This window comes from Aquibium sp. ELW1220 (genome assembly GCF_030398385.1).
Lineage (GTDB): Bacteria > Pseudomonadota > Alphaproteobacteria > Rhizobiales > Rhizobiaceae > Aquibium.
Window position 1 is genome coordinate 1 of record NZ_JAOAOQ010000036.1, and the last position, 56,077, is coordinate 56,077.

At 67.8% G+C, this 56,077-nt stretch carries 55 protein-coding genes and 1 pseudogene (1 of these 56 cut by a window edge); 23 read left to right on the forward strand and 33 right to left on the reverse strand.

What is annotated here, in order from left to right:
* The 6 genes from N1F91_RS23960 to pssA all read left to right on the forward strand — a co-directional run.
* Positions 1-1,221, forward strand: a 1,221-nt coding sequence (locus N1F91_RS23960; protein ID WP_289995952.1) for a LysM peptidoglycan-binding domain-containing protein, incomplete at its 5' end; no start/stop codon positions are given.
* A 140-nt stretch (positions 1,222-1,361) separates the two neighbouring features.
* A complete protein-coding gene (locus tag N1F91_RS23965; RefSeq protein WP_289995954.1) occupies positions 1,362-1,697 on the forward strand; it encodes a metalloregulator ArsR/SmtB family transcription factor in 336 nt (111 codons plus the stop codon).
* Between the two features lie 32 nt (positions 1,698-1,729).
* A complete protein-coding gene (locus N1F91_RS23970; protein ID WP_289995956.1) occupies positions 1,730-3,619 on the forward strand; it encodes an ABC transporter ATP-binding protein/permease in 1,890 nt (629 codons plus the stop codon).
* A 1,681-nt stretch (positions 3,620-5,300) separates the two neighbouring features.
* Positions 5,301-5,975: a hypothetical protein gene (locus N1F91_RS23975; RefSeq protein ID WP_289995957.1), complete on the forward strand. Its 675-nt coding sequence runs from the start codon at positions 5,301-5,303 to the stop codon at positions 5,973-5,975.
* A gap of 277 nt (positions 5,976-6,252) precedes the next feature.
* Positions 6,253-6,948 (forward strand): phosphatidylserine decarboxylase, encoded by a 696-nt coding sequence (locus tag N1F91_RS23980; RefSeq protein WP_289995958.1) that lies wholly within the window; start codon positions 6,253-6,255, stop codon positions 6,946-6,948.
* A gap of 3 nt (positions 6,949-6,951) precedes the next feature.
* Complete coding sequence (gene pssA, locus N1F91_RS23985) at positions 6,952-7,779, forward strand: CDP-diacylglycerol--serine O-phosphatidyltransferase (protein WP_289995959.1); 828 nt, start codon at positions 6,952-6,954, stop codon at positions 7,777-7,779.
* On the opposite strand, the gene N1F91_RS23990 is transcribed toward pssA, so the two are convergent.
* Complete coding sequence (locus tag N1F91_RS23990; protein ID WP_289995960.1) at positions 7,780-8,655, reverse strand: DMT family transporter; 876 nt, start codon at positions 8,653-8,655, stop codon at positions 7,780-7,782.
* Between the two features lie 234 nt (positions 8,656-8,889).
* Between N1F91_RS23990 and N1F91_RS23995 the strand changes: the two genes are divergently transcribed.
* Entirely contained in the window at positions 8,890-9,234 is a 345-nt protein-coding gene (locus N1F91_RS23995) for a RidA family protein (RefSeq protein WP_289995961.1), read from the forward strand.
* A gap of 51 nt (positions 9,235-9,285) precedes the next feature.
* Here the strand turns inward: N1F91_RS23995 and N1F91_RS24000 are convergent, their stop codons facing one another.
* Entirely contained in the window at positions 9,286-9,516 is a 231-nt protein-coding gene (locus N1F91_RS24000) for a hypothetical protein (protein ID WP_289995962.1), read from the reverse strand.
* Positions 9,517-9,617: 101 nt separating this feature from the next.
* Complete coding sequence (locus N1F91_RS24005) at positions 9,618-10,379, reverse strand: SDR family NAD(P)-dependent oxidoreductase (protein ID WP_289995963.1); 762 nt, start codon at positions 10,377-10,379, stop codon at positions 9,618-9,620.
* 188 nt (positions 10,380-10,567) lie between these two features.
* Here N1F91_RS24005 and sugE point away from each other — a divergent pair, with 188 nt between their 5' ends.
* Positions 10,568-10,885, forward strand: coding sequence for a quaternary ammonium compound efflux SMR transporter SugE (sugE, locus tag N1F91_RS24010; RefSeq protein ID WP_289995964.1), 318 nt, complete (start codon positions 10,568-10,570; stop codon positions 10,883-10,885).
* Positions 10,886-10,897: 12 nt separating this feature from the next.
* Here sugE and purF read toward each other — a convergent pair whose 3' ends face one another.
* The 9 genes and pseudogenes from purF to N1F91_RS24055 form a co-directional block, all read right to left on the reverse strand.
* Positions 10,898-12,397, reverse strand: a complete 1,500-nt coding sequence (gene purF / locus N1F91_RS24015; RefSeq protein WP_289995965.1) for an amidophosphoribosyltransferase — start codon at positions 12,395-12,397, stop codon at positions 10,898-10,900.
* An 89-nt stretch (positions 12,398-12,486) separates the two neighbouring features.
* A pseudogene (locus N1F91_RS24020) lies at positions 12,487-12,987 on the reverse strand (CvpA family protein); the annotation flags it as partial.
* A gap of 29 nt (positions 12,988-13,016) precedes the next feature.
* A complete protein-coding gene (radA, locus tag N1F91_RS24025) occupies positions 13,017-14,414 on the reverse strand; it encodes a DNA repair protein RadA (RefSeq protein ID WP_289995967.1) in 1,398 nt (465 codons plus the stop codon).
* A 49-nt stretch (positions 14,415-14,463) separates the two neighbouring features.
* Positions 14,464-15,639 (reverse strand): alanine racemase, encoded by a 1,176-nt coding sequence (alr, locus tag N1F91_RS24030; protein WP_289995970.1) that lies wholly within the window; start codon positions 15,637-15,639, stop codon positions 14,464-14,466.
* 4 nt (positions 15,640-15,643) lie between these two features.
* The gene (locus N1F91_RS24035; protein ID WP_289995971.1) at positions 15,644-17,134 is read right to left on the reverse strand and encodes a replicative DNA helicase; all 1,491 of its coding nucleotides are present in this window, start codon (positions 17,132-17,134) and stop codon (positions 15,644-15,646) included.
* Positions 17,135-17,458: 324 nt separating this feature from the next.
* Positions 17,459-18,031 (reverse strand): 50S ribosomal protein L9, encoded by a 573-nt coding sequence (rplI, locus tag N1F91_RS24040; RefSeq protein WP_289995972.1) that lies wholly within the window; start codon positions 18,029-18,031, stop codon positions 17,459-17,461.
* A 201-nt stretch (positions 18,032-18,232) separates the two neighbouring features.
* Positions 18,233-18,481: a 30S ribosomal protein S18 gene (gene rpsR / locus N1F91_RS24045; protein ID WP_018427106.1), complete on the reverse strand. Its 249-nt coding sequence runs from the start codon at positions 18,479-18,481 to the stop codon at positions 18,233-18,235.
* The gene (rpsF, locus tag N1F91_RS24050) at positions 18,481-18,957 is read right to left on the reverse strand and encodes a 30S ribosomal protein S6 (protein WP_289995984.1); all 477 of its coding nucleotides are present in this window, start codon (positions 18,955-18,957) and stop codon (positions 18,481-18,483) included. Before rpsF ends, rpsR begins: the two co-directional genes overlap by 1 nt.
* A gap of 274 nt (positions 18,958-19,231) precedes the next feature.
* Positions 19,232-20,188, reverse strand: a complete 957-nt coding sequence (locus tag N1F91_RS24055) for a calcium/sodium antiporter (RefSeq protein WP_289995986.1) — start codon at positions 20,186-20,188, stop codon at positions 19,232-19,234.
* A 153-nt stretch (positions 20,189-20,341) separates the two neighbouring features.
* On the opposite strand from N1F91_RS24055, the gene N1F91_RS24060 reads away from it, so the two are divergent.
* From N1F91_RS24060 to gmk, 8 genes are all read left to right on the forward strand, one after another.
* Entirely contained in the window at positions 20,342-21,508 is a 1,167-nt protein-coding gene (locus tag N1F91_RS24060; RefSeq protein ID WP_289995989.1) for a M20 aminoacylase family protein, read from the forward strand.
* 149 nt (positions 21,509-21,657) lie between these two features.
* Positions 21,658-22,596 carry an ACP S-malonyltransferase gene (gene fabD / locus N1F91_RS24065; protein WP_289995990.1) on the forward strand — a complete coding sequence of 313 codons (939 nt, stop codon included), beginning with the start codon at positions 21,658-21,660 and terminating at the stop codon, positions 22,594-22,596.
* Between the two features lie 54 nt (positions 22,597-22,650).
* Positions 22,651-23,388, forward strand: a complete 738-nt coding sequence (gene fabG / locus N1F91_RS24070; RefSeq protein WP_289995992.1) for a 3-oxoacyl-[acyl-carrier-protein] reductase — start codon at positions 22,651-22,653, stop codon at positions 23,386-23,388.
* A gap of 264 nt (positions 23,389-23,652) precedes the next feature.
* Positions 23,653-23,889 (forward strand): acyl carrier protein, encoded by a 237-nt coding sequence (locus N1F91_RS24075; protein WP_126700444.1) that lies wholly within the window; start codon positions 23,653-23,655, stop codon positions 23,887-23,889.
* 37 nt (positions 23,890-23,926) lie between these two features.
* A complete protein-coding gene (gene fabF / locus N1F91_RS24080; RefSeq protein ID WP_289995993.1) occupies positions 23,927-25,189 on the forward strand; it encodes a beta-ketoacyl-ACP synthase II in 1,263 nt (420 codons plus the stop codon).
* Between the two features lie 191 nt (positions 25,190-25,380).
* Positions 25,381-26,577, forward strand: coding sequence for an endolytic transglycosylase MltG (mltG, locus tag N1F91_RS24085; protein WP_289995995.1), 1,197 nt, complete (start codon positions 25,381-25,383; stop codon positions 26,575-26,577).
* A 26-nt stretch (positions 26,578-26,603) separates the two neighbouring features.
* The gene (locus N1F91_RS24090) at positions 26,604-27,494 is read left to right on the forward strand and encodes a YicC/YloC family endoribonuclease (protein WP_289995997.1); all 891 of its coding nucleotides are present in this window, start codon (positions 26,604-26,606) and stop codon (positions 27,492-27,494) included.
* 4 nt (positions 27,495-27,498) lie between these two features.
* Complete coding sequence (gene gmk / locus N1F91_RS24095; protein ID WP_289995998.1) at positions 27,499-28,155, forward strand: guanylate kinase; 657 nt, start codon at positions 27,499-27,501, stop codon at positions 28,153-28,155.
* A 13-nt stretch (positions 28,156-28,168) separates the two neighbouring features.
* Here the strand turns inward: gmk and rsmA are convergent, their stop codons facing one another.
* From rsmA to N1F91_RS24125, 6 genes are all read right to left on the reverse strand, one after another.
* Positions 28,169-29,005, reverse strand: coding sequence for a 16S rRNA (adenine(1518)-N(6)/adenine(1519)-N(6))-dimethyltransferase RsmA (gene rsmA, locus N1F91_RS24100; protein ID WP_289996000.1), 837 nt, complete (start codon positions 29,003-29,005; stop codon positions 28,169-28,171).
* Positions 29,002-30,051, reverse strand: coding sequence for a 4-hydroxythreonine-4-phosphate dehydrogenase PdxA (gene pdxA, locus N1F91_RS24105; protein ID WP_289996001.1), 1,050 nt, complete (start codon positions 30,049-30,051; stop codon positions 29,002-29,004). Before pdxA ends, rsmA begins: the two co-directional genes overlap by 4 nt.
* Positions 30,029-30,952: a peptidylprolyl isomerase gene (locus N1F91_RS24110; RefSeq protein ID WP_289996030.1), complete on the reverse strand. Its 924-nt coding sequence runs from the start codon at positions 30,950-30,952 to the stop codon at positions 30,029-30,031. The genes pdxA and N1F91_RS24110 overlap by 23 nt, the downstream gene beginning before the upstream one ends.
* A gap of 98 nt (positions 30,953-31,050) precedes the next feature.
* Positions 31,051-33,402 (reverse strand): LPS-assembly protein LptD, encoded by a 2,352-nt coding sequence (locus N1F91_RS24115; protein WP_354670558.1) that lies wholly within the window; start codon positions 33,400-33,402, stop codon positions 31,051-31,053.
* A 65-nt stretch (positions 33,403-33,467) separates the two neighbouring features.
* Positions 33,468-34,556, reverse strand: coding sequence for an LPS export ABC transporter permease LptG (lptG, locus tag N1F91_RS24120; RefSeq protein WP_289996003.1), 1,089 nt, complete (start codon positions 34,554-34,556; stop codon positions 33,468-33,470).
* Entirely contained in the window at positions 34,553-35,743 is a 1,191-nt protein-coding gene (locus N1F91_RS24125) for an LptF/LptG family permease (RefSeq protein ID WP_289996004.1), read from the reverse strand. The genes lptG and N1F91_RS24125 overlap by 4 nt, the downstream gene beginning before the upstream one ends.
* Before the next feature lie 302 nt (positions 35,744-36,045).
* On the opposite strand from N1F91_RS24125, the gene N1F91_RS24130 reads away from it, so the two are divergent.
* The 3 genes from N1F91_RS24130 (at position 36,046) to N1F91_RS24140 (ending at position 38,746) form a co-directional block, all read left to right on the forward strand.
* Positions 36,046-37,557 (forward strand): leucyl aminopeptidase, encoded by a 1,512-nt coding sequence (locus N1F91_RS24130; protein WP_289996005.1) that lies wholly within the window; start codon positions 36,046-36,048, stop codon positions 37,555-37,557.
* Positions 37,554-38,003: a DNA polymerase III subunit chi gene (locus N1F91_RS24135; protein ID WP_289996006.1), complete on the forward strand. Its 450-nt coding sequence runs from the start codon at positions 37,554-37,556 to the stop codon at positions 38,001-38,003. The genes N1F91_RS24130 and N1F91_RS24135 overlap by 4 nt, the downstream gene beginning before the upstream one ends.
* A 134-nt stretch (positions 38,004-38,137) precedes the next feature.
* Positions 38,138-38,746, forward strand: a complete 609-nt coding sequence (locus tag N1F91_RS24140; protein ID WP_289996008.1) for a hypothetical protein — start codon at positions 38,138-38,140, stop codon at positions 38,744-38,746.
* 20 nt (positions 38,747-38,766) lie between these two features.
* On the opposite strand, the gene N1F91_RS24145 is transcribed toward N1F91_RS24140, so the two are convergent.
* The 6 genes from N1F91_RS24145 to N1F91_RS24170 all read right to left on the reverse strand — a co-directional run bounded on the left by N1F91_RS24145 (position 38,767) and on the right by N1F91_RS24170 (position 43,715).
* Positions 38,767-39,585 (reverse strand): crotonase/enoyl-CoA hydratase family protein, encoded by an 819-nt coding sequence (locus tag N1F91_RS24145; protein ID WP_289996009.1) that lies wholly within the window; start codon positions 39,583-39,585, stop codon positions 38,767-38,769.
* A gap of 13 nt (positions 39,586-39,598) precedes the next feature.
* Positions 39,599-39,994: a hypothetical protein gene (locus N1F91_RS24150; protein WP_289996010.1), complete on the reverse strand. Its 396-nt coding sequence runs from the start codon at positions 39,992-39,994 to the stop codon at positions 39,599-39,601.
* Complete coding sequence (locus tag N1F91_RS24155; protein WP_289996011.1) at positions 39,984-40,367, reverse strand: hypothetical protein; 384 nt, start codon at positions 40,365-40,367, stop codon at positions 39,984-39,986. Before N1F91_RS24155 ends, N1F91_RS24150 begins: the two co-directional genes overlap by 11 nt.
* Before the next feature lie 78 nt (positions 40,368-40,445).
* The gene (locus tag N1F91_RS24160) at positions 40,446-42,323 is read right to left on the reverse strand and encodes an ABC-F family ATP-binding cassette domain-containing protein (protein ID WP_289996012.1); all 1,878 of its coding nucleotides are present in this window, start codon (positions 42,321-42,323) and stop codon (positions 40,446-40,448) included.
* Between the two features lie 109 nt (positions 42,324-42,432).
* Entirely contained in the window at positions 42,433-43,047 is a 615-nt protein-coding gene (locus N1F91_RS24165; RefSeq protein WP_289996014.1) for a hypothetical protein, read from the reverse strand.
* A 155-nt stretch (positions 43,048-43,202) separates the two neighbouring features.
* Complete coding sequence (locus N1F91_RS24170) at positions 43,203-43,715, reverse strand: DinB family protein (RefSeq protein ID WP_289996032.1); 513 nt, start codon at positions 43,713-43,715, stop codon at positions 43,203-43,205.
* A gap of 67 nt (positions 43,716-43,782) precedes the next feature.
* On the opposite strand from N1F91_RS24170, the gene N1F91_RS24175 reads away from it, so the two are divergent.
* Together N1F91_RS24175 and ndk are read left to right on the forward strand one after the other, a co-directional pair.
* Positions 43,783-44,475: a glutathione S-transferase family protein gene (locus N1F91_RS24175; RefSeq protein WP_289996016.1), complete on the forward strand. Its 693-nt coding sequence runs from the start codon at positions 43,783-43,785 to the stop codon at positions 44,473-44,475.
* Positions 44,476-44,581: 106 nt separating this feature from the next.
* Positions 44,582-45,004, forward strand: coding sequence for a nucleoside-diphosphate kinase (ndk, locus tag N1F91_RS24180; RefSeq protein ID WP_126700409.1), 423 nt, complete (start codon positions 44,582-44,584; stop codon positions 45,002-45,004).
* A gap of 84 nt (positions 45,005-45,088) precedes the next feature.
* Here the strand turns inward: ndk and N1F91_RS24185 are convergent, their stop codons facing one another.
* From N1F91_RS24185 to N1F91_RS24210, 6 genes are all read right to left on the reverse strand, one after another.
* Positions 45,089-47,332 (reverse strand): EAL domain-containing protein, encoded by a 2,244-nt coding sequence (locus N1F91_RS24185; protein ID WP_289996018.1) that lies wholly within the window; start codon positions 47,330-47,332, stop codon positions 45,089-45,091.
* A 114-nt stretch (positions 47,333-47,446) separates the two neighbouring features.
* Positions 47,447-47,911 (reverse strand): molybdenum cofactor biosynthesis protein MoaE, encoded by a 465-nt coding sequence (locus N1F91_RS24190; protein ID WP_289996033.1) that lies wholly within the window; start codon positions 47,909-47,911, stop codon positions 47,447-47,449.
* Complete coding sequence (gene moaD, locus N1F91_RS24195) at positions 47,908-48,174, reverse strand: molybdopterin converting factor subunit 1 (RefSeq protein WP_289996020.1); 267 nt, start codon at positions 48,172-48,174, stop codon at positions 47,908-47,910. Before moaD ends, N1F91_RS24190 begins: the two co-directional genes overlap by 4 nt.
* A complete protein-coding gene (pgsA, locus tag N1F91_RS24200) occupies positions 48,171-48,755 on the reverse strand; it encodes a CDP-diacylglycerol--glycerol-3-phosphate 3-phosphatidyltransferase (RefSeq protein ID WP_289996021.1) in 585 nt (194 codons plus the stop codon). The genes moaD and pgsA overlap by 4 nt, the downstream gene beginning before the upstream one ends.
* Positions 48,756-48,851: 96 nt before the next feature.
* Complete coding sequence (uvrC, locus tag N1F91_RS24205; RefSeq protein ID WP_289996022.1) at positions 48,852-50,942, reverse strand: excinuclease ABC subunit UvrC; 2,091 nt, start codon at positions 50,940-50,942, stop codon at positions 48,852-48,854.
* Positions 50,939-51,703 (reverse strand): SDR family oxidoreductase, encoded by a 765-nt coding sequence (locus N1F91_RS24210; protein WP_289996023.1) that lies wholly within the window; start codon positions 51,701-51,703, stop codon positions 50,939-50,941. Before N1F91_RS24210 ends, uvrC begins: the two co-directional genes overlap by 4 nt.
* A gap of 378 nt (positions 51,704-52,081) precedes the next feature.
* Here N1F91_RS24210 and N1F91_RS24215 point away from each other — a divergent pair, with 378 nt between their 5' ends.
* Positions 52,082-52,756, forward strand: a complete 675-nt coding sequence (locus N1F91_RS24215) for an outer membrane protein (RefSeq protein ID WP_289996024.1) — start codon at positions 52,082-52,084, stop codon at positions 52,754-52,756.
* Positions 52,757-52,865: 109 nt separating this feature from the next.
* Here the strand turns inward: N1F91_RS24215 and N1F91_RS24220 are convergent, their stop codons facing one another.
* From N1F91_RS24220 to N1F91_RS24230, 3 genes are all read right to left on the reverse strand, one after another.
* Entirely contained in the window at positions 52,866-53,462 is a 597-nt protein-coding gene (locus N1F91_RS24220; RefSeq protein WP_289996025.1) for a glutathione S-transferase family protein, read from the reverse strand.
* 70 nt (positions 53,463-53,532) lie between these two features.
* Positions 53,533-53,973, reverse strand: coding sequence for a hypothetical protein (locus N1F91_RS24225; protein WP_289996026.1), 441 nt, complete (start codon positions 53,971-53,973; stop codon positions 53,533-53,535).
* A gap of 68 nt (positions 53,974-54,041) precedes the next feature.
* Positions 54,042-54,902 (reverse strand): 23S rRNA (adenine(2030)-N(6))-methyltransferase RlmJ, encoded by an 861-nt coding sequence (locus tag N1F91_RS24230; protein ID WP_289996027.1) that lies wholly within the window; start codon positions 54,900-54,902, stop codon positions 54,042-54,044.
* A 111-nt stretch (positions 54,903-55,013) separates the two neighbouring features.
* On the opposite strand from N1F91_RS24230, the gene N1F91_RS24235 reads away from it, so the two are divergent.
* Positions 55,014-56,077, forward strand: partial view of a molybdopterin oxidoreductase family protein gene (locus N1F91_RS24235; protein WP_289996028.1) — the 5' portion only. It continues 1,042 nt past the right edge of the window; 1,064 of the gene's 2,106 nt are visible here — the first part of the coding sequence; its start codon is at positions 55,014-55,016; its stop codon lies off the right edge, out of view.

Below are 56,077 nucleotides of genomic sequence, written 5' to 3' on the forward strand. Positions count from 1 at the left end.
GCGCCGGCCGCCGACGCCGCCACGCAGCCTGCCGAGCCCGCCGCCCCGCAGGTCGCTAGCGAGCCCGCACAGCCGACCGCCGAAAAGCCCGCCGCCGAGATGGCCGCCGCTACGCCGCAGCTCTCCGAGCCGCAGCCCGCGGCGCCGGCTGCGGATGCCGCCGCACAGCCTGCCGAGCCCGCCGCTCCGCAGGTCGCGGCCAGCGATCCCGCACAGCCGACCGCCGAAAAGCCCGCCGCCGAGATGGCCGCCGCTACGCCGCAGCCATCCGAGCCGCAACCTGCCGCGCCGGCTGCGGATGCCGCCGCACAGCCTGCCGAGCCCGCCGCTCCGCAGGTGGCGGTCAGCGAGCCCGCCCAGCCGACCGCCGAAAAGCCCGCCGCCGAAATGGCAGCCGCTACACCGCAGCCGTCCGAACCCGCGCCCGCCGATGCAGCTTCGCAACCGGCCGACGCTCAGCCTGCCGATGCCGCCACGCAGCCTGCCGAGCCCGCCGCTCCGCAGGTCGCGGTCAGCGAGCCCGCCCATCCGACCGCCGAAAAGCCCGCCGCCGAGATGGCCGCCGCTACGCCGCAGCCCTCCGAGCCGCAGCCCGCGGCGCCGGCCGCCGCCGCCGTCACGCAGCCTGCCGAGCCCGCCGCCTCGCAGGTCGCGGTCAGCGAGCCTGCCCAGCCGACCGCCGAAAAGCCCGCCGCCGAGATGGCAGCCGCTACGCCGCAGCCGTCCGAACCCGCGCCCGCCGATGCAGCTTCGCAACCGGCCGAGACCCAGCCCGCCGATGCCGCCGCGAGCGAGCCTGCGGCCGAACCGACCGCCGAGAAGCCGGCCGCCGAAATCGCCGCCGCCGCGCCGCAGCCGGCCGAGCCCCGGCCCGCCGCCGAAGCCACGGCACCGGCCTCCGCCACCGAACAGGTCGCCGCCGCCGAGCCCGAGGCCGACGGCGTCGTCACCGTCATGGCTGCGCCGCTGCAGTCGGTCGACAGCTCGGTCATCATCCGGCGCGGCGACACGCTGTGGCGGATTTCGCGGCGCGTCTATGGTCGCGGCGTGCGCTACTCCACCATCTACCTCGCCAACCAGGAGCAGATCGAGGATCCCGACCGCATCTGGCCGGGGCAGGTCTTCCGCGTGCCCGACAAGACCACCGAGGGCGAGGCCGCCGATCTCGAGGCCATGGGCGCCCAGATCGTTACGCCCGGACCGGCGACGGTCGCGCAGTAGGCGAGGGGCCTTCGTTCCCGACAAGCCGGCCCGTCGCTCCCGCGGCGGGCCGTTTCCGTTCCAGGACTGCGCCGTCATCCCGGCCGGGCCGCGCCATGGCCCTTGCGCGATCCCGATCCATCGTTTATCGACGATGAACGATGATGTCGACGCTCACCCGCTCCGCGCAGCCAGAGACCCGTGACGCTGCCCTGGCGGGCGCACTCGCCGCGCTCGGCCATCCGGCCCGGCTCGCGATCCTGCGTCATCTGGCGCAGCACGAGGCCTGCTGCTGCCGCGAGGTGGTCGAGCGGATCGATCTCGCCCAGTCCACCGTCTCGCAGCATCTCAAGGTGCTGGTGTCGGCCGGGCTGGTGCTCTACGAGCCGCAGAACCGCCGCTCGCGCTACACCGTCAACCGGCCGGCGCTCGACCGGCTGGCCGATCAGGTCGGCACGCTGCTCATCGCCTGCTGCGCCGGCCGGCAACAAGACTGAATCCCGAGGAACACGACCCAGGGGAGCCCATCGTGGCCGACAAGACCGTTTCCGCCGACTCCGGCTCGCTGCTGTCCACGCTGGCGAACCTGTGGCCCTACATGTGGCCGGCCGACCGCGCCGACCTGAAGCTGCGCGTCGTCTGGGCCACCGCCTTTCTCGTCGTCGCCAAGCTGGTCCTGGTGCTGGTGCCCTATTTCTTCAAATGGGCCACCGATGCGCTGTCCGGCGAGGGCGCCGCGCCCGGCTGGCTGCCCGCCATTCTCGCCGGCCCGGTCATGCTGGTGGTTGCCTACAACGTCGTGCGCGTCGTCCAGCTCGGCTTCAACCAGCTGCGCGACGCGCTGTTTGCCCGCGTCGGCCAGCACGCCGTGCGCCAGCTCGCCTACCGCACCTTCGTGCACCTGCACGCGCTGTCGCTGCGCTTCCATCTCGAGCGCCGCACCGGCGGCCTGTCGCGCGTCATCGAGCGCGGCGTCAAGGGCATCGAGACCATCGTCCGCTTCACCATCCTCAACACGCTGCCCACGGTCATCGAGTTCGCGCTGGTCGCCGTCATCTTCGCGGTGGCCTATGGCTGGATCTACGTCGCCGTCATCGCCGTCACCGTCTGGCTCTACACCTGGTTCACGGTGCGGGCGAGCGACTGGCGCATCTCCATCCGCCGCGAGATGAACGACTCGGACACCGACGCCAACACCAAGGCCGTCGATTCGCTGCTCAACTTCGAGACGGTGAAATACTTCAACAACGAGGAGATGGAGGCCCGCCGCTTCGACCGCTCGATGGAGCGCTACGAGGAGGCCGCCACCAAGACCTGGACCTCGCTCGGCTGGCTCAATTTCGGCCAGGGCGTCATCTTCGGCATCGGCATGGCCGTCGTCATGGCGCTCTCGGCCTGGGAGGTGACCCGCGGCACCCAGACCATCGGCGATTTCGTCTTCGTCAACGCCATGCTGATGCAGCTCTCGGTGCCGCTCAACTTCATCGGCTTCATCTACCGCGAGATCCGCCAGGGCCTCACCGACATCGAGAACATGTTCGACCTGCTCGACGTCGACCAGGAGGTCAAGGACAGGCCCGGCGCCGCCGCACTTGCGGTGAAGCAGGGCGCGGTCCGTTTCGACGACGTCCACTTTTCCTACGATCCGGCGCGGCCGATCCTCAAGGGCATCTCCTTCGAGGTGCCGGCCGGCCGCACGGTGGCCATCGTCGGCCCCTCGGGAGCGGGCAAGTCGACGCTGTCGCGCCTGCTCTTCCGCTTCTACGACATCCAGTCCGGCGCCATCACCATCGACGGCCAGGACGTCCGCGACGTCACGCAGGAGAGCCTGCGCGGCGCCATCGGCATGGTGCCGCAGGACACCGTGCTGTTCAACGACACGATTTTCTACAACATCCGCTACGGCCGGTTCTCCGCCTCCGAGGACGAGATCCGCAAGGCCGCCGAACTCGCCCAGATCGGCCCCTTCATCGAGGCCCTGCCGGACGGCTACCGTTCCATGGTCGGCGAGCGCGGGCTGAAGCTCTCGGGCGGCGAAAAGCAGCGCGTGGCGATTGCCCGCACCATCCTCAAGGCACCGCCCATCCTCATCCTCGACGAGGCCACCTCCGCGCTCGACACCCACACCGAGCAGGAGATCCAGGCCGCCCTCGACCTCGTCAGCCGCGGCCGCACCACGCTGGTCATCGCCCACCGCCTGTCCACCGTCATCTCCGCCGACGAGATCATCGTCTTGAAGGACGGCCGCATCGCCGAAAAGGGCACCCACCGCGCCCTGCTCGACGCCAAAGGCCTCTACGCCGACATGTGGGACCGCCAGCGCGAAGCCACCGAAGCCGAGGAGCGCCTGCGCATCGCCCGCGAAACCGACGAAATGGGCGTCCTCGTCCGCCGCCGCACGCCGGAGGTGGGGGCGTAGGGCGCCGCCTGCCGGCAAGCCCCTCCGCATCGTCATCCCGCAACGGCGTCCGCGCGCAGCGCAGGACGCCGTATCCGGGATCCATGCCTCGCCGTCCATGCCCGCGATCCGGTGCACGACGAGGCCTGCCGCCGGCGTCGCCGCCGCCGTCGCCGCCGCCGTCGTCCGCGACCGCCGCCGTCCCTCCGCTGGCGCCGTTCCGCTGGCGTGGCCTCGTTCCCCTGCGTCGCACCCCACCTCCGTCGTCGCTGCGCGACGCCACCTCCGCCCCCACTTCGTGGGGTGGAGGATAGCCCGCCACAAGCGCCGACGCCCATCCTCCAACCCCACGAAGTGGGGGGGAGGTGCCGAGCGAAGCGAGGCGGAGGGGGGGGACCACGCGGACCGAACCGGAACCCGTCGCAGGCCTGCCTCGCCCGGCCTGGCCCTCCACCTTCGTCATCCCGGAACGACGTCCGAGCGCAGCGCAGGACGCCGTATCCGGGATCCACGCCTCGCCGCCCTTCCCCGCGCTCCGGTGCACGACGAGGCATGCTGCCGGCGTCGCCGTCGTCCGCGACCGCCGCCGTCCCTCCGCTGGCGCCGTTCCGCCGGCGTGGCCTCGTTCCCCTGCGTCGCACCCCCCTCCGTCGTCGCTGCGCGACGCCACCTCCGCCCCCACTTCGTGGGGTGGAGGATAGCCCGCCACAAGCGCCGACGCCCATCCTCCAACCCCACGAAGTGGGGGGGAGGTACCGAGCGAAGCGAGGCGGAGGGGGGGGACCACGCGGACCGAACCGGAACCCGTCGCAGGCCTGCCTCGCCCGGCCTGGCCCTCCACCTTCGTCATCCCGGAACGACGTCCGAGCGCAGCGCAGGACGCCGTATCCGGGATCCACGCCTCGCCGCCCTTCCCCGCGCTCCGGTGCACGACGAGGCATGCTGCCGGCGTCGCCGTCGTCCGCGACCGCCGCCGTCCCTCCGCTGGCGCCGTTCCGCTGGCGTGGCCTCGTTCCCCTGCGTCGCGCCCCCCCTCCGTCGTCGCTGCGCGACGCCACCTCCGCCCCCACTTCGTGGGGTGGAGGATAGCCCGCCACAAGCGCCGACGCCCATCCTCCAACCCCACGAAGTGGGGGGGAGGTACCGAGCGAAGCGAGGCGGAGGGGGGGGACCACGCGGACCGAACCGGAACCCGTCGCAGGCCTGCCTCGCCCGGCCTGGCCCTCCACCTTCGTCATCCCGGAACGACGTCCGAGCGCAGCGCAGGACGACGTATCCGGGATCCACGCCTCGCCGCCCATCCCCGCGCTCCGGTGCACGACGAGGCATGCTGCCGGCGTCGCCGTCGTCCGCGACCGCCGCCGTCCCTCCGCTGGCGCCGTTCCGCTGGCGTGGCCTCGTTCCCCTGCGTCGCGCCCCCCCTCCGTCGTCGCTGCGCGACGCCACCTCCGCCCCCACTTCGTGGGGTGGAGGATAGCCCGCCACAAGCGCCGACGCCCATCCTCCAACCCCACGAAGTGGGGGGAGGTGCCGAGCGAAGCGAGGCGGAGGGGGGGGACCACGCGGACCGAACCGGAACCCGTGGCAGGCCTGCCTCGCCCGGCCTGCCCCCCCGCCTTCGTCATCCCGGAACGACGTCTGAGCGCAGCGCAGGACGACGTATCCGGGATCCATGCCTCGGCGTCTGCCGTCCGGCGGGACGATGGAAAAGGACCGGTGCCTCGTCTGCGCCGTCCAGCCTCTCGACATCGGCCCAGGCCTGCAACCCGGGTCTGCGCCTCCGCTCCGCTCCGGCTTCGCCTGCGATGACGAAGGTGAAGGGTGCGCCGCAGCGACGAAGCGGGCAGCCACGATGGTGAGGCGGCCGTGGCAGCGCTGGGAACCGTTCGTCGCCTGCGAAATCAACCCCTTGCTGAAAATCTGTCCACGCTTTCCGCCGCGCATCGATACTGCGCCCGCGAAACCGGAGGATGCGGCGATGAACTGGAGAAGGGAGGGGGAGGTGCTGGAAGAGATCCTGGCGCTGCTCGTCCTGCTCGCCGGTCTGGCCGACCGCACCGCCGGTCTGCCGCTGCTGCTTCAGCTGCCCGTGCTTGGGTTCCTGACGCGCGGCGAGAACGTGGCGCGCTCCTTCATCATCGGATTTCCGTCCGGAGCCATGGCCGCCGTCGTGACCTCGCACGCGACCGATCGCGCGGAACGGCTGGCTGCGGATCTGCGCGCCCTGGCGCGGATGCTGCGCACGCTGCTGGCGGCGCGGCGGCTCGCACGCTTCGTCACGTGCCCGGCCGCATCGCGCGCCGGCGTGATGCTGTCGCACCCGCTGGCCCGCCCGGAACGCCGGGTGCCGGCGCTGCCTGCGCCGGACAGTTCGTGATGATCGCCCGTCGTGACGGCCAGATGCAACATGCTTGCCCGGCCGGCCGGCCCCCGCGCCGCCTGCCTCCCCGCGTAACGCGCGGCCGGAGGGCGCCGGCGCTTGCGCTGCGTCTCCTCCGCTCCTCCCCGCCGGGGGGCGAGCCCGGGCTGCGGACCCGTTGCGGCCGAACCGCGAGGGACACACGGGCCGGAACGCTTGGCCCAGCCGCGCGTTGCGGCGACGGTGCCTTTCCGATAATCATCGGCCCGCACCATCAAAGGAACCACCCCAGCGCATGAGCATCCAGGATTCCATCAGGAACGCCTTCGTCCCCGTCCACCGCGAGGGCTGGCCCTTCATCGCCGCCTTCGCCGGGGCCTCCATCATCCTGGGCGTCTTCTCCACCAGCCTGTTCTGGATCGGCGCCATCCTGACGATGTGGTGCGCCTATTTCTTCCGCGATCCCGAGCGGGTCACCCCGGTCGACGACCGGCTGGTGATCAGCCCCGCCGACGGCATCGTCTCGGCCGTCGGGCCGGCCGTGCCGCCGCGCGAACTCGGCCTCGGCGATACCGAGATGCTGCGCATCTCCGTGTTCATGAACGTGTTTTCCTGCCACGTGAACCGCGCGCCGGTGCGCGGCCGCATTTCGCGCATCGAGCACCGCGCCGGAAAATTCCTCAACGCCGAGCTCGACAAGGCGAGCCAGGAAAACGAGCGCAACGGCCTCGTCATCGACAGCCCGCACGGCCCCGTCGCCACCGTGCAGATCGCCGGCCTCGTCGCCCGGCGTATCCTGTGCTTCGTCGACGAAGCCACCAACATCGCGGTCGGCGACCGCATCGGCCTGATTCGCTTCGGCTCGCGGGTCGACGTCTTCCTGCCGGCCGGCGCGGTGGCCAAGGTGTTCCACGGCCAGACGGCGGTGGCGGGCGAGACGGTGCTGGCCGAGTTCGGCGGTATCGCCACGCCGCTGATGCGGGTGACCTGAGCGGTGGCCGATCCCCTCCAGCCAGGCGACCCGGCGCGCCCTTCCGATCCGCGCGGCCCGCGCATCCGCGAGATCCCGCTGCGCATGGTGCTGCCCAACCTCGTCACGGTGCTCGCCGTCTGCGCCGGGCTGACGGGCATCAGGCTCGCCTTCGAGGGCCGCATCGAGCTGGCCGTGGCGATGGTGCTGCTGGCAGCCTTTCTCGACGGGCTCGACGGTCGCGTCGCGCGGGCGCTGAAGGCGACGTCGAAATTCGGCGCCGAGATGGATTCGCTTGCCGACATCGTCAATTTCGGCGTCGCGCCGGGCCTCGTCCTCTATGCCTATCTGCTCGACGGCGCCGGTGCCCCGGGCTGGATCGCCGCGCTGCTCTTCGCCATCGCCTGCGGCCTGCGTCTCGCGCGCTTCAACGTCATGGCCCACGAGCCCGACCGCGACAACTGGCGCTCGGGCTATTTCACCGGCGTGCCGGCACCGGCCGGCGCGATGCTCGTCCTGCTGCCGGCCTATCTCGGCTTTCTGGGCTTTCCGCAGTCGGTCGGCTTTGCCTGGTTCTCCACGGTGTTCACCGCGCTGGTCGCCTTCCTGCTGGTCAGCCGCATCCCGCTCTGGTCGGGCAAGAACATGGGCCGCATCCGCAGCGACCTGATGCTGCCGCTGCTTCTGGTGATCGTGCTCTACGTGCTCCTGCTGTTCAACTACCCCTGGCACACGATGACGGTGACGGCGCTCGGCTACCTCGCCTTCATCCCGGTCAGCTGGATCGCCTACCGCCGCCGCGAGACGGCCGAGGAGCGCGACGCGGCGGAGCCGGTGGCCGCGCCCGACTGATCAGGCCCGCCGGCGCTCGGCCAGGATGATCATCAGCCCGGCCGAGACGATCAGCACCGCCCCGATCACCACGCCCGGCCGCGGCACGTCGCCCCAGATCAGGAAGCCGAGCGCGAAGGCCCAGACCAGCGAGGTGTATTCGAACGGCGCGACGACGGAGGCCTCCGCCTTGCGCATCCCCTCGAACAGGCAGAACTGGGCCAGCCCGCCGCACACGCCGGTGCCGACCAGCAGCGCGAGCTCTGGCAGGCTTGGCGCCTGCCAGACGAACAGCGTCGGCACCCCGGCGATCACCAGGAAGAAGCCGTTGTTGAGCAAAAGCTGCACCAGCGTCCGCTCGCCGAGCGCGATCTTGCGGATCAGAATGATCGAGAAGCCCCACAGCGCCGCGGCCGCCAGCACCATCAGCACCGGCAGCGACAGCCCGATCGCCAGCGGGTTGCAGGCGATGAAGACGCCGACGAAGCCGGTCACCACCGCCACCCAGCGCACCGGCGGCACCACTTCCTTGAGCAGCCAGACCGACAGGATGGTGACGATGATCGGCGCGGCGAAGTAGATCGTCGTCAGCTCCGCCAGCTGCAGGTCCCGCGCGGCGGTGTAGAAGCACAGCCACGCCGCCAGGATGACGAAGCTGCGCAGCAGCATCGCCACGAGCACGGGGGAGTTGACGGCGTCTTTCACCGCCCTGCGGCCGCCGATGGCCAGCGCGATCGCCACGACGGTGGCGGAGCGGAAGAGCAGGATCTGCCAGACAGAGAACCCCACGACCATCAGCTTGATGGCCGCGTCCTGCAGCGAGAACAGGAAGTATCCGACGCTGGTCAGCAGGATGCCGGCGAAGACCTGCTCCCGCGCGCTGATGGCTGCAGACATCCGTGTTCGCACCGACTTTCCGTGAGGCCTTGCTGTAGAGTGCCCCATCCTGCCGGCCCTGCACCACGGCGCGGCAGGCATGGGGCCAGCGCGGCACCGCCGGTGCAGCCGTCGACAGGATGTGCGGGGCACGACGGGACAGGCGGGGACGACCGTGCCGCCGGGCCTGTCCTCGTGCCGCGCGATCCGCTATTGAGCCGGCGGACCACAATCCCCAACCAAGGAGAACCCGCCATGTCCATCCGCCGCATCGAGCCCGGCAAGCGCATGAGCCAGGCCGTCATTCACGGCAGCACCGTCTATCTCACCGGCCAGGTCGGCACGCCGGGCAAGGACGTGAAGGCGCAGACGCAGGAAGTACTCGCCTCCATCGACCGCCTGCTGGCCGAGGCCGGATCGGACAAGTCGAAGCTCTTGTCGGCCACCATCTGGCTTGCCGACATGCGCGACTTCGCCGACATGAATTCGGTCTGGGACGTCTGGGTGGACCCGGCCAATCCGCCGGCCCGCGCCACCGGCGAGGCGCGGCTGGCGACCGCCCAGCATCTCGTCGAGATCATCATCGTCGCCGCGATCTGATCGCGCCGGTTGCACGTCCGGGCGGGGGCGCCTTCGCTCCCGCCGGACAGCTCACTCGGATTTCGGCGGAATGTCCACGATGCCGGGGTCGGAGTCTTCCGAATAGTAGGCGGCACCGGCCGGGACGCATTGCACCTGCCAGCCGGTGGCCGGCTGCTTCTCGTACTCGACGATCGCCTCCTGGCATTGCTCCCGCGTGTCGAAGCCGCTCGGCATGACGACCATGCCGCCCTGAGGCCCGGAGACGACGAGATACCAGACGAAGGTCGAGAAGAGTTCCATGATGTGCCCCGGCGGTGGCGAGTGCCGCACCGGCGCACCTTATATCCGCGCCTGACGGCCGGGAAGCGGGCGTCCTCGCCTGGAGGCGCCCTGCGGCTCACTTACGCAGGCATGCGGTAGCGCTGGAAGACCTGCGCCCGCGCGTCGAAGATCAGGCCGGTCTCGGCCAGCGCCGCTCCGGCCAGCGGCACGATCCGCGCGGCGATCTCGGAGGGATCCGGCAGGGTCGCCGGGTCTTCGCCGGGCATGGCCTGCGCCCGCATCGCGGTGCGCGTCGCGCCGGGATTGACGATCGCCACCTTGAGCGCGGTGTTCTTCGTCTCGTCGGCCCAGGAGCGGCACATGGCCTCGACGGCCGCCTTCGACGCCGCATAGGGTCCCCAATAGGCCCGCGCCGAATGCGCCGCGCCCGACGACAGCACCAGCGCGCGCCCGGCGTCGGAAAGCCTGAGCAGCGGGTCGACCGAGCGGATCAGCCGCCAGGTGCCGGTCACGTTCACCGCCATGACCTTTTCGAACACCTTGGCCTCGATGTGGGCGAGGGGACCGATCACGCCGAGGATGCCGGCATTGGCCACCAGCACGTCGAGCCGGCCCCAGCGCTCGTGGATCGCGCCTCCCAGCCGGTCGATCCCGGCCATGTCGGTGAGGTCGAGGGGAACGAGCGTCGCCTCGCCCTTGCCCGTCCGGGCGCGCTCGGCCTTGATCTCGTCGTCGAGTTCCTCCAGTCCGCCCACCGTGCGGGCCACCGCGACGACATGCGCGCCCGCCGCCGCCATCTGTCTGGCGATGAAATAACCGATGCCGCGCGAGGCGCCCGTGACGAGCGCGATCTTGCCGGTGAGGTCAGGAGTGTCGGTCATGTCGCTTCCCGTCGTCGGTTGCGGGCGGCCGCCGGCCGCGATGGATGCCCGCTTAGCCGAACTGGCCTTCGAGGAAAACCCCGCTTGACCGCGCACCCGTGTCGCCCCAGATTTGGGAGGCCGGGACGACCCGGATTTCATCAGAGAGATCGGTGGGGACGACCCCATCTCCGCAGGAGAGACGGGGCATGGCCTGGATCTATTTGTTCGCCGCTGGACTGTTCGAGATCGGCTGGGCCGTCGGCATGAAATACACGCACGGCTTCACCCGGCTCGTGCCGAGCCTGCTCACCCTCGCTTCGATGGCGGTCAGCCTGGGGCTCCTCGGCCTTGCGCTGAAGACGCTGCCGCTCGGCACAGCCTATGCGATCTGGACCGGCATCGGCACGATCGGCACCGTCATCCTCGGCATCGTCCTGTTTTCGGAGCCGGCCGATGCGGTGCGGCTTGCCTGCATCGGCCTCATCGTGGCCGGCATCCTGGGGCTGAAGCTCGTCTCGCCCTGAACGCCTTGCTGCCTACTGACCGCCATTCGCCAGCAGCGACAGCGTCCGGACATTGTCCGTCCCTTCCATGTCGAGCAGGCGGGTCGGATAGTCGCCGGTGAAGCAGGCGTCGCAGAACTGCGGCGCGTCATTGTCGCGCGCCGCCTCGCCGACGGCCCGGTAGAGCCCGTCGATCGACAGGAAGCCCAGCGAGTTCACCCGGATGAACTCGGCCATCTCGTCGACGGACATGCGCGAGGCCAAGAGCTTGGCCTTCTCCGGCGTGTCGACCCCGTAGAAGCACGAGGCGCGCGTCGGCGGCGAGGCGATGCGCATGTGCACTTCCTTGGCGCCGGCGTCGCGCACCATCTGCACGATCTTCTGGCTGGTGGTGCCACGCACGATGGAATCGTCGACCAGCACGACGCGCTTGCCCTCGATGATCTTGCGGTTGGCATTGTGCTTCAGCCGCACGCCCATGTGGCGGATCGAATCGCCGGGCGAGATGAAGGTGCGGCCGACATAGTGGTTGCGGATGATGCCGAGCTCGAAGGGCAGGCCGGCCTCCTGCGCAAAGCCGATGGCCGCCGGCGTGCCCGAATCGGGCACCGGCACGACGATGTCGGCCTCGACCGGGTTCTCGCGGGCGAGCTCCATGCCGATCTTCTTGCGCACGTCGTAGACGTTGCGTCCCTCGACCGAGGAGTCGGGCCGGGCGAAGTAGACGTATTCGAAGACGCAGAAGCGCGATTTCACCGGCTCGAAGGGGAAGTGGCTCTCGATCCCCTTCGACGTGACGACCACCATCTCGCCCGGCTTCAGGTCGCGCACGAAGCGCGCGCCGATGATGTCGAGCGCGCAGGTCTCCGAGGCGAGGATCCACGAGCCGTCGAGGTCGCCCAGCACCAGCGGGCGGATGCCCAGCGGGTCGCGGCAGCCGATCATCTTCTTCGACGTCAGCGCCACCAGCGAGAAGGCCCCCTCGATCTGGCGGATCGCGTCGATGAAGCGGGCGTTCAGGTCCCGTTCCTTGCTGGTGGCCACGAGGTGCATGATCGTCTCGGTGTCGGATGTCGACGAGAAGATCGCGCCCTGCTTCTGCAGCACCCGCTGCACCGTCATGGCGTTGGTGATGTTGCCGTTGTGCGCCACCGCCAGCCCGCCGTCGGCGAGTTCGGCGAAGAAGGGCTGCACGTTGCGCAGGCCCGCCCCGCCAGTCGTAGCGTAGCGCGTGTGGCCGATCGCGCGGGTGCCCTGCAGCCGGTCGATCACCGACTGCTTGGTGAAGGTGTCGCCGATCAGGCCGACATGGCGCTCGACGTGGAACTGGGTGCCGTCATAGGAGACGATGCCGGCGGCTTCCTGGCCGCGATGCTGCAGCGAATGCAGGCCGAGCGTGACGATCGCCGCCGCTTCCTGGCGGCCGAATATGCCGAATACGCCGCACTCGTCGTGGAAATGGTCGTCGGCCTCCGCCGCAAGGCCGCTGTCGTCAGCGGATGCGGAGAAGGACTGGTCGGCTCGCTCTGCCATGGCTATCGGCCTTTCGCGCCACGCAACGCCGGTTGGCGGACGTCGATGGATACGCTTCAGTTGCTCGTTTCGCCGTCACCGTCTTCGGTGAGACGCTTGATGATCGTGTTCTCCGGGTCGTCGGGCAGGAGGTCCTGCAGCTTGGCGCCGATGCTCTCGAGCAGCGGCAGCGACTTCGCCTGCGCCACCCAGACCGGGCGGTTGTCGCCGACCAGCCAGTTGAAGAACAGCAACGCCACCGCGACCACCAAAACGCCCCGCGCCGCGCCGTAGACGAAGCCGAGTGTGCGGTCGAGAGCGCCGATGCGCGAGTCGATGATGAAGTCGGCGATCTTCATCGTCAGCAGGGTGACGATCACCAGCGCCACGAAGAACACGATGCCGGCCGCCGCTACCAGCGCCAGCTTGTCGTTGTCTATGTAGGGCGTGACATAGGGAACGACGACCGGGTGGAAAAAGAAGGCGGCCGCCGCCGCCGCGCCCCAGGAGGCGATCGAGAGCAACTCGCGCGACAGGCCGCGCACCATGGCGAGGATGGCCGAGACAAGGGCGAAGCCGACGAGGATACCGTCAAGCAGCGTAATCGGCATTGTGGACCCACTCCGTTCCAAGCACCGCGTCAGTCTGCGTCCCTGCTGCGCTTCGTCCCCGCGATCTTCGCGACGAGATCGACGAGCGCGCCCGGCTGGAACGACCGCGTCGCGATCGCACCTGCGATCTCTCCGCTGCCGGCCGGCAGGACGCCCTGCCCGAAGCCCAGTTTTTCGGCCTCTTTCAACCGTTGCTGTGCATGAGCGACAGGCCGGACGGCGCCCGAAAGGCTGATTTCGCCGAAATAGACACAATCCGCAGGCAGGGCAAGTCCGGTGAGGGAGGAAACCAGCGCCGCCGCCACCGCAAGGTCGGCGGCCGGCTCGGAAATGCGGTAGCCGCCCGCCACGTTGAGGTAGACGTCGTGCTGCGCGAAGCGGATGCCGCAATGCGCCTCCAGCACGGCGAGGATCATCGACAGCCGCGAGGAGTCCCACCCCACCACGGCGCGCCGCGGCGTGCCGAGCGGCGAGGGCGCCACCAGCGCCTGGATCTCCACCAGCACCGGCCGCGTGCCTTCCATGCCGGCGAAGACGGCAGCACCCGGCGCCTTGGTGCTGCGCTCGCCGAGGAACAGCTCCGACGGGTTCGACACCTCGCGCAGGCCCTTGTCGGACATCTCGAACACGCCGATCTCGTCGGTCGGGCCGAAGCGGTTCTTGACCGTGCGCAGGATGCGGTAGTGGTGCCCGCCTTCGCCCTCGAAGTAGAGCACGCCGTCCACCATGTGCTCCACCACGCGGGGGCCGGCGATCTGGCCCTCCTTGGTGACGTGCCCGACGAGCACGATCGCGGCGCCCGTCGACTTCGCATAGCGGATCATCGCCTGGGCGGAGGCGCGCACCTGCGTCACCGTGCCCGGCGCGGAATCGGCCATGTCGGTCCACAGCGTCTGGATCGAATCGAGGATCAGCAGGTCCGGCCGCCGGCCTTCGGCAATGGTGGCCAGGATGTCCTCGACATTGGTCTCGGCGGCCAGTTCCACCGGCGCGTCGGCCGCGCCGAGCCGCTGCGCGCGCAGCCGGATCTGCGCCACCGCCTCCTCGCCCGAGACGTAGACGATGCGGTGGCCCTGCCTGGCCAGCGCGGCGGCCGCCTGGGTGAGCAGCGTCGACTTGCCGATGCCGGGGTCGCCGCCGACCAGCAGCGCCGAGCCGCGCACGAAGCCGCCGCCGGTCGCCCGGTCGAGTTCGCCGATGCCGCTGGCGATGCGCGGCGCGTCCTCGATGTCGCCCGACAGCGAGGTGAGCACGACGGCGCGGCCCTTGCGGGCGCTGCGCGTCGAGGCCGGACCCGCGCCGATGCCGCCCGACGTGCCCTCCTCGATCAGCGTGTTCCACTCGCCGCAGGCGTCGCACTTGCCCGCCCATCGCGTGTGGACGGTGCCGCAATTCTGGCAGATGAACTGGACGCGCGATTTGGCCATCAGGGTTCCATGGCGGTGGACGGCGACGGGGCAGGGCGGTTGCAGGCGGTCACGATTGCCGGTCTCCCTCGACCCCGACATGGAAGCGGGTGTAGCGGCGCGACAGGCCGGTCAGCAGTTCGTAGGCGATCGTCCCCGCCGCCCGCGCCGCCTCGTCGATGGGCAGGTCGGTCCCGAACAGCTGGATGAAGTCGCCGGCGGCGACCGCGTCGGGCCCGAGGTCGGTGACGTCGAACATCGTCAGATCCATGGTGACGCGGCCAAGAATCGGTACGCGCCTGCCCTTGATGGAGCCGAAGCCACCCGGCAGGACGCCGCGCAGCGGCACGCCGCTGCCGGAGGCCGAGCGCGGCAGTCCGTCCGCGTAGCCGACGGCCGCGACCGCCACCAGCGTGTCGCGATCGAGCAGATGCGTCGCGCCGTAGCTCACCGCCTCGCCGACCTGCGCGCGCCGCACCTGCAGCACGCGCGCCTCGGCCGTCACCACGGTCTTCATCTTGACGCCGGACGACGGCGCGCCGCCGTAGACGGCGATGCCCGGCCGGACGAGATCGAGGTGATATTCGCGGCCGAGCAGCAGGCCCGAGGAATTGGCGAGGCTGGCGGGGACGCCCGGAAAGGCGGCGCGCACCGCGCCGAAGGCTTCAACCTGGCGCCGGTTCAGCGGATGGTTGCGCTCGTCGCCGCAGGCGAGGTGGCTCATCACCAGCACGGGCTCGACGGCACGCGTCAGGGCGTTGTCGGCGGCGAAGGCCCGGGCCTGCTGGACGGTCAGGCCGAGCCGGTTGAGGCCGGTGTCCACCTGCAGCCCGCAGGACCTGTCGGAACCGTGGGTGGCGCAGTGCCGCTCCCACAGCGCGATGTCGAGCGCGCCGCTGAGGACCGGCGTCAGGCGATGCGCCGCGAAGAGGCCGGCGGCCTCCTCGCTGTACAGGCCGTTGAGCACGAAGATGCGGGCGTGCGCCGCCGCACGGCGCGCCGCCATCCCTTCGTCCGCGGTGGCGACGAAGAAGGTGTCGCAGCCTTCCGCGGCGAGCGCCGGCACGACCTCGGCGATGCCCAGGCCATAGGCGTCGGCCTTCACCACGCCGGCCACGCGCGCCCGCCCGGCCACCTTCGACAGTGCGCGGTAATTCGAACGCAGGGCGCGCAGGTCGATCATGACCAGGCCGCCGGCCAGGTCGGAGCGCGGGCCGCTCTCGCGGATGTGGACCGGATCTCCCACGGCGCTACTCGAGGCGCTCCGGCATGCGGTCTTCCTCGGCCAGATCCGAGAATCGCGTGAACTGGCCTTCGAAGGCCAGTTCGACCGTGCCGGTCGGGCCGTGGCGCTGCTTGGCGATGATGAGCTCGGCCTTGCCCTTGACCCGCTCGAACTTCAGCCGCCACTCCTCGTATTCGGGGGTGCCTTCCTCCGGCTGCTTGTTCTGCATGTAGTACTCGTCGCGATAGACGAAGAGCACGACGTCGGCGTCCTGCTCGATCGAGCCCGATTCGCGCAGATCCGACAGCTGCGGCCGCTTGTCGTCGCGGCTTTCGACCTGGCGCGACAGCTGCGACAGCGCGATGATCGGCACGTGGAGTTCCTTGGCCAGCGCCTTGAGGCCGGTGGTGATCTCGGTGATCTCCTGCACCCGGTTCTGGCTCGACTTCGCCGAGGAGCCCTGCATCAGCTGCACGTAGTCGATGACGATCACGTCGAGCCCGCGCTGGCGCTTCAGGCGGCGGGCGCGGGCGGCGAGCTGCGCGATCGAGATGCCGCCGGTCTGGTCGATGAAGAGCGGCGTCTTCTGCATCATCTGCGCACAGCCCACGAGCTTCTCGAAATCCGTCTCCGTGATCTCGCCGCGGCGGATCTTCGACGACGAGATCTCCGTCTGCTCCGAGATGATGCGGGTGGCGAGCTGCTCGGCCGACATTTCGAGCGAGAAGAAGCCGACGACGCCGCCCCGCTCGGCCTTGTAGGAACCGTCCGCCTGCTGTGCCGGCTTGTAGGCGGCCGCGATGTTGAAGGCGATGTTGGTGGCGAGCGACGTCTTGCCCATTGCCGGGCGACCGGCGAGGATGATCAGGTCGGACGACTGCAGTCCGCCGAGTTTCCGGTCCACGTCGCGCAGGCCGGTCGAGACGCCCGAAAGATGTCCCTCGCGCATGTAGGCGGCGTTGGCCACGTCGATGGCCGTCGTCACCGCGTCCGAGAAGCTCTGGAAGCCGCCGTCGTAGCGGCCGGTCTCGGCCAGCTCGAACAGCCGCCGCTCGGCATCCTCGATCTGCTCCGACGGCGACATGTCCACCGGCGCGTCATAGGCGATGTTGACCATGTCCTCGCCGACGGTGATCAGCGCGCGGCGCGTGGCGAGGTCGTAGATCGCCCGGCCATAGTCGGCCGCGTTGATGATGGTGACCGCCTCGGCGGCAAGCCGCGCGAGATAGTGAGCGACCGTCATGTCGCCGACCTTGCCGTCGGCCGGCAGGAAGGTCTTCATCGTCACCGGGTTGGCCGACTTGCCCATGCGAATCAGCTCGCCCGCGATCTCGAAGATCTTGCGGTGCAGCGGCTCGTAGAAATGGGTCGGCTTCAGGAAATCCGAAACGCGATAGAACGCGTCGTTGTTGACGAGGATGGCGCCCAGCAGCGCCTGCTCGGCCTCGATGTTGTTGGGCGCTTCGCGATAGAGCGGCGTCTCCGCCACGCCGAGCTTTCGGACTGCTTCTGCCATTGTCGTTCCGTCTGATCCCTGCCGGCCACCGGCCTATCAGATGTTCGCGGGGCATGGGTCCCTAAATTCGACGACGACCCGTGATTCACACTCGTCCACACCCAAGACGCCCATGCCCGGGGATTACCGACGATTCCGGTTGACGCGAATCGAAGCACCAGAATAGCCGGCGGCGGAGCGGAACAAAACAGGAAAAGAACGGCGGCGCGAGGCCGCGGACGCCGATGTCGTCGGCACCGGATGCGGACGCAAAAAAATACCCGGGAGTGGCTCCCGGGTATCGATGTCCTTGGGTCGGTTTCGCGAAGCGCGAAGCGGAAAGGCTCAGGCCTCTTCGTCGTCCTCGCCACCCTCGAAGAACGCGTCCGGGCGGGCGTTCTCGTTGATGTCGTCGCCGTAGATCGCCTCGAGCGAATCGAGCTTCTCGCCCTTCGCCTGGCGCTCCGCCTCGTCGGCCGAGCGGGCGATGTTGAGGGTGATCGTGACCTCGACTTCCGGATGCAGCGCGATCACCACGTTGGTGAGGCCGATCGCCTTGATCGGGTTGTTCAGCTCGACCTGGTTGCGGCCGACCGTGAAGCCCTCTTCGGTGAGCAGGTCGGAAATGTCGCGGGTCGACACCGAGCCGTAGAGCTGGCCGGTCTCGCCGGCGGAACGCACGACGATGAAGCTCTGGCCGTCGAGCTTCTCGGCGACGGCCTCGGCCTCGCTCTTGCGCTCGAGGTTGCGGGCTTCGAGCTGGGCGCGCTGGCCTTCGAACTTCTTCTTGTTGGCCTCGTTCGCACGAAGCGCCTTGCCCTGCGGCAGAAGGAAGTTGCGCGCAAAGCCGTCGCGCACCTTGACGGTGTCGCCCATCTGGCCGAGGCGGGAAATGCGCTCGAGGAGGATGACGTCCATGATCCTGGTCCTTGTCTCTGGGCCGCTGTGGCGGCCGCGATGGCGAATGGACGGTCAGGAACGTGAGACGGACGAGGTCCGCCGGTCGCTGTCCTGCCCGTCATGGCAGTTAGGGCCGTGTCCGGCCCAACTCGGGATTTCTCGTGCTTCCGCCGCACCCGAAGCGGGGAAGGGGCCGGGCGCTGGCGCCCGGCCTCGAATTCACTTCACCACGTAGGGCAGCAGGCCGAGGAAGCGGGCGCGCTTGATCGCCTGGGCGAGTTCGCGCTGCTTCTTCTGGCTGACGGCGGTGATGCGCGACGGCACGATCTTGCCGCGCTCGGAGATGTAGCGCTGCAGCAGGCGCACGTCCTTGTAGTCGATCTTCGGTGCATTCGCGCCGGAGAACGGGCAGGTCTTGCGGCGGCGATGGAAGGGCCGGCGTGTCGGGATCTGGTTGATGTCGACCATTAATGCGCTCCCCCTTCGGACTGCTCGCGCGGACGGCGCGGGCCACGGTCTTCACGATCGCCGCGCGGCGGACGGTCGCCACGGTCGCCGCGATCGCGGTCGCCGAAGCGGGGACGGTCGCCGAAGCGGTCGCCGCCACGTTCGCTGCGCTCTTCACGCTTCTGCATCATCGCAGAGACGCCTTCCTCATGCTTCTCGACCCGGACGGTCATGAAGCGGAGCACGTCTTCCGACAGGCCCATCTGGCGTTCCATCTCCTGGATCGCCGCCGCCGGGGCGGTGATGTCCATGAGCGTGTAATACGCCTTGCGGTTCTTGTTGATGCGGTAGGTCAGGGACTTCAGTCCCCAGTTCTCGACCCGGCCGATGCTGCCGCCATTCGCTTCGATGACGCCCTTGTAGGATTCCACAAGCGCGTCGACCTGCTGCGAGGACAGATCCTGGCGGGCGAGAAACACATGTTCGTAGAGAGCCATGCTCGTTCTTGCCTTTCTTCGTTTCACTGCCCGGCGCCCGATGGCTAAGCCTCTGCGACTGCCTTTACCCGCAGGACGGGCGAAGAAAGACGCATCGATGAGACGGTCGAGAGCGGAGACACGGGAGGCGGAAGGACCCTTGCCTTCACACACGCATCGTTCGGACGGGTCCGGAAAACGCGCGAGCCCTCCGTTCAGCCCCCAATCGGAACCGGCAGAGTGGGCGCGCTATACCGGAGGCGCCGCGGCTTGGCAAGGCCGGCGCGGCCGATGCTCAGCCCGGCAGCACGAACAGCGCCACCGTATAGGCCAGGTAGCCGGACAGCATGAGCGTACCACTCCCGCGTCCAAGGCCGTTGCGCACCACCACCGCCGCAGCGAACAGGACGCTGACGCCAAGCATCAACGGCACGTCGAGCCACAGGAAGCGGCTGGCGATCGCCAGCGGCTCGATCATCGCGGTCACGCCGAGAATGCCGAGGATGTTGAAGATGTTGGAGCCGATCACGTTGCCGACCGCCACTTCGCTGCGGCCGCGCCATGCGGCCACGACGGAGGTGGCGAGTTCCGGCAGGCTGGTTCCGAGCGCAACCACGGTCAGGCCGATCACGGCCTCCGACACCCCGATCGACCGGGCGATCGAGGATGCGCCGTCCACCAGCCAGCCGGCGCCGACGAAGAGCATGGCGAGGCCGGCGGCCAGCGCCAGCAGCGCCCGCCACACCGGCTCTGCGGTGGCCATGTCCGGTCTGTCGAGACCGCCCGTGGCGCTCGATGCGCTGCTTGCGGCGCGAAGATGCAAGCCGAGATAGGTGGCCAGAAGGAGAAAGAGCGCAAGGCCGCCGAGCCGCGGGATGGCACCCCATGCGGCGGCGAGGAGCAGCAGCGCCGACGCCCCGAGCATGACGCGCAGTTCGCGGCGGATCTCGTCGCCAGGCACGATCCTTGAGGCAAACAGCGCGGTGAAGCCGCCGATCAGCAGGATATTGGCGATGTTCGAGCCGACGACGTTGCCGATGGCGATCTCGGGAATGCCGTTCCAGGCGGCCTGGACCGAGACCAGCAGCTCGGGTGTCGACGTCGCGAACCCGACGATCGTCAGCCCGATCACGAGTTCCGAGACGCCGTAGCGGCGGGCCAGCGCCACTGCGCCGCGGACCAGGAACTCGCCACCGCCGAACAGCAGCGCCATGCCGGCGATGACGAGCAGAAGGTTGGTCCAGATGCCCATGAGATTCCTTCGTCCTTGCCGGAAAGATGGCGGCTACATGGGATTTGCAGTTCCGCCCCGCAAGGTATTCGAAGGCCGATCGCCGGTTCCGGGCTTGCGCCACCCGCTGGTTGAGGCAAAGTCCGGGTCCGAGCGAACAAGGAGAAGAACGCAATGCCCATCGTCAACCGCATCGCCGAATTCCATGACGACGTCACCGCCTGGCGCCGCGACATCCACGCCCATCCGGAACTCCAGTTCGACGTCCACCGCACGGCGGCTCTGGTGGCCGAGAAGCTGCGCGAATTCGGTGTCGACGAGGTGGTGACGGGCATCGGCCGCACCGGCGTGGTCGGCGTGATCCGCGGCCGCAAGACCGGCAGCGGCCGGGCGATCGGCCTGCGCGCCGACATGGACGCGCTGCCGATCCAGGAAGTGCTCGACCATCCCTACAAGTCGAGGAATGCCGGCATCATGCATGCCTGCGGCCATGACGGGCATACCGCGATGCTGCTCGGCGCGGCGCGCTACCTTGCCGAGACGCGCAATTTCGACGGCACGGCAGTGGTCATCTTCCAGCCGGCGGAGGAAGGCGGCGGCGGCGGGCGCGAGATGGTCGAGGAGGGGATGATGGACCGTTTCGCCATCGACGAGGTCTATGGCATGCACAATGCGCCGGGGCTGCCCACCGGCTCGTTTGCCATCCGCAGCGGCTCCATGATGGCGGCAGCCGACATGTTCGTCATCGACATCGAGGGGATCGGCGGCCATGCCGCGCGGCCGCAGCGCTGCATCGACACAACGCTCGTCGGCGCCCACATCATGACCGCGCTGCAGTCGGTGGTGGCGCGCAACGTCGATCCGATCGAGGCGGCGGTCGTGTCCGTCACCACCTTCAAGGCAGGCGACGCCTTCAACGTGATCCCGCAGACCGCGAGGCTGACCGGAACCGCGCGCACGCTGTCGGCCGCCGTCCGCGACCAGCTGGAAGAGCGCATGACCGAGGTGGTCGAGCATACCGCGCGGGCTTTCGGCGCCAAGGCGACCCTCGACTACCAGCGCCACTACCCCGTGCTGTCCAACCACTCTCTTCAGACCGATTTCGCGGCGAGCGTCGCCCGCCAGGTCGTCGGCGACCGCGTCGACGTGAACACGCCGCAGGTGATGGGCGGCGAGGACTTCGCCTTCATGCTGGAGGCCCGGCCCGGCGCCTTCATCTATATCGGCCAGGGCGACGGCCCTTACGTCCACCACCCCGAATACGACTTCAACGACGAGATCATCCCCGTCGGCTGCTCGTACTGGGCAAAGCTGGTCGAGACGGCGCTGCCGGCGGGCTGACCGGGCGAGCGACAGGGGGAGGGGCCCGGCGCGACCGGACGCCGCCGCAGGCCGCCTTCGGCCGTCCTGTCCCGAAATGCCCCCGCCCTTGACTTCCCGCCCGCTCCTGCGTCACAGGCAGGCGAGTTCGAGCGAGCGGAGGACGTCTGATGGCAATCGCATTCACCTTTCCGGGCCAGGGCAGCCAGTCCGTCGGAATGGGCCGCGATCTTGCGGAAGCCTTCCCCGAGGCCCGCGCCGTCTTCGACGAGGTCGACGCGGCGCTGGGCGAGACGCTCTCGGCCGTCATGTGGGAGGGGCCGGAAGAGACCCTGACGCTCACCGCCAATGCGCAGCCGGCGCTGATGGCGGTGTCGATGGCCGCGCTGCGCGTCATGCAGGCGCGCGGCCTGGTGCTCCAGGACAAGGTGGCCTACGTCGCCGGCCATTCGCTCGGCGAATATTCCGCACTCTGTGCCGCCGGCGTGTTCTCGCTGGCCGACACGGCGCGGCTGCTGCGCATCCGCGGCAACGCCATGCAGGCGGCGGTTCCGGCGGGAGAGGGCGCCATGGCGGCCATCCTCGGGCTCGACCAGGACAAGGTCGAGCAGGCCTGCGCCGCGGCCGAGGGCGGCGTCTGCCAGATCGCCAACGACAATGGCGGCGGACAGCTCGTCATCTCCGGGTCGAAGGCGGCCGTCGATCACGCCGCGCGCCTGTGCACGGAAATGGGTGCGAAGCGCGCCCTGATGCTGTCGGTCTCCGCTCCCTTCCACTCAGCGCTGATGGCGCCCGCGGCCGATGCCATGCGCGAGGCGCTGGCGGCCGTCGAGATGCGGGCGCCCGTCGTGCCGGTCGTGGCCAACGTCACGGTCAGCCCGATCTCCGACCCGGACGAGATCCGCCTGCGGCTCGTGGAGCAGGTCACCGGCCGGGTCCGCTGGCGCGAGACCGTCGAATGGTTCGCCGCCAGCGGCGTGGGCACGCTCTATGAGATCGGCTCCGGCAAGGTGCTCTGCGGGCTCGCCCGCCGCATCAGCCGCGACACCGCGACAGCCGCCGTCAACACGCCGGCCGACATCGACGCAGCGCTGGCCGCGCTCGCCTGAGAATGCACCCTGCCGCGGCCGCCGCCGCGCGCGAAACTGGGAAAGGATAGCGACATGTTCGATCTGACCGGCCGCAAGGCTCTCGTGACCGGCGCCTCCGGCGGCATCGGCGAGGCGGTGGCGCGTGCCCTGCACGGCCAGGGCGCCACCGTTGGCCTGCACGGCACGCGCGTCGAGAAGCTCGAGGCGCTCGCTGCCGAGCTCGGCGACCGGGTGAAGGTCTTCCCGGCCGACCTGTCGAACCGCGACGAGGTCAAGGCGCTGGCGCAGAAGGCGGAAGCGGATCTCGAGGGCGTCGACATTCTCGTCAACAATGCCGGCATCACCCGCGACGGCCTGTTCGTGCGCATGTCCGATGCCGACTGGGATGCGGTGATCGAGGTGAACCTGACCTCGACCTTCCGCCTGACGCGCGAACTCACCCATCCGATGATGCGCCGCCGCTACGGCCGCATCATCAACATGGCCTCGGTGGTCGGCGTCACCGGCAATCCCGGCCAGGCCAACTACTGCGCCTCCAAGGCCGGCATGATCGGCTTTTCGAAGTCGCTCGCGCAGGAGATCGCGTCGCGCAACGTCACCGTCAACTGCATCGCGCCGGGCTTCATCGAATCGGCCATGACCCACAAGCTCAACGACAAGCAGAAGGACGCCATCATGGGCGCCATCCCGATGCGGCGCATGGGGACGGGGCTGGAGATCGCCACCGCCGCCGTCTACCTCGCCTCGGCGGAGGCGGCCTACGTCACCGGGCAGACGATCCACGTCAACGGCGGCATGGCGATGTTCTGAGCCTGCGTTCCGTTCGCGCTTCGCGTGCATTCCACGCGGGCTGCAGGCGGAATACGGCTTTGCGGGGCACCGGCTTCGTGTTATGCGCCGCGCGAGCCGGCATCTGCGTCCAGGCTTCGCCGTCTGGACAGTGCCAACCAGGAGGAAAACGCCGTCTTGGGAATCGGCATTGGACCGACCCGAAAAGCGCTATCTTTCAGCTTGATTAGCGGCAATCCTGCCGCTAACGAAGACCAACTTGAACCGAAGTCGAGGGTTTTCCCAATGAGCGATACCGCAGAACGCGTCAAAAAGATCGTCGTCGAGCATCTTGGAGTGGAAGAAGCGAAGGTCACCGAGGGCGCGAGCTTCATCGACGATCTGGGCGCGGACAGCCTGGATACCGTCGAACTGGTGATGGCCTTCGAGGAAGAATTCGGCGTCGAGATTCCCGACGATGCAGCCGAGACCATCCTGACCGTCGGCGACGCGGTCAAGTTCATCGAGAAGGCCTCGGCCTGACATTGGCCGGCGCCCGAGGCGCCGGATGGAACCCGCAATGAGACGTGTCGTCGTTACGGGCCTCGGCCTACTGTCTCCGTTCGGACCTGGCGTGGAGCATTCCTGGAAGCAGCTGCTTTCGGGGAGAAGCGCCGCGCGCAGGATCGAAACTTTCGAGACCGGTGATCTGCCCTGCAAGATCGCCAATGTCATCCCGCGCGGGTCGGGCGACGACGGCACCTTCAATCCCGACCATGTGCTGGAACCCAAGGACCAGCGCAAGGTCGGCGATTTCATCACCTACGGCATCGCCGCCGCCGACGAGGCCCTGAAGGATTCCGGCTGGGAGCCGAAGACCTTCGAGGAGCAGTGCGCGACCGGCGTCATGATCGGTTCGGGCATCGGCGGCATCGAAGGCATCGCCGAGAATGCGCTGATCCTCCACGAACGCGGTCCGCGCCGCATCAGCCCCTTCTTCATTCCCGGCAACATCATCAATCTGGTCTCGGGCCAGGTCTCGATCCGTCACGGGCTCAAGGGCCCGAATCATGCCGTCGTCACCGCCTGTTCGACGGGCGCGCATGCGATCGGCGACGCCTCCCGGCTGATCGCGCTGGGCGACGCGGACGTGATGGTGGCAGGCGGCGCGGAATCGCCCATCAACCGGCTGTCGCTCGCCGGTTTCGCGGCTTGCCGCGCCCTGTCGACCAGCTACAACGATACCCCCGAGAAGGCCTCCCGGCCCTATGACCGCGATCGCGACGGTTTCGTCATGGGCGAGGGTGCAGGCGTGGTGGTGCTCGAGGAACTCGAGCACGCCAAGGCACGCGGCGCCAGGATCTATGGCGAAGTGATCGGATACGGCATGTCGGGCGACGCCCATCACATCACCGCTCCGTCGGAAGATGGCGACGGCGCCTACCGCTGCATGAAGGCTGCGCTGAAGCGCGCCGGGCTCGACGCGTCCGACCTCGACTACATCAATGCCCACGGCACGTCGACGATGGCCGACACGATCGAACTCGGCGCCGTCGAACGCCTCGTCGGAAATGCCGCATCGCGCATTTCCATGTCGTCGACGAAGTCGTCGATCGGGCACCTGCTTGGCGCGGCCGGAGCCGCCGAAGCCATCTTCTGCCTGCTCGCCATTCGCGACAACATCGCGCCCGCCACCATCAATCTCGACAATCCTTCGACCGAGACGGCGCTCGATCTCGTGCCGAATACGCCACGCGAGCGCCGCATCGATGTCGCGCTGTCGAATTCCTTCGGATTCGGCGGAACGAACGCTTCGCTCGTCTTTCAACGGTATAATGGTTGAGCGTCGGGCCAGGGCGTCAATTTCGCCATATTCCTCGATAGTCTTCGCGCGCAACATCGTGACATGACCATGGTGTATGTGCGAGCGGGTTGCGCTTCGAAGCGATTCCGTCCGCGAGCGATCGGTGACTCCGGCTGCCTCCCGCGATCGATCGGGAAGCGATGCCGGAATGAGGGAGCGAGTTTGAACCGATGAGCGATACCGCGAATCAGCCGGAATTCGGACGTCGCCGCGAACCGGCGAAGCCGATCGTGCCCAAGACGGCCAATGAGGCACTGCGCCCCGAATTGGGCACGCCGCCGCCGCGCCGTTCGCGCGCCTCCCGAAGCCAGGTCGTCATTTTCCTGAATTTCCTGATGTCGACGATCTTCCTCGTCACCATCGGCGCCGGCCTCCTCGTCTACTACGGCAAGATGGAGTTCGAAGGACCCGGGCCGTCCGCCACCGGCGCGGTCGTGCTGGTCCGGCCGAGCACCGGCGTCCGCGAGATCGGCGCCCAGCTCGAACGCTCCGGCCTGATCAGCGACGCGCGCATCTTCGCACTGGGCGTGCGTGCCCACGGCGCCGACGCGGACCTGAAGGCGGGCGAATACGAGATCAAGCCGCGCGCCTCCATGCAGGACATCATGGAACTGCTGAAGAGCGGCCGGTCGGTGCTCTATTCCCTGACCATTCCCGAGGGCCTGACCGTGGAGCAGGCGTTCCAGCGCATCGCCGAGCATGAAGCCCTCGTCGGCGAGATGCCGGCGGAACTGCCTCCCGAAGGCACCCTCATCGCCGACACGCAGCGGTTCACGCGCGGTACCGAGCGCAAGGACCTGATCGCACGCATGGTCGCCGCCCAGGCGAGCCTCGTCGAAAGCATCTGGGCGCGCCGCGTCGACGGGCTTCCGCTCGAGGACATCAACGATTTCGTGACGCTCGCCTCGATCGTCGAGAAGGAAACCGGCCAGGCGGAGGAGCGTTCCCGCGTGGCAGCCGTCTTCATCAACCGCCTCAACAAGGGCATGCGGCTGCAGTCGGATCCGACGATCATCTACGGCCTCTTCGGTGGCAAGGGGAAGCCCGCCGACCGGCCGATCTACCGCTCCGACATCGACAAGCCGACGCCCTACAACACCTACACCATCAACGGCCTGCCGCCCGGCCCGATCGCCTCGCCCGGCCGAGCCTCCCTCGAAGCGGTCGCCAACCCGTCGAAGACCAGCGATCTCTACTTCGTGGCCGACGGCACCGGCGGCCACGTCTTCGCGGCGACGCTCCAGGAGCACAACGAGAACGTCGCGCGCTGGCGTGAGATCGAGCGCAAGCGGCGCGAAAACGCGGCGGCCGGACCGGCTGCGCCGGCGGGGGAAACCGGGGCAGCGGAACCGGCGGCGGCAGACTGAGCCGACGGGCTCGGACGGGGGACAGCATGGCAGTTCAGAGCATGACCGGCTTCGCCCGCGCGTCGGCGGAGCAGGACGGTGCGTCGATCACCTGGGAGTTGCGCTCGGTCAACGGCAAGGGGCTGGAAGCGCGCCTGCGCCTGCCGCCGGGGCTCGAACGGGTCGAGCAGGCGGCGAAGCAGGCGATCCAGAAGAGGTTCGCGCGCGGCAACATCCAGGCGTCGCTTGCGGTCGTTCGCAGCGGATCGTCCGCGCGGCCCGTCGTCAACGAGGCCTTCCTCGAGGAAGCCGCCGCGCTGGCGCAGCGGCTCCAGGCGCGCTTCGGCTGCGCGCCGGCAACCGCCGACGGGCTTCTGGCGCTGCGCGGCGTTCTCGAGGTCCCCGAACTCGCCGATGACGAGGAGGCGCGGACCGCCCTCGATACCGCCATCCTGACCGTGCTCGACGAAGCCCTGTCCGGTCTCGAACACGCGCGCCGCGCCGAAGGCGAAGCGCTGTCTTCGATCCTCCTTGGCCAGGTCGCCGCGATCGAGGCGCTCGTGCTGCGGGCCGAGGCCGACCCCTCGCGCGATCCCGGCGTCATCCGCGAACGCATCGGCGCGCAGGTGCGGGTGCTCATGGGCGCTGCGGGTGCCGCACTCGACGAGTCCCGGCTCCACATGGAAGCGGCGATCCTGGCCACCAAGGCCGACATCCGCGAGGAGATCGACCGCCTGAAGGCGCATGTCGAAGCCGCACGCCGCATGATCGAGACCGGCGGCGCCACAGGCCGCCGGCTCGATTTCCTGGCGCAGGAATTCAACCGCGAATCGAATACGCTGTGTTCGAAATCGAACGCCACCGCCGTGACGGCGATCGGCCTGGAACTGAAGGTCGTCGTCGACCAGTTCCGCGAGCAGCTGCAGAATCTGGAGTAGAGGCATGGTCGACCGCTCACCGCCCGAGGGCATTCGCCGCCGCGGCCTGATGCTCGTGCTGTCCTCCCCGTCGGGGGCCGGCAAGTCGACCATCGCGCGCAACCTGCTCGAGAACGACAAGGGCTTCGAACTCTCGGTCAGCGTCACGACGCGGCCGCGCCGGTCGAGCGAGATCGATGGCGTTCACTACCACTTCCATTCGCGCCGCGAGTTCGACTACCTGCGCGACAATGACGAGTTGCTGGAATGGGCCGAAGTGCACGGCAATTTCTACGCCACCCCGCGCGAGCCGGCGGAGCGGGCAATGAACGAAGGCCGCGACATGCTCTTCGACATCGACTGGCAGGGGGCCGAGCAGCTGCGCGAGAAGATGCAGGGCGACATCGTCTCGGTGTTCATCCTGCCGCCCTCCATGGCCGAGTTGAAGGTCCGGCTGCAGCGCCGCGCCGAAGACGACGCGGAGACGATCGCGCGACGGCTCGCCAATGCCCGGCGGGAGATCGAGCACTGGCGCGACTATGATTACGTGGTGATCAACCGCGACCTCGACCGCGCCTATCAGCAGGTGCTCTCGATCGTGGCGGCGGAACGCCTGCGCCGCGACCGCAGCCCCGGCCTGTTCGACTACGTCACCCGCCTGCTCGACGAAAAGGTGGAGTGACGGCAGCCGGCGCTCAGGCGGGCGCGGCGAGCCCGTTCGCCAGGCGCACGAACTCCTCGACGCTCAGCGTCTCGGCCCTGCGCGTGCCGTCGATGCCGGCTTCGGCAAGCAGGGTTTCACCGCCGACGCGCTTCAGGCTCTGGCGCAGCATCTTGCGCCGCTGGCCGAAGGCCGCCTCCGTCACACGCTCCAGAAGCTTCAGTTCGGCCGCCAGCGGGACGGCGCGCGGCGTCAGGTGGACTACCGACGAGGTGACCTTCGGCGGTGGCGTGAAGGCCTGCCGCGGCACGTCGAAGGCGATCTGCGCCTGCGTCCGCCAGCCCGCCAGCACGCCGAGCCGGCCATAGGCGTCAGCCCCCGGCGCGGCCACGATGCGCTCGGCGACCTCCTTCTGGAACATCAGCGTCATCGACGACCAGAAGGGTGGCCAGTCGCGTGTCGTCAGCCAGCGGACGAGCAGTTCTGTCCCGATATTGTAAGGCAGGTTCGCCACGATGCGCACCGGTTCGCCCGGTGCGAGCGCGGAAAAGTCGGTCTTCATCGCGTCGCCCGCGATCACGTCGAGGCGACCGGGATAGTGTTCCGCGATCTGCGCCAGCGCCGCCAGGCAGCGCTCGTCCCGCTCGATCGCGATCACGCGACGTGCGCCGGAAAACAGCAGGGCGCGGGTCAGTCCGCCGGGGCCGGGTCCCACTTCGATGACCGTGCTTTGCGTCAGGTCGCCGGCCGCACGCGCGATCTTGCCCGTCAGGTTCAGGTCGAGCAGGAAGTTCTGCCCGAGCGACTTCTTCGCGTCAATCCCGTGCGCGGCGATCACCTCGCGCAGCGGCGGAAGCCCGTCGGTCGTCATGTTGCCGCCAGTCCGTGGCCGCGGGCCAGCGCCGCCGCCATCCGCAGCGCCGCCACCAGGCTGTCGGGACGGGCGATGCCCTTCCCGGCGATGTCGAAGGCCGTGCCATGGTCCGGCGAGGTGCGCACGAAGGGCAGGCCCAGCGTGACGTTGACGGCTTCGTCGAAGGCCAGCGCCTTGGCCGGAATCAGCGCCTGGTCGTGATACATGCAGATCGCGACGTCATAGCCCTGCCGCGCGCGGGCGTGGAAGAGCGTGTCGGCGGGGAGGGGACCCCGGGCGTCGATGCCCGCGCGCTGCAGGGTCTCGACGGCGGGCCGCACGATGGCCTCGTCCTCCGCGCCCATCGCGCCATTCTCGCCGGCATGCGGATTGAGGCCGGCGATTGCCAGGCGAGGCCGGGCGATGCCGAAGCGCTGCGCCAGATCGAACGCCGCGATGCGCGCCGTCTCGACGATCAGGTCAGTCGAGAGCAACTCCGGAACGTCGCGCAGGGGGACGTGGATGGTCACGGGAATGGTCCGCAGATCCGGTCCTGCGATCATCATCACCGGCCGCACCTCGCTCCCCGAGGCCTGCGCTGCCAAGTGGGCGAGGTACTCGGTGTGTCCGGGAAATCGGAAGCCCGCTTCGTAGAGCGGCTTCTTGGCGATCGGATTGGTCACCACCGCGGCGGCCTCGCCTGCCAGCGTGTCTGCAACGGCGCGGTCGATCGCTTCCACGATCCCGGCCGCGTTGTCCGCCAGCGGTTCGCCCGGCCGATCGGCCAGACGGTTGTCGAGCCTGACTACAGGCAGCGCCCGCCCGAAGACCTCCACGGCCTCGCTGCGCGAGACCGCCTCCAGCGGTACGTGCAGGCCCAGCGCGCGGGCGCGGGCTGCCACGAGAACCGGATCGGACAGCAGGTAGAAGGGCGGAAGGCCGAGCGCCTTGCGCTGCGACCATGCGACGAGCGTCAGCTCCGTGCCGATCCCGGACGGATCGCCACAGGTCAACGCCAGCGGCAGGGACTGGGGCCGCGCCTCAGCGATTGATGATGCGCGCATTCTTGCGCAATTCGTCCAGGTATTTCTTGGCCAGTTCGTCGACCTTGCCGTCGCCGACGGCCTCGTTCTGGAACACCATGCGGGCCACGCGATCGTCCGAAACCTCGCGGGTGCTGCAGATGCCGATGAACTCGATGCCGCGGTCGGTTTCGCGCACCGGCGTGGCCTGCCCGGGCTGGGCCGCCTTGATGGGCTTTTCCCACTCCGGCGGCAGTTCCGGGGCGACGATGCGACCGAGGTCGCGCACGGTCACGTCGATCAGCCCCTTGGCGAATTCGCGCGTCGAATTGCAGCCGTTGAAGCGGGCGCGCATCGCCTCGGCCTCGCGCTTGCGCTTGGCCATCAGCGTCTTCCGGTCGCTGGCGGGCACGACGAAGATCACCTGCTGCAGCATGTACTCGGTCGCCGTCGGCTTCTGGCCGCCCTTCTCCAGCATGCGCTGGACGGCGTCCTGCTCGCTCATGCGTCCTTCGGCACGCGCCCGGGCGCCGAGCGCCTGGTTCCACCCGATCTGGGCGCGGATATAGTCCTTGAAGTGCTGCTTGGTGACGCCGGACTGCGCCAGGATCTGGTCGAGCTGGGCCACCTTAAGCTTGTTGCCCGAAGCGAAGCGGGCATAGGCCTCGTCGACCTGCTTGTCGGCGATGTTGATCCGCAGCCGGGCGATCTCCGACATCTGCAGGGCCTGCTCGATCATGGCATCGGAGGCGCTGCCGTTGCGGCGCTGCAGCTTCATGAATGCGCTGCGCCGGGAGATGTCGTAGCTGGTGACCGGAATGTTGTTCACCACATACTTGATCTCGCTGGCATGCGCCGCGGTCACGAACGCCGTGGAGAGCAAGGGCGTGACGAGCCCGACCGACAGGAAGGCGGGAATGGCGAGGCGTCGCAGGATCGACATCATGGAAATGGTTTCCCTCGTGTAGGTCTTCGGGCGATCGAGCAACGCCTCATGTCGCATCGATACGGCGAAACCATGACTTCGCCCCGAATCCGCTTTCACTTGCCGTTCAGGCCGGGCAAATCTGTCGATGCGGTGCCGAAATCACCGATCGTCCGGAAGCCGATCCGGAACCCGATGTTGAGATCCACGTCGCCGTCGTCGATCGCTTCAGTGCGCGTGAGCGCCATGGCGTAGGTGAAGCACTCGTCGGCATAGGCGAAGTTGATGCCGCTCTTCACCAGCGTCTCCGATTCGAAATCGTAGGAGCCTCTGCCCGAGACCGACCAGTTCTCGTTCAGCTGGACCCGGCTCGCCAGCGAGATCTCGCGACGATCATACTCCAGTCCATAGAGCGGCTGCTTCTCGATGAAGGTGTAGCCGGCAACCAGGCCGACCTGGCCGACCGTCGCCTGGGCGGCGAAATCGGTGCGCCGGACTGCGAGGGTCTTCTCGTCGAACCGGCCGCCGGCCGAAAGTACGAGACCGCCCGGCGACTGGACGCTGACCATGCCGACGAAGTCGGAGACGTCGGTCTCGAGGCCGGAATAGGCACCGGCGCTGACGAGATTGGGCTGTGCGAAGGGGTTTTCGCCGGCGATGTGGTAGGATTGTCCGAAGACGGCGTTGGCGGTCCAGCCGCCACCGAAGTCGCCCGAGTAGCGGATCCCGAGATTGGCCCTGGTTCCGCCCTCGATCAGATCGTAGCCCGAGAACTTGTCGTGTTCGAACAGGTTCGTGGCATCGAAGACGAGGCTCTGCGCATCCTCGTTGGCAATCGACAACGAGTTGCCGTAGGGGGCGTCCGGACGGATCAGGATCTGGGCGATCGGCTCGAGCACGTGCGAGGCGCTGGTGGTGGAGAACATCACCGGCCAGCGGACTTCCATGCCGGCCGTCGCCATGCCGCGATAGTAGGACGAGCGGACGTCGGCAGCCACGGCGCCATAGGAACTGCCGTCGTGCGAATAGGCGAGACCAGCGAGATCCGTCGCCATGCCGGAATAGGCGGTCGCGGATGCGGTCGAGAGGTCCGATCCGATCATGTCGCCGCGCGCCGACAGCAGCGGCGTCAGCACGATGCCGTTCGGGGTGATGAAGTTCCGCTTCCAATCGGCCGCCAGCGTCAGGCGGCCCGTCGTTCCCTCCACGCCGCCGAAGCGGGGGGTCGAATCGTCCAGCGGGTTCAGCGCGTCGAAATCGAGATTGTTGCGGTGGACCACCTGGAGGTTCACGTCGAAGCCGAGTTCGCCGCCCGCCACCGGATTGTCCAGCGTGTAGGAATAGTCCAGCGACGGGAAGACCCAGGGCTGCAACGGGTCGCGCTGGTCGTTTACATTGCGGTCCTGCACGCGGAACTTCAGGACGCGGATATCGAAGTAGTTCCTGTCGTCGAGACCGGTCAGGTAGACCTTGTCGACCCGCCGCGTCTGCGAGAAGCCCTCGATGTCATAGGTGCGCGAGAAGTTCGGGTCGCTCTGCAGCAGGGCGTCCCATCCGAAGCTCCAGCGCGGGTTGATCGTGAACTTGCCCTTGGTGCCCACCATCCAGCGGGTCGTCTCCTGCGCATCGAGGCGGCCGGTCTCGAAGGCATCCGGGTCCTGCTGCATGATCCCGGCGGCCTTGAGCGAATAGAAGCCGCTGTCGAAGCGCTGGCGCCACTCGGCTTCGCCGAGGAAGCCCTGCCGCGTGTAGTAGTGCCCGGTCAGTGTCAGGTCGTAGTTCGGCGCCAGCGCGATGAAGTAGGGCTGCGACAGCCGCGCGCCGAGTTCGCTCGAATAGCCGATGGAGGGAATGAGAAAGCCGGTCTTGCGCGTCACCGAAGGGTCGGCGATCTCGAACGCCGGCAAGTGGGCGATCGGCATGCCGAAGAACTCGAACTGGGCCGATTCGAACCGGACGGTCCTCGACTGGCCGTTCCAGATGATCTTCTTCGACTTGACGCGCCAGATCGGCGCCTTGTCCGGCTGGTCTTCGCATGGCGCGCAGGCGGTATAGACGCCGTTGTTGAAGATCGTCAGCAGCCCGCCGCGGCGCTCCGCGCTCTCGGCGGCGAAATAGGTGTTGTCAACCGTCTGGATGCGCAGCGCGTTGACGAAGCCGTCCTTGAAATCGTCGGTGACGTCGATGTCGTCCGAGAAGATGCGGGTGCCGTCGCGATAGATGATCTCGACATTGCCCACGGCGACGATTCGGCCGGTCTGCTGGTTGTAGGTGATGCGGCGGGCGACGAGACGGTTGCCGTCATACTCGATCCGCACGTCGCCGGCCGCGGTGACCGTCTGCCTGTCGTTGTCATAGATGAGGTTGTCGGCCTCGAGCAGCATCGGGCCTTCGCTGGAGGTCGCGGCGAGATCGCCCAGTTCCTGCGCATGGACGGATGCTGCGCCGAACGCGCACAGCAAGGCCAAGGCCGTTGCGCCGCACAGAAGGCGCGCACGCGCAGCCGTCCCGCAGCTACCCCTCACCAACCGCACTAACCGTCCTCCTTGTAAAGCAGGAATGTCACGCCAAAGAACATCGCGATGACAACCGGAACCCACGCGGCGACGACGGGCGGCACAATCCCCGAACTGCCGAACGCCTTCACGAGAGTCGTCACGACATAAAGCAGAAACCCGGCCGCGATGCCACCCAGAATGAGAGTCCCCGATTGCCCCAGCCTGACAAAACCCATCGACACCGTCGCCGCTATCAGGGTCATGGCAACCATGAGCACCGGCAGGGCGACGAGCGAATGATACTGCATCGAAAAACCGTTTGCAGCATAGCCGTACGCTTTTGCGGTCTCGATCTTTTCGCTGAGCTCGAAGAACGGTGTCGCCTCGGGCCGGGCAAGGCGCTGCTGGACGAATTCGGGCCTGAGATTCGTCGGGACGCGCGCCGTCGCGCTGGCGACCGGCTTGTCACCCGACTTGAAGCCGCGAACGTCCGTCAGGATCCACTCGCCATCGGCAAGGTCCGCGCGCTTGGCGTCCTGACGTTCGGTGATCCCGCCTTCTTTGTCGATGTGGAGGAAGACCACGTCGGACAGCGCCAGCCCTCCGTCGAGAACCGCACGCGCTCCGATGATGATGTCGCCGTCGTCGTTCCGCTGCCGGAGCCAGGGCGCAGAGGATGCCGAAACTTTGTTGGACTTTCCTGAGCGAATGTCGCTCTCCATCCGCTCGACCGTCGAAAAGCCGTAGGCGGCGATCGGGTTGAGCACGAGCACGGAGGCCAGCCCGAACACGAAGGCGCCGACGCAGGCCGGCAGGAGAAACTGCCAGGCCGAGATACCGGCGGCACGGGCGATGACGAGTTCGTACTTGCGGTTCAGCGCGATCAGCGTGGCCATCGCCGCAAACAATGCGATGAACGGAACCGTGATCTGCAGCACCATCGGCGAGCGCAGGCTGGTCATCAGCAGGCCGACCGGCAGGCTGTAGCCGGGCAGGCCGCTGAGCCGGCTCGACTGCTCGGTGAAGTCGATGATGAAGATCAGCGAGAAGATGCCGATCAGGAACCACATCGTGATCACGATGTAGCGGCGGAAGAAATAGCGTCCGAGCGTCCAGCCGATCATGGCCGCCCCCCAACGGTTCCCGGCGCGTCCACGGCTTCGGCACGGCGGCCTGTCAGGGCCGCGAATGCGCCGCCGATCTTCCCGAACCAGTCCGCCGGCGGCGTCATGGCGCGCCCGCTCAGGATGAAATAAAGCGCAAACAGGATGTTCCCGGCGATCATGGCGTAGACCCAGGGGACGAAATCGAGGGATTCCTCGACCTTGTCGGTGACGACGTAGCCCTGCCACCGCGCAATCAGGGCGACGGCGATCGCGGTGACCATGGGATGGATACGCGCCTCGCGATGCGATCGCACGTCGCCTGCGGCGGCAAGGGCAAAGAGGCCGAACACGATCGAATAGAGCCACTCCGAAAGGACGCGGTGGGCTTCTGCGGTGTAGAGGCGCGGCGAACGCTGCACGATGCGGTCGTTCGGCGGCGGATCGAGAAGGTAGGCCAGCGACCGGTCCTTCGGCGAGAAATAGATCTCGCCCGTCTTCGACGCGAAGCCGGAAAGGTCGAACGCATAGGAGACGAAGCGGATCACCGACACGTCTCCGCCCGGCGCCTTCCGGTGCACCTCGCCGTCCCGCATCAGCAGCACCTGGCCGCCATCGACGTGCTGGATGTCGCCCTCCTTGGCATAGAACAGGAGGTCGACGTCCTTCTCGCGCGAATCGGCGACGACGATGCCGCCGAGCCTGCCGTCCGGCAGCCGGTCGCTCACCTGCACGTACAGCCCGTCCTCGATCCTGCGGAACGATCCCTCCTGGATCACGCTGGAGAGAAGGTCAGCATGCGAGGTGGCGATGATCTCGCGCACGCGCTGCCGCGCGGCGGGTTCCACCACGACGTCCACCGCGAAGGAGAAGATCGCCATCAGCACCGCAAGCAGCATGACCGGGCGGATGATCGTCATGCGCCCCGCGCCGGCGGCCGCGATTACCGACAGTTCCGAATCCTGGTTCATCGACGAGAGCGCCTGCGTCGCCCCGATGATCACCGCGAAGGGCGCCACCACCGGTATCATCGTCGGCAGCAGCAGCGTGGCGAGGCTCAGGAAGGTGAGGGCGGTCTGGCCGCTGTCTGTGACCAGGTTGATGCGCCCGAGGACCTGCGTCGTCCATGCGATCGCGACCGCGATGGCGAGAGTCGCCGCCGCCACCTTGAGGGCGCGCAGGAAGATGTATCGTTCGACGAGCTTCATCCGTGTGGCTGTCGGTGTCCCTGTGCGCGGCAACGCTTGCGGCGGCAGGTTAGGCCGTCGCCGCCAGCGTCTCAAGCGTCCGTCGCACTGCTTCTTTTCTCGTGCCCGCCGTCCAATAGCGGATTGTGCGCAAGCAGGGCTAAAAAAGGGCGAACGGACGCGGTTAACAATTCGTGAACGCCGTGAGCCGCCGGCGGACGATTCTCCGCTTCTTCCGGCTCGCCGATTCCCATCGGCCGGCCGATGCTCTAGATAGAGATGTCATCTTGCCGGCATTCGCCGGCTCAAATCCCGGATAAGCCATGCACAAGTCACCGTCCATCGCCTTCGCCAAGCTCTCCGCGGCGCCGAAGAAAGGCACTGCCGTGATCCTTCTTGCGGAGGAGGCCGCGACGTCCGCATCCGTGAGCCCGCTCGACCCGTCCGGCACGATCGCCAGGGCGGCGGCGGCGGCGAAGTTCAAGGGCGGTTTCGGCTCGACCCTCGATGTCTGGGCTCCGGACGGCACAGAACTCGACCGCTTCGCCCTTCTGGGTACCGGCAAGGCGGACAAGCGCGACGAGACCAGCTGGATGCGTCTCGGCGGATCGGCCTGGCCGCTGGTGCGCGAGGCCGAGACCGCAGCCGTGATCTTCGACCTCGCCGATGGCGAGCCAGACGAGGCGGCCGCAGCCGCCTTCGCGCTCGGCCTCCTGCTGCGCTCCTACAGCTTCGACAAGTACAAGTCGAAGAAGGACGTCAAGGGCAAGGCCAAGGAAGACGACAACGGCAAGCCGAAGCTGTCGAAGCTGACGATCCACTGCGCGGATCCGTCCGCCGCCAAGAAGGCCTTCGCCGATGCGGAGGCGGTAATGGGCGGGGTCTTCCTCGCGCGCGATCTGGTCAACGAGCCGGCCAACACGCTGGGGCCGGTCGAGTTTGCCGACAAGGCGAAGGAACTCGAGGAACTCGGCGTCACCGTCGAAATCCTGGCCGAGAAGGAGATGAAGAAGCTGGGCATGGGCGCGCTGCTCGGCGTCGCCCAGGGGTCGCCGCGCGGCGCCCGGCTGGTGGTGATGCAATGGAACGGCGGCAAGGGCAAGGACAAGCCGATCGCCTTCGTCGGCAAGGGCGTCACCTTCGACACCGGCGGCAACTCGATGAAGCCGGCCTCGGGCATGGAGGACATGAAGGGCGACATGGGTGGGGCGGCTGCCGTCACCGGGCTGATGCACGCACTCGCGTCGCGCAAGGCGAAGGCGAACGTCGTCGGCATCATCGGCCTCGTCGAGAACGCGGTCGACGGCAATGCCCAGCGGCCGGGCGACATCGTCACCTCGATGTCGGGCCAGACGATCGAGGTCCTCAACACCGACGCCGAAGGCCGCCTCGTGCTGGCCGACGCGCTCTGGTACTGCAACGAACGCTTCGAGCCGGCCTTCATGGTCAACCTGGCAACGCTGACCGGCGCCATCATGGTCGCACTCGGCCAGCACCATGCCGGCCTGTTCTCGAACGACGACGACCTGGCCGGCAAGCTGGCTCAGTCGGGCACCGCTACCGGCGAGAAGCTCTGGCGCATGCCGCTCGGCCCGGAATACGACAAGCTGATCGATTCCAAGAATGCCGACATGAAGAACATCGGCGGCCGTTACGGCGGCGCCATCATTGCCGCGCAGTTCCTCCAGCGTTTCGTCAAGGAGACGCCCTGGGCGCATCTGGACATCGCCGGAACGGCCATGGGATCTCCGGCCAGCGACACGAACACGTCCTGGGGGTCGGGCTTCGGCGTTCGCCTCCTCGACCGTCTGGTGCGGGACCACTACGAGGCGTGACGGAAGTCCTCTTCTATCACCTGACCGAGTCGACGCTCGAGGAGGCGCTTCCCGCCCTCGTCGAGCGCTCGCTCGGCCGGGCGTGGAAGGTCGTGATCCAGACCGGCAGCGACGAACGGCGCGATGCGCTCGATCAGCACCTCTGGACCTTCCGCGACGATTCCTTCATCGGCCACGGCGCCGAGCACGAACCCCATGCCGCCGACCAGCCGGTGCTGCTGACCACCGGTGCGGGCAATGCCAACGGGGCGGAAATCCGCTTCCTCGTCGACGGTGCGCGCCCTCCCGATCTTGCCGCCTACCAGCGTGCGGTCTTCATGTTCGACGGTCATGACGAGATACAGGTGACGCTCGCCAGGCAGGACTGGAAGGCGGTCCGCGCAGCAGGCCACCAGGCGACGTACTGGAAGCAGACGCCGGACCGGCGCTGGGAACGGCAGGCCTGACGCATCGGATGGCGCAGCCGGTGGCTTCCGCTCGACGCGGACCATGGCCACCATGGCCTGGCGGGCGGCAGGTCGTGTGGACATGGTCGCGGGTGCATGGCACACCCTGAGCAACGGACGCGAACGGGTGGCGCATGCGGTTCTTCTTCCTGGTGGTGCTTCTGGCCGGTCTAGCGCTCGGTATCGGCTATCCGCTCGCCGTCAGGCATGTTCCGGGATACGAGATCGGCGTCTTCCCGCTCGTCGACGGCGACGGCTACCGGGCGGCCGACGTCTCGATCGCTCCGTCCGAGGCGCCGGTCAGGGTCAGGCTCGTGATGCAGGTTGCGCAGCGGCTCGCGCCGTCGGAAGACCGACCCGTCTTCCGGATGATCGTGACCACCGGCGACCAGCCGGTCTTCGAGCAGAGGGTCACCTTCGCAGGCGTCGAGCCGCAGCCCGGTTCCGAAGCGAGCTTCCTCTACGAGGACGACCTCGCCACCATCGATCCGGTGAATGGCGATGCCCGCTACGTCTTCACGATAGAGCCGACGGTCGGCGGGGGTGACGTCGCGCCGTCGCGCGTCGACCTGATCCTCAATGCGGGCGCCTTCGATCTCGACCCGCGGGCCGTTCCGGTCGGCTACGTCCTGATCGTGGTCGGCTTCGTCGGCTTCGTCGCGATGGCAAGGCGCCGGCGCAAGCTCAACCGGCAGAACCCGCCACCGCCTCGCTGGGGACGCACGCCCGACGACAAGCCGTAAGCCGTGTCGCCCGACATCCCTCAGATCTCCGAGAAGTCTCCCGAGCGGCCCTTGCCGGACGCGAACCGGGCCGCGCCCGCGCTGCCCTCGGAGCGGAACGTCTCCGCGCTCGCCCACTCGTTGCCCAGCGCCTGCGGCACGTCGAGCGACCATTGCGCGATGGCCGACAGCCGGTCGGCGCGCATGCAGGCCTGCGGGAATCGCGTCAGCTGGTTGGCCAGGTCCAGAGCGGCGTCCAGCGCCGAGCCGTCGTCGCACAGCCTGTTCGCCAGCCCGATGGCGAGGCATTCGTCGGCTTCCACCTGCCGACCGGTGAGGATGAGGTCCATCGCCCGGCCATGACCCACGATGCGCGGCAGCCGGATGGTGCCGCCGTCGATCAGCGGCACGCCCCAGCGGCGGCAATAGACGCCCATGTAGGCGGACCGCTCCATGACGCGCAGGTCGCACCACAGCGCCAGTTCCATGCCGCCGGCAACCGCGGGGCCGGAGATCGCCGCGATGACCGGCTTCGAAAGCGTCAGCCGGGTCGGACCCATCGGCCCCTTGCGCGGCTGGTCGTTCACGCCGTCGAACGAGGCATCGAGCTGATGTTGCGCATACCACGTCTCGTCCATTCCGCCGGACGCGGCCTTGAGGTCGAAGCCGGCGCAGAAGGCGCCGGGAACCCCGGTCAGGATCGCCACTTTCGCGCCCTCGTCGCGGTCGAAGGCGATGAACGCGCGGAACAGCTCTTCCGCCATGGCGGGGTCGACGGCGTTGCGCGCCTCGGGACGGTCGATGGTGACGATGCGGACTTCGCCGCGTCGTTCGACGGAAACAGGCACGCGATGAGGCATGATGGGGTCCAAGTCAGGCGACATTCTGCTTTGCCGAGGGCCGGGTTCGCGCGCTGCCGGCCTTGGATACCAAGGCTTGCATGATAACTCGGATATGCTTGATCGGCGCCAGATACTCACCGGAAGGCCCGGTCGATCCCTCGATCTGCGCGGGAGAAACGCCGAGCCGAACCAGCGTTTTCGCTATCGGCTCCGCCTCCGGCCCCGCCTCGTGCAGCAATTCTGTCCAGTTCTCGTGATGAAGAGCCTCGGTGTCGCAAGTCAGCGCGAACTGCCCGAGATCGGGATCCTCGAAAAGGTGATACTCGGCTCGATCCTCATCGATCCGCTCGACTTCGGTGAAAGGAGCCTGTCCGAGGACGGTACCGATGGGCAGGTTGATATACACGTGCGTATGTTCAAACGTCATCCGGCCAATCCTTCCCTGGCCCATAATGAATCTTCGTCAAGCGAGCTTGGATCGCCACCGTCTCCGCGTCGACGACGCGAAACCCAGCACGCTGTTCCTTAGGCCTGACAAACCATCTGACGAAGGCCATGCCTCCGGGTGGAGTTTCGCTCGGCACCACGTCCGCGAACTCCACGCCCAGTACACCATGGCAGGCTACACCCGGCGGTTCGTTGAAGCAAATCGGCCCGACATAGGCCTTCACGGCGGGAACGAGCCCGCCGATCCTGCCGGCGCGCCCCCAGATCTCGCCGGATTCCTTCTGTCGCAGCGCATCGGCGAAGGTCTGCGTCGGGCTGCTCGTCCGGTGAAAGGGACCGAAGGCACCGTCCAAGCAGAAGACTCCCGCACCAGGATTTCGTCCGGAAGTAGAAAACATGCTTTGAGGGTCGAAGCAACGGTCCTGGAAAGTCTACTCCGCAATGCCTTCCTCGTACTCGGCCGACAGCTCCAGCCAGATCTCCTCCTGGCGGGCGATCGTCGCCGCGAGTTCCGACCGTTCCTTGGCGAACCGCGTCGCCTTGGCCGGATCCTTCTCGTAGAGTGCGGGGTTGGCGAGTTCGTCTTCCACCGCATCGAGCCGCTTGCGGGTCCGCTCGATCAGCCCTTCGGTCGCCCGGATCTGCTTGGCGAGCGGCTCCAGTGCCGCTCGCCGCGCCGCCGCCTCGCGCCGCCTGTCGGCCTTCGACGACTTGTCGGCGTCGCGTTTCTCGCGCCGGTCGGCGGCCCCGCCCGTCACGACGCTGCGGTAGTCCGACATGTCGCCGTCGAAAGGCGCGACCGTCCCGTCCCGCACCAGCCACAGCCGGTCCGCGGTCGCCTCGATCAGGTGGCGATCGTGCGAGATCAGGATGACGGCGCCCGGATAGTCGTTGAGGGCGTGGATCAGCGCCTCGCGGCTGTCGATGTCGAGATGGTTGGTCGGCTCGTCGAGGATGAACAGGTTGGGTCCCTCGAACGAGGCGAGCCCCATCAGCAGCCTGGCCTTCTCGCCGCCCGACAGGTCCTTGGCGGGCGTGTTCATCTTCTCCGTCACCAGGCCCATCTGTGCGACGCGCGCGCGCACCTTGGCCTCCGGCGCATCCGGCATCAGCCGGCGCACGTGCTCGATGGCGTTCTCCTCCGGCCGCAGGTCGTCGAGCTGGTGCTGCGCGAACATCGCCACCTTGAGCTGCGGCGCAATCGTGATCGATCCGCCGCCGAGCTCCAGCCGCCCGCCGATCAGCTTGGCGAAGGTCGACTTGCCGTTGCCGTTGGAGCCGAGCAGCGCGATGCGGTCGTCGGCGTCGATGCGGAGCGTCAGGTTCTTCAGCACCGGCTTGCCCGGCTGGTAGCCGACGGCCCCCTGCTGGATCGCGACGATGGGCGAGGCGACGGTCCTGACCGGCTCCGGGAAGGAAAAAGGCCGCACCGATTCGTCGTGCCAGGCGGCGATCGGCTTCATCCGCTCCAGCGCCTTGATGCGCGACTGTGCCTGGCGGGCCTTCGTGGCCTGCGCCCTGAACCGGTCGACGAAGGATTGCAGGTGCTTGCGCTGGACCTCCTGCTTGGCCCGCGCCTTCTCCTGCAGTTCGATCTGCTCGGCGCGCTGCCGCTCGAACTGGTCATATCCACCGCGCCAGAAGGTCAGCTTCTGCTGGTCGAGATGGACGATGCAGTTCACGGCGCGGTTGAGCAGGTCGCGGTCGTGGCTGATCAGGAGGACCGTGTGGGGATATTTCGAGACGTAGGACTCGAGCCACAGCGTGCCTTCGAGGTCGAGATAATTGGTCGGCTCGTCGAGCAAAAGCAGGTCGGGCTCGGAGAAGAGCACCGCCGCCAGCGCCACGCGCATGCGCCAGCCGCCGGAAAACGACGACGCCGGGCGCCTCTGCGCCTCCTCGTCGAAACCGAGGCCCGCAAGGATCGTCGCCGCCCGCGCTTCCGCGGAATGGGCGTCGATGTCGGCCAGCCGCATGTGGATTTCAGCGATGCGGTTGGCATCGGTCGCCGTCTTCTCTTCGTCCAGAAGCGCGGCGCGCTCCTTGTCGGCCTTGAGCACGATCTCGATCAGCGGCTCCTCGGTGCCGGGCGCCTCCTGTGCCACCTGGCCGATCCGCGCGTTCCTGGGCAGGCCGATCGTGCCGGATTCGGTGGCGAGGTCGCCGGTGATGGCCCGGAACAGCGTCGTCTTGCCCGTGCCATTGCGGCCGACGAGGCCGGCCTTGGCGCCGGCTGGCAGCGCAAGCGAGGCGTGGTCGAGGAGAAGGCGTCCCGCGACGCGCAGCGAGAGGTCGGTGAGCGTGATCATGCCGCGTGTCTAGGCGCAGGCGGGCAGGGCGGCAAGAGGCCGCGTTGCCGGCGACTGATCCGGAAGGCGGCGCCGTTGCGCCGCCTTCCGGGCTCCAACCGTGTTGCGGCTAGCGCGTCGCCGTCCGTTCGATCAGCCGGCAGAGCGAAACCAGGTCGCGGTCATAGGCGGAGGAACGGGCAAGAACGTCGCCGCAGCGGCGCTTGTAGCGGCTGAGTTCCGTGTTCGACATGCCAGCGACGACCGATTCCGGGCTGACGCCGGGCTGGCCGGGCGTTCCCGGATTGCCAGGTGTACCCGGCGAGCCGGGATTGCCCGGGTTGCCGCCGATCGATACGCCCACGCCGGCATCGACGCCGCTGCCGCCACCCACCGAGGCACCCACGCCTGCATTGACGCCGCTCCCGCCGCCGATCGAGGCGCCCGCACCGGCGTTGACGCCGTTGCTACCGCCGATCGAGGCGCCGGCACCCGCATCCACGCCGCTTCCGCCGCCGACGGAGGCACCGGCGCCGGCATTGACGCCGCCCGACCCGCCCACCGATGCGGCTGCGCCGGCGTCGACGCCGCCACCGCCGATGCCCACGCCGGCACCGACACCAATACCGCCGACGCCGACGCCCACGCCGGCTCCCACGCCCTGGGCATGTGCCGGCATGGTGGCGAGAGCCGCGGTCAGGGCGATCGCCGACAAGGCTGAAGTGAATGCTGCAATTCGGATCATTTCATGCTCCTCCGTTGCCAAAATTTACAACCGACGGTGTTATTCCGTCGTGAGGGCAATCGATGCCGGGCAGATAGGTTCCGCGTGCAGGGGAGAAGGGTTAACGAACCCTTATCCCCTTGTCATAAAAGGGAAATGTCGGAAAGCGAACCACCTCACGCGAACTGGCGTCCCTCCTCCGTCCGCTGGAAATAGATCATGTCCAGCGAAGGCGGCGCCTTGCCGAGAAGCGACAGGATCGTGTGCGCCTGTCCGCGATGGTGCGTCTGGTGGTTGAAGAAGTGCGTCAGCGCCGGCGCCAGGCGCTGGCTCACCCGGCGCATGTCCGTCACGGTGATGTAGGTGAAGCGTCCCGCCAGTGCGGTCTCGTCAAGAGTTTCGATCCAGCCGCAGATGCGCTCGTCTTCCGCTTCGCGCGCCAGCCGCAGCGGCCCGAGGTTCGGATGAACGATCGCATCGAGCGCCCGCGGCGCCTCGCCTTCGGCCGTGAAGCGCTTCAGCCAGATCCGGTCGGCGACGAGGATGTGGTTCAGCGTTCCCATCATCGACCTGAAGAACGCCCCCACGTCGCGTCCGAACTCCTCGTCGGTGAGCTCGGCGGAGGCGTCGTAGAGCTGTCCGTTGGCCCAACGGTTGTAGGCGGCAAGCATCCGGAAATGAGGCTTCATCATCTTTTCTTTTTCGTCGAAACAGGCTCAATTCCGTCCTGATACCATCCGTGGAGGACGCGTTCCAATGGCCATTCTTCTCTATGATCTGGTCGGTGCCGATGCCGGCCGGCCCTTCAGCCCGCATTGCTGGAAGGTGGCCATGGCGCTGGCGCACAAGGGCCTTTCGTTCACCTCCATGCCCGCACCCTTCACGCAGATCCCGACGATCGAGGGGGGCGCGACCAAGATCGTGCCGCTGATCCGGGACGGCGAAACGCTCGTTTCGGACTCCTTCGACATCGCGCTCTATCTCGAGGAGGCCTATCCGGACCGCCCGACGCTCTTTGGCGGCGAAGGTGGCAAGGCCATGGCGCGGTTCGTCGAGCGCTGGTCCCAGCTCACCATCCATTCCTATCTCGGCGCGGCGATCCTGATGGACATCCACGACTGCCTGGCGCCCGAAGACCAGGCGCATTTCCGCCGCACCCGCGAGCCGCGCTTCGGCAAGCCGATCGAGGAGGTCCCCCTCGATCGCGACACCCGGCTTGCCGGATTCCGCGCTTCGCTCGAACCGCTGCGCAGCATGCTGTCCTATCAGCCCTTCATCGGCGGCGCCTCGCCGCTGTTTGCGGACTACATCGTCTTTGGCGCCTTCCAGTTCGCCCGCGTGATTTCGTCCTACCAGACGCTCGCCTCGGACGATCCGGTCCGGGACTGGTTCGAGCGTTGCCTGGCCCTCCACGACGGCCTGGGCGCGCGGGTGCCGGCAGCCGCCTGACGTTCCTGCCTTCGCTTTCCCACGCACTGTGCAGACCCTTGGCATTCGTCGGGGCGGACGGTATAGAGCCGCGACTTTCCCAATTGCACAGATGAAGGAATAGACGATGGCGATCGAACGCACCTTTTCGATGATCAAGCCCGACGCGACGCGGCGCAACCTGACCGGCGCAATCACCAAGATGCTCGAGGACGCAGGCCTGCGCGTCATCGCGTCCAAGCGCGTCTGGATGAGCCTGCGCGAGGCCGAGGGCTTCTACGCCGTCCACAAGGAGCGCCCCTTCTTCCAGGAGCTGACCGAGTTCATGTCGTCGGGCCCGACGATCGTGCAGGTTCTCGAAGGCGAGAACGCCATCGCGAAGAACCGCGAAGTCATGGGCGCCACCAACCCGGCCAATGCCGCCGAGGGCACCATCCGCAAGGTTCACGCTCTCTCGATCGGCGAAAACTCCGTCCACGGCTCCGATGCGCCGGAAACGGCTGCCGAGGAGATCAAGTACTGGTTCGCCGACATCGAGATCGTCGGCTGATCTTCCTCGCCGGCTTGGCCGGCGATCGGACACGTCTGGACAAGCCGCCTTCGGGCGGCTTGTTGCGTTTCGGAACCTCGCAACTCACGCCGACAGACGTGCTGCCTCTTCTCTCGGTGCCCGCTGCTCGCTGCCACTGGCCCTGACGAAGCGCTCGAAGTCCGCGGCCGGCATCGCCGGTGCAAAGAGGAATCCCTGAAAGTAGCCGCAGCCGGCCGCCAGCAGGAAGTCCTGCTGGCTCGTCGTCTCCACATGTTCCGCCACGACGTCGAGCGCCAGCGTCTCCGCGATGGCCAGGATCGTGCGGACCAGATCGCGGTCCTCCTCCGACTTGTCGATGTCGGCGACGAAACTGCCGTCGATCTTGACCTCGTCGAAGGGAAGGCCCTTCAGCCGCGACAGCGACGAATAGCCGGTGCCGAAATCGTCGAGCGAAAACCGAACGCCTAGCGCCTTCAGCTTCGCCATCTTGCGGCCCATCGCGGCGGTGTCACCCGCCGTCACGTGCTCGGTGAATTCGAGTGTCAGCAGGGAAGCGTCGACGCCGTGGCTCTCGATCATCTCGATCAGACCGTCCACCGCCTGGCTGCTGGCGAAGGACTGGACGCTGATGTTCACCGACAGCCTCAGACCCGCGGTTGCCGGATCGGCGGCCCACGCCGCCAGCTGCCGGACCGCCTGGCCGAGCACCAGCCGGCAGATCGAGTGGATCAGGCCCGACTGCTCGGCCAGCGGAATGAAACGGTCGGGCGCGATCGGGCCGAGCTTCGGATGGGTCCAGCGCAGCAGGCCTTCGGCGCCGACGACGCGCAGCCGTCGATCCATCTGCGGCTGGAAACGCAGCGACAGCGTCTCGTCGGCGATGGCCTTGCGCAGTTCGGCGAGCAGCGTGAACCGCTCGGCCTCTCCGTCCAGCCACTCCGTCTCGAAAAGCGCAAGCGCATCGCGGCCCGCAGCCTTGGCGCGATACATGGCGATGTCTGCGCGCTTGAGGAGGTCGTCCGGGCTCGCGACCTCGCCGCCGAAGACGAGCAGGCCGATGCTGGCGGACGAGTTGTGCCGCACGTCGCCGTGGTCGAAAGGCTGCCGCAGCGCGGCCATGATCCTGTTGCCGGCGCCGATCGCAAGGGCAGAGGCGACCGCTTCCTCCGCCGACGCAGTCTCGATCGCCACCACGAACTCATCGCCGCCCATGCGCGCGACCGCGTCGCCTGGTCCGACGCTGGCCTTCAGGCGACGGGCGACGTCCACGAGATAGGCATCGCCCACGGCATGGCCCTGCGTGTCGTTGAGCGACTTGAAGTTGTCGAGGTCGATGAACAGCAGAATGCCCTTCGTGCCGTCGCGGTGGCATCGACCGATCGTTTCGGTCATCCGGTCGACGAACATGCGGCGGTTCGGCAGGCCCGTCAGCGGATCGAAGTAGGCCAGCTTCTCGATCTCCAGCGCCTGGCGCTTGCGCAGCGAGATGTCGGATATGTAGCCGTACCAGGTTCCACCTTCGCCATCCGGGCTGGGCTCGCGCTGGGCCGTCATGCGCAGCCATTTTTCCGTACCCCGCGACGTGACGATGCGGAACTCGTGGTCGAGCAGCGCGGCGCCGTCGATGGCCCTGCGGAAGCCCTCCATGTAGCCGTCGACGTCGTCCGGGTGGACTAGCTTCGCGAGCAGGAAGTCGGCCGCGTCGCATTCTTCCGGAGTCATCTCGACGATGCCGAAGTAACCGACGCTGACATACTCCACCGCCATGTGCCGGCCGCTCCCGCGCGTCCGGAACTGGAACAGGGCTCCGGGAAGATGGCTCGTCAGCTTCCGGAACGTCGCCTCGAGCTTGAGGCGGGCCATCGTCTCGGAGATCTCGCGTACGGAACCCTCGTAGTACAGGGGCCGGCCGGTCGTCTGGTGACGGACGAGACGGGCGGACTCGCTGACCCAGATCCGCTCCCGCGTCTTGTGCCTGTAGATTTCCGACGCGACGTCCTCGATCGTGCCGTCGCGTTCGAGGAGGACGCGCAGTTCCTCGCGCCGTCCGGGTTCGACATACCATTCGCGGCCGATGTCGTTGACGTTGGCGAGCATCTCTTCCTCGCTGTCATAGCCGTTCAGCCGCACGAGGGCACGGTTTGCCGTGAGCTGCCGGCCGTCGAGGGACGAGCGGTAGACGCCTTCCGAGAGGTTCTCGATGAGCCCACGCGTGTAGGCCCGTTCTTCCAGTGCGCTGAGGTACTGGGTGCGATAGGCCGTCGCCATGACCCCCATGACGATCGCGAGCGCACAGGACACGACAAGCGCGATCCCCAGGAAATCGAAACCCGCGTCCTCGACCAAGCACCGACCCCGTCACATCCGTCGAACGGCGGGTACGCTAGGGACGGCAGCTTGCGATTGTTCTAACGGGTCGGAGTAGCCTCTGGAGAGGGTTAATGAACTTTCACGCCGAAATCACCAGCGGCTCGCCGCGCGGTCGTCGGCATCCCTGGCGTCCACCCATTGTCCCTCGGTTCCGTCGGCTCGGTGCTCCTTCTTCCAGAAGGGAGCGCGGGTCTTGAGGAAGTCCATCAGGAAGGACGCCCCCTCGAACGCAGCCTGCCGATGCGCCGACGTGGCCACCACCAGCACGATGTTCCCGCCCGGCCCGATCCTGCCATGGCGGTGGATCGCCAGGAGGCCCGAAAGCGGCCAGCGCTCGACCGCCTGTCGCGCGATCCGCAGGATCTCGGCTTCGGCCATGCCGGGATAATGTTCGAGCTCCAGGGCGGCCAGCGTGCCGGCCTCGTCGCGGCACAGGCCCGAAAAAGTCACCACCGCGCCGATGTCGCCGCGCCCCGCCGTCAGCTTCGCGACCTCCTCGGCAAGGTCGAAATCCTCCGCCTGGATGCGCACGACGGGATCGACGGGCATGGTCAGCCTCCGGTCATCGGCGGAAAGAGCGCGACCTCGGAAGCCCCGGCCAGCCGCTCGCCGTGATCGACATGTTCGCGGTCGATCGCGACGCGGATGACGTCCTGGTGCCGGAGCGCCGCCTCGTACCCTTCGCCACGCCCGCGCAGCCAGGCGAGGAGTTCCCGCACCGTCGCGACCTCGGGCGGCAGAGCGATCTCTTCCTCGGAACGGCCGATGCGCTCGCGCACCCAGGCGAAGTAGACGAGCTTCACGGCAGTCTCCGTCATTCGTCGACGATGTGCTTCATTCCGGCCCGGAAGTAATCCCAGCCTGTGTAGAGCGTCACCAGCGCCGACAGCCACAAAAGCGTGATGCCGAACTCCATGGTCCATGGAAACACCTGTTCGCCGGCCGGTCCCGCCAGCAGGAAGCCGATCGACACCAGCTGCATCGTCGTCTTCCACTTCGCCAGCCGCGTGACCGGTACGCTGACCTTGAGTTCGGCGAGATACTCGCGCAACCCCGAGACGAGCACCTCGCGGCACAGGATGATGATCGCCGCCCAGAGCGACCACTTGTCGATCGTCCGGTCGAAGGCGAGCAGCAGGAGCACGGCCGCGACCAAGAGCTTGTCGGCGATCGGATCCAGCATCTTGCCGATGTTCGACGTCTGCGACCAGATCCGCGCGATGTAGCCGTCGAAATAGTCGGTGATGCTCGCGACCACGAAGATCCAGAAGGCCGCCCAGCGCCAGAACTCGGTCGGCCGCGTCCGCCCTTCCAGGTAGAAACAGACGAGAATAAGCGGCACGGCGAGGATGCGCGCATAGGTCAGGAGGTTGGGCAGATTGAAAGCGCGCTTGGCCATGTCGTTCCAGTTTGGTCCGTGCCGGCTAGTCAAACCAGATGGAGAGGCCAGGGGTCAACCGCAAGTCGGGACCGATCGATGGACCAGAACCCGGAATCAGCCATTATCGTGGAAATGATCGTAGATCTGCTTCGCCATCGCGGCGGAAATGCCCTCGACCGTCATCAGGTCCTCCATTGCCGCCCGTCCGACGGCCTTGGCGGTGCCGAAATGGTGCAGCAGGGCGCGCTTGCGCGTCGGTCCGATCCCGCCGATCTCGTCGAGCGGGCTGCGCACCATCTCCTTCTTGCGCTTGGCGCGATGCGAGCCGATGGCGAAGCGGTGGGCCTCGTCGCGCAACCGCTGGATGAAATAGAGGACCGGATCGCGCGGCGGCAGCATGAACGGCTCGCGTCCCGTCACGAAGAAGCGTTCGCGCCCCGCATCGCGGTCGACGCCCTTGGCGACGCCGATCGCCGTCACCTTGTCCTCGATGCCGAGATCGGCGAGGATCTTGCGCACCGCCGACATCTGGCCGGCGCCGCCGTCGATCAGGATCAGGTCGGGCCAGGCCGGGAAGGCGGTGGTCTCGTCGGGTTCCTCTGCGGCCTCCGCCTCGGGGCCGGCGGCCGGCGCGTGCTCCTTCAGCAGGCGTGAGAAGCGCCGCTCCATCACTTCCCGCATCATGCCGAAATCGTCGCCGGGCGTGATGTCGGTCGAGCGGATGTTGAACTTGCGGTACTGGTTCTTCACGAAGCCCTCGACCCCGGCCACGACCATCGCACCCACGGCGTTGGTGCCCATGATGTGCGAGTTGTCGTAGACCTCCACGCGGCGCGGCGGCTTCGCCAGCGCGAACGTCTCGGCGATGCCGGCGAGCAGGCGGGTCTGCGACGACGTTTCGGCGAGCCGGCGCCCGAGCGCCTCGCGCGCGTTCTGCGCCACGTGGTCGACCAGGCTCTTCTTCTCGCCGCGCTGCGGCGCGCCGAGCGCGACCTTGTGCCCCGCCCGCGTGGCGAGCGCCTGCGCCAGCAGGGCCTGTTCCCCGACCGCGTGAGACAGGAGGATGGTCCGCGGGCACGGCTTGTCGTCGTAGAACTGGGCGAGGAAGGCGCCGAGCACCTCGGCCGGTTCGAGCGCCGGATCGGCCTTGGGAAAATAGGCGCGGTTGCCCCAGTTCTGCCCGGTGCGGAAGAAGAACACCTCGATGCAGTTCTGGCCGCCCTCCTGGTGGATCGCGAAGACGTCGGCCTCTTCGACCGACTGCGGATTGATGCCCTGGTGGCTCTGCACGTGGCTGAGCGCGGTGAGGCGGTCGCGAAACACCGCGGCGCGCTCGAAATCGAGCGCGTCCGACGCCTCCTGCATGGCACCCGAAATGTCCGACTTCACCTTCTGGCTGCGGCCGGACAGGAAGTCCTTCGCTTCCTTCACCAGTTCGGCATAGTCGGCGCTGCCGATCTCGCCGGTGCAGGGGCCGGAACAGCGCTTGATCTGGTAGAGCAGGCACGGCCGCGTGCGCCCCTCATAGACCGAATCGGTGCAGCTTCTGAGCAGGAAGGCGCGCTGCAGCGCGTTGATGGTGCGCCCGACCGCTCCGGCGGAGGCGAAGGGGCCGAAATAGTCGCCCTTTCGCGAGCGCGCGCCGCGATGCTTGAAGATGCCGGGCGCGGCATGGTCGCCGGTGAGCAGGATGTAGGGAAACGACTTGTCGTCGCGCAGCAGCACGTTGTAGCGCGGCCGCAGCCGCTTGATCAGGTTCGCCTCGAGCAGCAGCGCTTCGATCTCGGTGCGGGTGACGACGAATTCCATCGTCGTCGTCTCGCGCACCATGCGGCCGATGCGCTGGGTGTGGAACCGGCCCTGGGCGTAGTTGGTGACGCGCTTCTTCAGGCTCCGCGCCTTGCCGACGTAGAGGACGTCGCCCGCCGCATTCATCATCCGGTAGACGCCAGGCGCGTTGGGCAGCCGCTTGACGAAATGGGCGATGACCTCGGTGCCGGACTTGCCCTCGGCATCGACCGAGGCCGTATCCCACGTGTAGCCGCCGAGGTCCGGCTCGACCGGCTCCGCCTCGATCTCCTCGCCGTCGTCCTCGTCTTCCGCCAGATCGTCGGGCAGCACGCCGGCGATCTCGTCGCTCTCCGTCTCCGGATTGGCCTTTCGGCCGGCGGGAAGCGGTTGGCTCTGCACTTTCGGTGGGTTCATTCACGCATGCCTGTCACATCCGGGGTCTGCCAGGCAAGATGCTGGCCACCGTCGAGCGCGATCATCTGGCCGGTGATCGACGGCGTTTCCCACAGATAGCGTATCGTGCTGCCAAATTCCGTCAGCAGCGGACCCTTTTGCAAGAGGAGGCTCTCCTGCTGGGCGGCGAGGTCGTCGGGCTGCTGGCGATCATTGGCAAGCGTCGGCCCGGGGCCGATCGCGTTGACGCGCACGCGGGGCGCGAATGCCTGGGCCATGGTCTGCGTGGCCGTCCACAGTGCCGCCTTCGACAGCGTGTAGGAAAAGAACTGCGGCGTCAGCCGCCACACCCGCTGGTCGACGATGTTGACGATCAGCCCGGTCTCTCCGGCCGGCAGGCGACGCACCATCTCGCCGGCAAGCTGTACCGGCGCCTTCAGGTGCAGCGCGAAGTGCTTCTCCCACAGGTTCCAGTCCGGATCCTGCGCCGAGTCGGGTTCGAAGACCGAGGCGTTGTTGACCAGGAGCCGCACCGGTCCAAGCGTTTCGGCGATACGCGCCGCAAGACCGCCGACACTGTCGATATCGGAGAGGTCGGCCGCAAACACCTGCGCCCTGCCGCCGGCTCTCCCGATCCGGCTGACGATCTCGTCGGCCTCCCGTCCGGAGCGGTTGCAATGCACGGCGACGGAAAAGCCGGCATCGGCGAGATCGGCGGCGATGGCTGCACCGATCCTCTTCGCGCCGCCTGTCACCAGCGCAACCCCCTTGTGCCCGTCCATTCCGTCGCCCCCGTTTACCCTCCAGTCATATATGCGGCGGAATCGAGAAGGAAAGGCATGCCTGCCGCAACGTTCGGTCTCTGCCGATGGAGCGGAAGGCTCCGGCTCCGGATGCACACGACGGGTAAAATTTGAAGCGAATTCAGCGCATTGCCCTCCCGCACCGGTGGTACGTCGTCTGCCCGGAACCGCTGGTGTTGCACGAAGGACACGTCATGTTTCGGCCATATCGCTGCCGACGGATGACCGTTTTTGCTCTGCGGTTCGGCCGCATTTGGGCACGACATTGCGGACACTTGGGGTCGCCACCGTTCCTCCCTGGCGATCCGAGGCGAGAAGGGGGGCAATAACCCTTCCAGATTGTGCAAGGAGTACACTATGTCCATCCGTTCCAATATCGGCCGCTCGGCCGCAGCAGCCTTCGGGGTCGCCGCGCTGCTCTCCACCACCTCCGTGTTCGCAGCCGACGTCATCGGCAATGAGCCGCCGGCACCGCAGCCGATCGAATACGAACAGGTTCCGGTCGCTTCCTGGGCTGGCGCCTATGCCGGTATCCAGGGCGGCTACAGCTTCGGCGAGTCGGACATCAATTCCACGGTGACGAATTCGATCGACACCGACGGCTTCAACGGCAGCCTGTTCGGCGGCTGGAATGGCCAGTCGGGCATGTTCGTCTACGGTATCGAAGGCGACGTCGGCTATGACTGGGCGGACGGCACCAATGCCGGCGCGTCCACCGAGCGCGGCTTCAACGGCTCGCTGCGTGCCCGCATGGGCGTGGCCGCGACCGACAACATCCTGGTCTATGCGACCGGCGGTGGCGCGGTGGCGGAGATCGAGGCCAATGACGGTCTCGGCTTCTCCGATTCCAACACGATGTACGGCTGGACCGCCGGCGTCGGCGCCGACGTCAAGCTGACCGAGAAGGTCTTCGCCCGTGGCGAATATCGCTACACCGACTACGGTTCGGACGATTTCGCCCTGTCGGGCGGCGCGACCGAAGTCGATGCCACGTCGAACAACTTCCTGCTCGGCATCGGCATGAAGTTCTGATCGATCGGCCCGGCGCCTCTGGCGTCGAACCGGACGAAAGTGGAGAAGGCCGGAGCCCGCAAGGGTCCGGCCTTTTCCACGCCTGGAGGTTGGAGTTCGACGAAACCGCTCAGTGCGGCAGATACGGACCCATATCGGGAAAAAGCTCGTCGAAGCGCTTGACCCAGCGCTTCAGCTTCGGGCGGCCGCGTTCCCAGCCGCTGCCGAAGCGCAGCGTGTTGTAGGCCAGCATGCAGCGCAGCGCGATGTGGCCCACATGTGCCTTCTGGCCGAGACGAGGCGCATTCCCGTTCAGGTGGTCGAGGCCCCGTGCCACCTTCGCCGCCTGCCGGTCGATCCACGGCTGGTGCAGCTTCTCCTCCGGCCGGAAGCGCTTTTCATAGACCTGCGCCAGCAGGCAGTCGGCGATGCCGTCGGCCAGCGCCTCCAGCCGTTCCGCCTCGCGCCGCTTGCCGGCATTGCGCGGAAACAGCTGGTTGCCCGACATGCGGTTCAGTTCCTGCGTGATCGCGCGGCTGTCGTAGACCGAACTCCCGTCGTCGAGAACGAGAACCGGGATCTTGCCGAGCGGGTTCGCGTCGAGCAGCACCGCCGGATCGGCGTTGGTGTCGACCGACACCGCCTCGAACGGTATCTTGGCATGGGCGGCCGCGGCCATCACCTTGTTGGCGAAGGGCGAGGCGCTGGACATCAGGATTTTCGTCATGGATCGACCGGTCGGGCGCGAGTGCGTGAGCCGGCGCCCGGCGCTGCGCCCGCAGCCGGACGGGGGCGTGTTACCGGGCTACGCGGCAGCGGCCGTTGTAGACGTTCCACCGGTCGAAGCCCGACACGCAGGCCTCGACATTGTGGCCGACGCCGGCAAAGCCCATGCCTTCCTCGATGAAGAACCAGATTGGACGGTCATGGCCGTCGGACAGCCGGACGGTGCCTTCGCAATAGGTCCGCCCCACCGGCCACAAGTCGCGCTCGGGATGGTAACGGGTGAGATGCAGCCCGTAGAAGTCGACGATCTCGACCTGCGGCAGCCCGGGAACGTTCTTCACCTGGTGCCGGAAGTTGCGGCTGATTCGGTTGAGCACCCATCCTTCGCTGCAGACGCTGTCGTCATAGGCGGGCGCCGCCCGGTAATCGGCAGCCGTTGCGGCACCGGAAAGCCCGGCGACGCTGCCCAGGCTGAGCGCGGCGGAGAGGGCGAGGGAGGCGAGGCGGGACATGGCGGGCCTGTCGTCTTGGGTTGGTCGAATTCAATCCGCCGGCACTGTGCGGAGGTTGGCCGGCCCGGTCAAGTCTGCGGCGCTTCGCCGGCGAGTTCTTCGACATGCCAGGTGGCGCCCGGGCCGTCGGCGAGCAGCCGCGCCAGCTCCGGCAGCATCGTCCCGAGTTCGCCGGCGAGAGGGAAGGGCGGGTTGACGATCAGCATGCCCGTCCCGTCGAGCCGCGGCACGCCGCCGCCGCCCCGGACCGCCAGCGAGACGTCCAGCACCCTTGGAATGCCGCCCGCGCGAAAACCGTCGCGGAAACGCTCCGCCGCCTGCCGGTCCTTGATCGGGTACCAGACGGCATAGACGCCGCCCGGCCAGCGGCGGTGCGCGCTGGCGAGCTTCGCCGCGATTCGCTCGAACTCGCCCGTCTCCTCGAAGGGCGGGTCGATCAGCACCAGCCCGCGCTTTTCCTTCGGCGGCAGCTGCGCGCCGAGCGCCAGCCAGCCGTCGAGCGCGATCACCCGCGTCTGGAAATCGCCGGCGAATTGCTGCTTCAGCACCTCCGCATCGGCAGGGTGCAGTTCCACCGCCGTCAGCCGGTCGCGTTCGCGCAGCAGATGCCGCAAGATCTTCGGCGAGCCGGGATAGTGCCGGACGCCGCCCGCCGGATTGAACGCCCGCACCGCGTCGAGATAGGGCGAAAGCAGCGCTGCCGCCTTCGGCTCGATCGCGGCCTCGATCACCCGGCCGATGCCGCCGCGCCATTCGCCGGTCTTCTGCGCCGCCTCCGACGTCAGGTCGTAGAGCCCGATCCCGGCATGGGTGTCGATCACCCGGAACGCCTTGTCCTTGCGCTTCAGGTAGTCGACGATCCGCACCAGGATGGCGTGCTTGACCACGTCGGCGAAGTTTCCGGCGTGATAGATGTGACGGTAGTTCATGGCCTGTCTTCGCTCGTTCGCCGCATCCATCACCACGGCGCGCCCGATGGATCAAATCATTTCGCGGTTGCCGCCCTGTAAGCCGGGCCGAATTCCCGCTAGAAACGCCGCATGAACCAGCACGCGCCCATCCGCATCGGCCATTCGGCCTGCCCGCACGACTGCCCGTCCACCTGCGCGCTCGACGTCGAGATCCTCGGCCCCGGCCGCATCGGCCGCGTCCATGGCGCGAAGGACAACAGCTACACGGCCGGCGTCATCTGCGCCAAGGTCGCGCGCTATGCCGAGCGGGTGCACCATCCCGACCGTCTGACGAAGCCGCTGGTGCGGGCCGGCGCCAAGGGCGATGGGCAGTGGAAGGAAGCCTCGTGGGAGGCAGCGCTCGACCTGGTGGCGGAAAACCTCCTGAAGGCGGAGGAGAAGCACGGTTCCGAGACGGTCTGGCCCTACTACTACGCCGGCACCATGGGCCTCGTGCAGCGCGATTCAATCAACCGGCTGCGCCACGCCAAGCGCTATTCCGGCTTCTTCGACACGATCTGCACCAACCTTGCCTGGACCGGCTACGTCATGGGCACGGGGCGCCTCGCCGGCGTCGATCCGCGCGAGATCGCAAAGTCCGACTGCGTCGTCATCTGGGGCACCAACGCCGTCGTCACCCAGGTCAACGTGATGACCCACGCCGTGCGTGCCCGCAAGGAGCGCGGCGCGAAGATCGTCGTGATCGACGTCTACGACAACGCCACCATGAAACAGGCCGACATGGGCCTGATCCTGCGCCCCGGCACCGACGGTGCGCTCGCCTGCGCGGTCATGCACGTGCTGTTCCGCGACGGGCTCGCCGACCGGGACTACATGGCGAGGTATGCCGACGACCCGGCCGGGCTCGAGGCGCATCTCGCCACCCGCACGCCGCAGTGGGCCGCCGCCATCACCGGGCTCTCCGTCGAGGAGATCGAGGCCTTCGCCCGGCTGGTCGGCACGACGCCGCGCAGCTTCTTCCGCCTCGGCTACGGCTTCGCCCGCCAGCGCAACGGCGCGGTCGCCATGCATGCGGCGCTGTCGATCCCCACCGTCGCCGGCCACTGGCGCCACGAGGGCGGCGGCGCCTTCCATTCCAACAGCGGCATCTACCGCTTCGACACGACGCTGCTCGAAGGCGAGCGCCTGCGCGA

Coding starts and splice junctions, on each gene's coding strand:
- N1F91_RS24160 (WP_289996012.1), bottom strand. CDS start 42,323: ATGATCACGCTCACCGACCTCTCGCTGCGCGTCGCGGGACGCCTTCTC.
- N1F91_RS24165 (WP_289996014.1), bottom strand. CDS start 43,047: ATGATCCGAATTGCAGCATTCACTTCAGCCTTGTCGGCGATCGCCCTG.
- N1F91_RS24130 (WP_289996005.1), top strand. CDS start 36,046: ATGCACAAGTCACCGTCCATCGCCTTCGCCAAGCTCTCCGCGGCGCCG.
- uvrC (WP_289996022.1), bottom strand. CDS start 50,942: ATGAACCCACCGAAAGTGCAGAGCCAACCGCTTCCCGCCGGCCGAAAG.
- N1F91_RS24090 (WP_289995997.1), top strand. CDS start 26,604: ATGGCAGTTCAGAGCATGACCGGCTTCGCCCGCGCGTCGGCGGAGCAG.
- lptG (WP_289996003.1), bottom strand. CDS start 34,556: ATGATCGGCTGGACGCTCGGACGCTATTTCTTCCGCCGCTACATCGTG.
- N1F91_RS23975 (WP_289995957.1), top strand. CDS start 5,301: ATGGAAAAGGACCGGTGCCTCGTCTGCGCCGTCCAGCCTCTCGACATC.
- N1F91_RS24125 (WP_289996004.1), bottom strand. CDS start 35,743: ATGAAGCTCGTCGAACGATACATCTTCCTGCGCGCCCTCAAGGTGGCG.
- N1F91_RS24225 (WP_289996026.1), bottom strand. CDS start 53,973: ATGTCCCGCCTCGCCTCCCTCGCCCTCTCCGCCGCGCTCAGCCTGGGC.
- N1F91_RS24055 (WP_289995986.1), bottom strand. CDS start 20,188: ATGGGCATCTGGACCAACCTTCTGCTCGTCATCGCCGGCATGGCGCTG.
- rpsR (WP_018427106.1), bottom strand. CDS start 18,481: ATGGTCGACATCAACCAGATCCCGACACGCCGGCCCTTCCATCGCCGC.
- N1F91_RS24220 (WP_289996025.1), bottom strand. CDS start 53,462: ATGACGAAAATCCTGATGTCCAGCGCCTCGCCCTTCGCCAACAAGGTG.
- N1F91_RS24000 (WP_289995962.1), bottom strand. CDS start 9,516: ATGGAACTCTTCTCGACCTTCGTCTGGTATCTCGTCGTCTCCGGGCCT.
- N1F91_RS24215 (WP_289996024.1), top strand. CDS start 52,082: ATGTCCATCCGTTCCAATATCGGCCGCTCGGCCGCAGCAGCCTTCGGG.
- N1F91_RS24005 (WP_289995963.1), bottom strand. CDS start 10,379: ATGACCGACACTCCTGACCTCACCGGCAAGATCGCGCTCGTCACGGGC.
- radA (WP_289995967.1), bottom strand. CDS start 14,414: ATGGCCAAATCGCGCGTCCAGTTCATCTGCCAGAATTGCGGCACCGTC.
- rsmA (WP_289996000.1), bottom strand. CDS start 29,005: ATGACGACCGACGGGCTTCCGCCGCTGCGCGAGGTGATCGCCGCGCAC.
- N1F91_RS23990 (WP_289995960.1), bottom strand. CDS start 8,655: ATGTCTGCAGCCATCAGCGCGCGGGAGCAGGTCTTCGCCGGCATCCTG.
- fabF (WP_289995993.1), top strand. CDS start 23,927: ATGAGACGTGTCGTCGTTACGGGCCTCGGCCTACTGTCTCCGTTCGGA.
- gmk (WP_289995998.1), top strand. CDS start 27,499: ATGGTCGACCGCTCACCGCCCGAGGGCATTCGCCGCCGCGGCCTGATG.
- moaD (WP_289996020.1), bottom strand. CDS start 48,174: ATGACGGAGACTGCCGTGAAGCTCGTCTACTTCGCCTGGGTGCGCGAG.
- N1F91_RS24145 (WP_289996009.1), bottom strand. CDS start 39,585: ATGCCTCATCGCGTGCCTGTTTCCGTCGAACGACGCGGCGAAGTCCGC.
- N1F91_RS23965 (WP_289995954.1), top strand. CDS start 1,362: ATGATGTCGACGCTCACCCGCTCCGCGCAGCCAGAGACCCGTGACGCT.
- pgsA (WP_289996021.1), bottom strand. CDS start 48,755: ATGGCCAAGCGCGCTTTCAATCTGCCCAACCTCCTGACCTATGCGCGC.
- N1F91_RS24175 (WP_289996016.1), top strand. CDS start 43,783: ATGGCCATTCTTCTCTATGATCTGGTCGGTGCCGATGCCGGCCGGCCC.
- N1F91_RS24035 (WP_289995971.1), bottom strand. CDS start 17,134: ATGGCAGAAGCAGTCCGAAAGCTCGGCGTGGCGGAGACGCCGCTCTAT.
- fabG (WP_289995992.1), top strand. CDS start 22,651: ATGTTCGATCTGACCGGCCGCAAGGCTCTCGTGACCGGCGCCTCCGGC.
- fabD (WP_289995990.1), top strand. CDS start 21,658: ATGGCAATCGCATTCACCTTTCCGGGCCAGGGCAGCCAGTCCGTCGGA.
- N1F91_RS24110 (WP_289996030.1), bottom strand. CDS start 30,952: ATGTCGATCCTGCGACGCCTCGCCATTCCCGCCTTCCTGTCGGTCGGG.
- N1F91_RS23995 (WP_289995961.1), top strand. CDS start 8,890: ATGTCCATCCGCCGCATCGAGCCCGGCAAGCGCATGAGCCAGGCCGTC.
- rpsF (WP_289995984.1), bottom strand. CDS start 18,957: ATGGCTCTCTACGAACATGTGTTTCTCGCCCGCCAGGATCTGTCCTCG.
- N1F91_RS24170 (WP_289996032.1), bottom strand. CDS start 43,715: ATGAAGCCTCATTTCCGGATGCTTGCCGCCTACAACCGTTGGGCCAAC.
- N1F91_RS23980 (WP_289995958.1), top strand. CDS start 6,253: ATGAGCATCCAGGATTCCATCAGGAACGCCTTCGTCCCCGTCCACCGC.
- N1F91_RS24060 (WP_289995989.1), top strand. CDS start 20,342: ATGCCCATCGTCAACCGCATCGCCGAATTCCATGACGACGTCACCGCC.
- N1F91_RS24150 (WP_289996010.1), bottom strand. CDS start 39,994: ATGACGTTTGAACATACGCACGTGTATATCAACCTGCCCATCGGTACC.
- mltG (WP_289995995.1), top strand. CDS start 25,381: ATGAGCGATACCGCGAATCAGCCGGAATTCGGACGTCGCCGCGAACCG.
- N1F91_RS24075 (WP_126700444.1), top strand. CDS start 23,653: ATGAGCGATACCGCAGAACGCGTCAAAAAGATCGTCGTCGAGCATCTT.
- rplI (WP_289995972.1), bottom strand. CDS start 18,031: ATGGACGTCATCCTCCTCGAGCGCATTTCCCGCCTCGGCCAGATGGGC.
- N1F91_RS24140 (WP_289996008.1), top strand. CDS start 38,138: ATGCGGTTCTTCTTCCTGGTGGTGCTTCTGGCCGGTCTAGCGCTCGGT.
- purF (WP_289995965.1), bottom strand. CDS start 12,397: ATGGCAGAGCGAGCCGACCAGTCCTTCTCCGCATCCGCTGACGACAGC.
- pdxA (WP_289996001.1), bottom strand. CDS start 30,051: ATGCGCGCATCATCAATCGCTGAGGCGCGGCCCCAGTCCCTGCCGCTG.
- N1F91_RS24230 (WP_289996027.1), bottom strand. CDS start 54,902: ATGAACTACCGTCACATCTATCACGCCGGAAACTTCGCCGACGTGGTC.
- ndk (WP_126700409.1), top strand. CDS start 44,582: ATGGCGATCGAACGCACCTTTTCGATGATCAAGCCCGACGCGACGCGG.
- N1F91_RS24210 (WP_289996023.1), bottom strand. CDS start 51,703: ATGGACGGGCACAAGGGGGTTGCGCTGGTGACAGGCGGCGCGAAGAGG.
- sugE (WP_289995964.1), top strand. CDS start 10,568: ATGGCCTGGATCTATTTGTTCGCCGCTGGACTGTTCGAGATCGGCTGG.